The organism is Salinibacter grassmerensis (assembly GCF_947077765.1).
GTDB classification, from domain to species: domain Bacteria; phylum Bacteroidota; class Rhodothermia; order Rhodothermales; family Salinibacteraceae; genus Salinibacter; species Salinibacter grassmerensis.
The window spans coordinates 172265-229935 of sequence record NZ_CAMTTF010000005.1 but is presented as its reverse complement, the minus strand read 5'-3'; the positions used below and the strand labels follow the sequence as shown (position 1 = coordinate 229935).

Here is a 57671-nt window from a genome sequence, read left to right as displayed (position 1 = left end):
GGCTCTGGGAATCCCGGCGAGACCATCATGCGGCGCGTGATTGAGAACAAGCAGGAGTGGTGGCCGGAGCTCAAGAGCTACTCCGTGGAGGCGTACAACCGGTTCACGCTGGCCAGCGACACCACGATTGCGGCCATCACGGAGAGTCAGACCACCGCGTTCTGGGACGCGGAGCGCGGGACCCGCGAGGTGGTGCGCTCGCAGCGCGGCACGGCCAACCTCCAAAATCTTGCCGATGGCGCTCTCCCGGCCGCCGCGACGGTCCTCAACCTGTACCGCGACAACGTCGAGGTCTTCGGCAACCGGATGGTCGGCGTCACCCATCCTGACGCGCTCGACTACTACGACTTTACGCTCGACACCCTGCGTGCCATCGATGGGCGCCGGGCCTTTCGCATCCGGGTGGAGCCGGAGAGTCGCCTCTCCTCCACGTTTCGCGGCACCGTCACCGTGCTGGACAGCACCTACGCCCTGCTGGAGGCGCGGCTCCGCCCCACGGCCTCGCTGAGCACGTCCCGACTCTTCAAGGGGGTTGACCTCGCGTTCGAGCAGCAGTTCTCGAGCTTCGGCGGTCCCTATTGGCTTCCGGTGGACTTCCGGGCGCGGCGCACCCTCGATGTGCAATTATCGGCGCTGGTTTCGTTTTCGGACATCCAGATCCAGCAGGTCAGCCGCCTGAGTGGGTACCAGATCAATGGGCCGGTCCCCGATTCGCTATACACAACCGACGAGGCGACTTCCGTTGCGCGACTTGACAGTACGGTGGCGGTCCAGTCCTCCTCCAGCCTCAAGGCCGATACGCTCCGCGACGGCGGGCCGTTCGTGCCGTACTCGCGGGCCGAGCGGTCCGCCTACACGCGCATCGACAGCACCGACACGGTCGAGGACGCGTTCGATCCCGGCGGGCTCCTGGGGTGGCTCCGCGACCTCGGCGTCGGCGGCGAGGACGGGCTAAGCATCGGTGACGACGCAGACGAGGACGACGAGACGGGGGCGGATGACGACTCCGGCGACGGGGAGGGCGCGGGCGCCGACTCAATCGTCGACTTTGAAGGTGGGCTTCCGATTCTTCGCTTTAACCGCGTGGAAGGGGGGCACTTTGGCGTGCGGCTCGACTTCGGCGTTGGGCCGCTCGCCGTCACGGGGCGGGGCGGCTACAACACCGGCCCCTCGGGGTCCGCCCAGTGGTCGTACGGGGGCGAGGCCACCCTGCCACTGGGGGACGACACGGACCTGTCCGCCGGGTACCACTACGGCATCGAGCCGCGCTACCGGGCCCGCTCGCGCATGGTTCCGATCTGGGCGCGCCTCTCAAACAGCCTCTGGACGCTTGCGGGGGCGCCGGACTACTTCGACTACTTCGGCAATGAGCGCCTCCGCGTGTCCGTCCGGCACGCCTTTTCCAATCCCGATCTGGGCCTCGCCCTCCAGCTCCGTAACGAGCGTCATTTCTCCGTTGCGAAGAGCACGGACTATAATGTCCTTAGCCGTTCCGCGGCGCAGCCCGTCAACCCGCCGGTGAACGCCGGTCGGCTGCGGTCGGTGGCGCTCACCGCCACGCTGGGCGACGGCGGGCTGCTGGGCGTAACGCCCATCAATCGCGTGAAGGCCACCGTCGAGCACAGTGATCCGGACGTGGCGGCGAGTGATTTCGACTTCACGCGGGTGGCGGCGGTGGCCGACGCCCGACTCGCGACCTTCTTCCAGCGTCGCTTCCGCCCCAACACGCTGGATCTTCGGGTCGACGTTGGGGCCTCATTCGGCGATCCTCCCCTACAGCGCTTCGGCGTGATCGAGGCGAGCCCGCAGCCCTACACGCCGTTCGGGGCGCTCCGCACGCTCGACGACCGCCCGTACCAGGGGGAGCACCACGCGGCCCTGTTCTGGGAGCACAATTTCCGCACGGTACTCTTCGAGCTCCTCGGGTGGCAGGCGCCGGTCGAGCAGGACGTCGACCTCATTCTCCATGGGGGCCATGGGCGCACCTGGATCGGGGACGACGCGGGGCAGCGGCTCCGCACCGCAGACGGGGTCCACCACGAGATTGGGCTCTCGGTCAACGGCCTGCTCTACGACACCCTCCGCCTCGACGTGACCAAGCGCCTCGACGCGCGGGGACTCAGTCTCGGCGTCAGTGTGCTCCGGTTCCTGTAGACTCGCGGGACGAACGGTCGATGAACGGAGGGCTCCCTGTATGTTCGGGGGCGATCAAGGGCTCCGTGAAGGCCTCGCTTGGGGAGGTCCTCCGTCGCCTGGGTATTTTTCGGAATGCCCGGTCACATCCCGCCCTCGTAGTACGCGTCGAAGCGGGGGATCCGGTTCAGGTTTGTCCAGTCGGTCACCGTCTGGTCCACCGCGTAGATGTACGCCCGGGGGACGTTGCCGGGGTCGAAGGCATTAGGGCGCGACCGGTACGTGTACTCGATGCGCGTCTCGCCGTCTGCCGTCGTCGTGTCCTGGCTAGCGGGCGGCCCCAGGGCCGCCAGTGCGTGGTCGATCGGCATTCCGCGGTAGATGCGACCCTCCACCACGTGCACGCTGTCTTTGCCCGACAGCGCGTTTTCCTGAACGTACGACCCACGTCCGTCGTCGAACAGGGCGCCGCCGGTGGTTCCACAGGCGCCGAGGACCCCGACCGAGAGGAGAAGCAAGAGGGACAGTGTAGAGGAGCGCATGGGAGGACGGCGGTGGGCGAAGAAAATGACTCTGCCCCTTTCACACGCATGCCCTGCGGTTGTTGCGTCCGATTCCGCGGTCGAGAGAGGATCTACAGGGGGCGGGCCGGCGCGGTGGTCCCGACTCTGTCCTGTGCATGGGCCCCTGGTTTGGCGTTTTTTTCCCAAAGGGGAACGCCCCCTGCGAATCCCTGCCGTCGCAGAAGGGGTTGATTCACTGAGGTCAAGTTCGTACACCCTGTCCATCATCCACCTGCGTCGCCGATGCCGGAGCCCGATTCCACGTCCGAAGAGTCGTCGCTCCGTCCCGAGCGGCTGTGGACGTCCCTCCGGCGCATCCTTCAGCTTGGGTGGCCCTACCGCGTCCGCCTCGTAGGGGCCGTGGTGCTCACCGTGGTGGGGGCGGCGGTGGCACTCGTCGTGCCACTGGGGCTGCGCGAGCTGGTGGACGCGGTGTTTCAGCAGGAAAACCGGGCCCTGCTCGACTGGCTGACCGTGGCGCTTATCGTGCTCTTTCTGGCCCGGTCCGCGGCGGCCTTTGGGGGCAAGTACCTGCTGGGCTGGACCGGCGAGCGCGTGGTAGCGGACCTGCGAAAGAAGGTCTACCGGCACCTCCACCGGCAGAGCCTGCGGTTCTTCACCGATCACCGCACGGGCGATCTCACCTCGCGCCTCACCAACGACGTGGGGTCGGTGCGGAGCGCGGTAAAGGACGCCCTCCCCAATTTCTTGACCCAGTCGCTCTCGCTGGTGGGCTCGGTGGCGCTCATGGTGGTACTCAACTGGCGCCTCAGCCTCATCATCTTCCTCATCGTGCCGGCCGTCACCGGGTTTGCGATCTACTTCGGGCGCAAGATTCGGGCGCTCGCCCGCGACATCCAGGACCGGCTGGCCGACACGACCGCGGTGGCGGAGGAGGCCCTCGCGTCCATCCGCGTCGTAAAGGCGTTTGCGCGATCCGACTACGAGGTAAACCGCTACAACGAGGCGGTGGAAGATCTCTTTGGCACGGCGCGCTACCGGGTGGTCGTCTCAGCCCTGTTCGAGTCGACGGTGGGGCTGCTCTTCTTCGCCGCCCTCGTGGCGATTTTCTGGTACGGCGGCATCGAGGTGCTGGCCGGGCGGCTCACGGAGGGGGACCTCGTGGCGTTCGTGTTCTACGCCTTCAACATCGCGCGGAGCGTGAGCAGCATGTCTCAGCTCTACTCCACCTTCAACAGCGCCGCCGGGGCCACGGAGCGCCTGTTCGACCTGCTCGACACCGATCCTCACCTCCGCGACGCCCCGGACGCCGTCGACCTGCCCCCGATCGAGGGTCGGGTGCGCCTCGACGATGTCACCTTCGCCTACGATGAGGGCCTGCCCGTACTCAAGGACATCTCGCTCGACGTAGCGGCGGGCGAGACGGTTGCCCTCGTGGGGCCGAGCGGGGCGGGGAAGTCGACGCTCATGAGCCTCATTCCTCGCTTCTACGCCCCCCAACAGGGGCGTGTCCTCGTCGACGATCACGACCTGGGCCACGTCTCCCGGCAGTCCCTGCGTGCGCAGATCGCGTCTGTGTCGCAGGAGGTGCACCTGTTCAACGCCACGATCGAGGAGAACATCCGGTACGGGCGGCTCGATGCGTCCGACGAGGCGGTGGCCGAGGCGGCCCGCGCCGCCAACGCGCACGACTTCATTGTGGACCTGCCCGATGGCTACGACTCCGAGGTGGGCGAGCGGGGGGTCAAGCTGAGCGGCGGGCAGCGCCAGCGCGTCGCTATCGCCCGGGCCCTGCTGCGCGACGCGCGCCTGCTGCTGCTCGACGAGGCCACCTCGTCCCTCGACTCCGCGTCGGAAGCCCTCGTGCAGGAGGCCCTGGAGCGGCTCATGGAGGGACGCACGACCTTCATTATTGCGCACCGGTTCTCTACCGTCCAGACCGCCGACCGCCTCTTCGTACTCGACGATGGCCGCATCGTGCAGCGGGGCACCCACGCCGAGCTGATGCAGGAGGGGGGGCTCTACCGCCGACTTGCCTCGTATCAGTTCCGAGAGCCGAGCGGAGTCGACGGCGGGATGCTTGACTAGCTGATCCCGCACTAGCTGGTCCCATTCCGCAGCGCGTCCAACGCCTCCTGGGTGGCGTCGTCCACGGGCAACGCGTCCACTCGCTTCGACAGCGCGGCGACGGTCGTGCCGGCCTGCCACGAGACCGGGGCGTCGGGGTCGTGGAGCAGGTGGCGGTAGAGGAGGAGGGACCGGGCGAAGCACCCCCCGGCACTCTCGGCATCGTCCCGGTACTCGTACGTCTCGCCCATCCGGTGGAGGGCCCGCGCGAGTGTCTGGGCCACGTCCGGCACAAACTGGTCGTTGTCGTGGCACAGCTCCAGCAGGGCGTCGGGCGGGAGCGTCCGGAGATCCTCGGCCTGCCCGTCGAGGTGGGTGCGGCAGGCGTCGTCAATCTCCTGCAACAGGTCGTCGGGCTGTTCGCGTGAGGACTCGCCCAGCAGCGTGGCGATGGCTTTCGTGAACTGGCGGATCTGCCGCATCAGCACATCCTGGTGGATCATGGCGAGGGGGGCTCTGGAAAAGAAAAACGCGTCGCCGTCGATTCGGAAAGGCGGCGTGCGGCTGGTGAATCCCGTCCTTCAACAGTCCGCCCCAGTCCGGGCCGGCGGCTCAAATCCACTCGGGGTCCTCAACCGTGCGGTCGGTGTCGAGATTCCCGGTGTTGCGGGTCGCGGCGGGCTCCACGAGGAGAACGTGCACCTCCCCGTCGGGCGCCACCGGGCGGTGCTCGGTGCCGCTCGGGACGACGCAGAAGTCGCCCTGGCCGAGCCGCCGGTCGTCCGCGTCCCGAAACTCGATGACGAGCCGTCCGCGGAGGACGAGAAAGAACTCGTCCGCGCCGTCGTGGTGGTGCCAGTCGAACGGCCCCTCCAGCTTGGCGAGCTTGACGTGCTGGTCGTTCACCGCCGCGATGATGCGGGGGGCCCACTGTTCATCGAACTGCTCCAGCTTCTCGTGGAGGGCTCCGGCGTGCATGAGTTGAGGTTGAGACGGATCGAAGGGAGCGACGTAGGAGTGGAGGCACCCACGAAAAGAGCGGCCGTCCCGGGCAGGACGGCCGCTCCTGTGCCATGGGGGATCGGCAGGCCAAGGGCTACGCGTCGTCCGCGTCGTACGAGAAGCTTTCCTGGACCGAGCGGTCCTGCTTGTGGACGACGAGCTGGCTGGGGGCCTGCTCCTTGGCCGTGGCGCGGGCCGTGCTCACGGCCTCCTTCTTCGTGTCGTGGGCGCCGACGGGGGCGTCCTCGCCCTCCACCGTGATGCTCCACCCCTCGTCGCTGGGCGCGACGTGGAAGACGCGGGCCTCGACGGCCGTCTGCTGGGCATTCAGCATCTCCGAGAGGGCGTCTAGCTTTTTCGACAGTTCCCCCACGCGCCGGGAGAGGTTGCGCACCTCGCTGCGGCTGGCCAGCCCGAGCTGGCCGAGCGTGCCGCTGAGGGTGTCCGAGACGGCTTGCTCCACCGATTGCGTGGCGTCGTCGAGCCGCTGGGACACGTCCTCGGTAAGGGTCTCCTGCTGCTCGACGACGGTCTCGGTGGCCTTCTCGATCTGGTCGCGGCGCGCGTCCTCGTAGTTCCGGCCGCGCTCCACGAGCGTCTCGAACACCTTGTCGCCTTCCTGTTCGAGCCGCTCCAGCGCCCCGAGGCCGGCGAGCCAGACCTCGCGCGCCCGTCCCGATACCTCGTCGGGCAGGGTCTTTAAGGAAAAGCCTTTCCGGTCGTCCGTGGGCGTCTCGTCGTTCGTGGCCGTCATGACAGTCCGTTGAGTCGTTGATGGATGGGCCTGCGAGGAAAACGCGATTGCAATGTGTGAGATACTACAAATATACCAATAACGCAGCGCGTCATTGGTTCCGGGCTATGACGCAGTGCGGCACAAATTGGGGGGCGGCAGGCAGAGGGAATTGCGGAATGGCAGAACGCTCCGCACGCTGGTAGATCCGGGAAAAGAACGGCCCTTCGCAAAACCGTGCGGGGACGCGCGACTGCCCTGATGTCCACCTAGTCATTCGTGTCCCGCTACGTGCATGTAGAATAGAATTGACCTCCAACATTGTCGGCCAGACCTCCCATGCGCACCGCTGCCTTCATCGCCACGGCCTTCCTACTTGTTCTGACCGTTGGGGACAGTATTTTCCACGAGGACGTACCGCCTGCAACCGCCCCGACGGATGAGGTCCGCCCGGCCAATGCCCTCCTCGGAAACGAGAGCTTCCGGGCGACCTTCGGAGTCGCCCCAGACCCTCATACGCCGGAGCGCCTGCGTCTGCAAACGCACCTTGCCTACGTGGAGCGGATGCTCCGTGCGCGGCCCCGGCCTGCGCTGTCTACCGCCCAGCGGGCTCGCCGCGCTGAGCTGCTCGACCGTCTCCACGAGTACTGGACACAGGGCCGGTTTCCTCAAAACACCGAGGTACCGGGCCGATCGCCCGTATTCATCGACGCAGAGGGCCGTCTATGCGCGGTGGGGCACCTGATCACCGCATCGGCCGGGCGCGATCTCGCTGAACGAATCGACGCGCAGTACCACTTGGCCGACGTGCAGGACATGGACCTGCCCGCCATTGATCGGTGGGCGAAACGCAACGGGTTCACCCGCCGCGAACTGGCGATGATCCAACCCACGTATGATGGGGGGCGTCTTTCGGATCCGCCTCCCTCAGATAACGAAGAGGCCCCTGCCCTGGAAGTGACTGCTCTGAGCGTGAGTGTCGGCGCCTCTCTCGTAAATGGCGTCTTGCTCGAACGGGACACCCACAGCATCGTCGGCGGCGCCATGGGAGTCGCCAGTGGGGCCACAAGCCTCACGATTGGACTGCGGGACGGTGCAGAGTACCCAACGGTCTCCTCCCTCGCCGGAGCTACGTCGGTCGTGCTTGGTGGGTGGGCCCTCGTCGAGGCCTTTCGCGGCACAAACGAGCAGGTCTCCTTGAGGGGCGCGGCTGATCGCTCAGGCAGGACGTGGTCTGTGGCCCCGACTGCGCTGACGACGGCCGAGGGGACCTACCCTGGACTCGGGGCTACAATTCAGTTCTGAGAACGACTTTTGTGCTGGCAGTCTCCACGCGGTTTGCCCACACAGTCTCACGAGGAGTCCAAAGACCCGTGTGACAATGCGGGTGTCTTTTCGCTTCGGCCCTCTTGTCCCTGCGTGTTTCCTGTCATCCTGTCAGATCGTTACCGTCTGGTACACTTTTCGTCTATTGCAGTGGATGCGTAGCGTGGAGGCCCGTTCGGAGACGTGCGCCGAGGACACGGGCTGCGCCGCACTCCCATTGCCGTTTGACCAACCCCGATTCCAACTTATGAACCTGCAGAAATTTACCGTCAAGGCCCAGGAGGCTGTCCAGAAGGCGATGGAGTTTGCGGCCTCCAAGAATCACCAGGGTATCGAGCCGCCGCACCTGCTGGAGGCTTTTCTGAGCGCCCCCGATGGCGTGGCCGTATCGATCCTACGGCGCGTGGGGGTGAATATCGATCGCCTCCGCACGGAGGTCGAGGCGGCCCTGGAGTCGCTGCCCACGGTGACGGGCGCAAGCGCTGGCGACCAGTATGTTGGGGAGGAGCTGAAGAAGGTCTTTGACCGTGCTCGCGCCGAGGCAGACGTAATGGACGACGAGTACGTCTCGACCGAGCACCTGCTCATCGGTCTCGTGGAGGGGCAGAACGAGGTCGGCCAGGCCCTCCGCGACCAGGGCGGCTCGAAAGAGCACGTCATGGAGGCGCTGGAGGACGTGCGTGGTGGACAGGGGGCCGACGATCCGCACGCCGAGAGTCGATACGAGGCCCTCGACCGGTTTGCAAAAGACCTGAACGAGATGGCCCGCGAGGGCAACATCGACCCGGTGATCGGGCGTGAGCAGGAGATCCGCCGCGTGCTCCAGATCCTGAGCCGCCGCACGAAGAACAACCCGGTGCTCGTGGGCGAGGCGGGCGTCGGGAAGACGGCCATCGCGGAGGGCATCGCCACGCGTATTGTGCAGGGGGACGTGCCCGAGTCGATGCAGTCGAAGCGCATCGTGGCGCTCGACATGGGCGCGCTCCTGGCCGGCTCCAAGTACCGGGGCGAGTTTGAGGACCGGCTCAAGGCCGTCGTCAACGAAGTGTCCGAGTCCGACGGCGAAGTTGTCCTCTTCATCGATGAGCTGCATACGCTCGTCGGGGCCGGGGCGTCCGAGGGGGCGATGGACGCAGCCAACATTCTGAAGCCGGCCCTCGCCCGCGGTGAGCTACGCGCCATCGGCGCGACCACGCTCGACGAATTCCGCAAGCACATCGAGGACGACCGGGCCCTGGAGCGCCGCTTCCAGAAGGTGCTCGTGGACGAACCGAGCGTGGAGGACACGGTCTCAATCCTGCGCGGCCTCAAGGAGCGCTACGAGGTGCACCATGGCGTGCGCATCAACGACGGCGCGCTCATCAACGCCGCCGACCTCAGCGAGCGCTACATCACCGACCGGCAGCTGCCGGACAAGGCGATCGATCTGATCGACGAGTCGGCCGCCCGGCTGCGCATGGAGATTGACTCGATGCCCGCCGACCTCGACCAGCTGGAGCGGGAGATCCGGCAGCTCGAAATTGAGCGCGAGGCCGTGAAGCGCGACGAGGGCGACCAGGCCGAGAAGCTCGACGAGATCGACCGGAAGATTGCCGACCTCGAGGATGAGCGTGACGAACTCAAGGCCCGCTGGAAAGAGGAGAAGGACCTCATCCAGACGGTCCGCTCGGCGAAGGAGCGCATCGACGCGCTCCGCGTGAAGGCTGAAAACCTGGAGCGGGAGGGCAAGTACGACGAGGTCGCCGAAATCCAGTACGGCGACATCCCGGACCTGAAGGAGGAGGCCGAAGAGGCCAACGCGAAGCTCGAAGAGATCCAGGAAGACGGGGCGCTGCTGAAGGAAGAGGTCGACGGCGAGGACATCGCCGAGATTGTCTCCAACTGGACCGGCATTCCGGTGTCGAAGATGCTGGAGAGCGAGCGCGCGAAGCTCCTCCGCATGGAAGAGGAGCTGTCGGAGCGCGTGGTGGGCCAGGACGAGGCCATCGAGGTGGTCTCGAACGCCGTTCGCCGGGGGCGCACGGGCATGCAGGAGGGCGACCAGCCGATCGGCTCGTTCATCTTCCTGGGAACCACTGGCGTCGGCAAGACGGAGCTGGCGAAAACCCTCGCCACGTTCCTCTTTGACGACGAGAACGCGATGGTGCGCATCGACATGAGCGAGTATCAGGAGCGCCACACGGCCAGCCGTCTCATCGGCGCGGCGCCCGGCTACGTCGGCTACGAGGAGGGCGGGCAGCTCACCGAGGCGGTCCGGCGCAAGCCCTACTCCGTGGTGCTGCTCGACGAGATCGAGAAGGCACACCCCGAGATCTTCAATGTGCTCCTGCAGGTGCTCGACGACGGGCGCCTCACCGACAACCAGGGCCGCACGGTGGACTTCACGAACACGATCATCATCATGACCTCGAACATGGGCTCCGACGTGATCTCGGAGCGGATGGATGAGGTTGAGGGCGGGTACCTCTCGGAGCGCGAGCATCAGACGCTCGAGGAGGAGGTCCTCAAGATGCTACGTCGCCAGGTGAAGCCGGAATTCCTGAACCGGATCGACGACATCGTGATGTTCCGCTCGCTCAGCCGCGAGCACATTCGCGAGATCGTCGAGATCCAGTTCCAGCGTGTCCAGCGCCTGGCCGCGAAGAACCACGACCTGGCGCTCGCGCTCGGCGACGACGCGAAGGACTGGCTCGCCGACCGGGGCTACGACCCGGCCTTCGGCGCCCGCCCGCTGAAGCGCGTGATGAAGCGGCACGTGTCGAACGGCCTCTCGCAGGCGCTGCTCGATGGCACGATTGCGGACGGCGACCACGTCCGCATCGAGCTGGACGAGGACGCAGAGGGCCTCACGTTTGAGGCCGTGACGCCGACGGGGGCCGAGTCGGCCGCCGACGTCGCCGAGACCGGCGGAGACGGGGCCGCGGCCGTCGACGCCTAAATCGCATGTGGATGTTGCCCTCCGGAAGCCCCACGCCGCCGTCCGACTCGGGTCGGGCGGCGGCGTTTTTGTTGGGGACGGCCCTGCGGTGCGGACTTGATTCAGAGGATCATCCTACGTCGCCGGGACGGGCTGGGCCCCGTCGCCCGCGGACGGGGAGCCCGAAGAGGTCTTCGCGTCCGGGGCCGCCAGAGTGAACTGATCGGTCGTGTCGACGAGCCGCCCGGCCAGGTCGCTGAGGTCGGTGGCGGACTGGGCGACCTCCGTCACGTCCCGGGCGGTCTGCGAGGTCACCGTCGAGATCTCGTTGATGTTCTGGGAGACCCGCTCGCTCGTGGCGGACTGCTGCTCCGTGGCGGCGGCAATGTTGTCGATGTCGCCGGCCACCGCCTGAATGTCCTCGATCATCTCGTCGAGCGCAGCGCCGGCCTCGTTGGCCAGCTCGATGCCCTGCCGGGCCTCTTCAGTGCCGTCGTCCATCGCGGCCACGGCCTGCTCGGTCTCCCGCTGGACGGACGTGATCATCTGCTCGATGCGCTCGGTGGCCTCGGCCGTCCGCTCCGCGAGGCTCTGGACCTCCTGGGCCACCACGGCGAAGCCGTCTCCGTGCTCCCCGGCCCGGGCGGCCTCGATGGCGGCGTTGAGGGCGAGCAGGTTCGTCTGGTCCGCAATGTCGTCGATCGTCGCCACGATCTCCCCAATCTCCTCGCTGGACGCGCCCAGCTGGTTGATCGTCTCGGCGGAGCCCTCAACGACCTCGCCGACCTGCTCCATCTTCTCGATGGCCCGGTAAATAATGTCGCCGTTCTCCTGGGCCGCCGCCCGGGCCGCCTCGGCGCGCTTGGACGTGCGGTCGACTGTCTCGGCGTTCTCGCCGATGGTCCGGGACATTTCCTCCATCGCCGCGGCGACGTCCTCGAGCTGGGTCGACTGCTCTTCGGCCCCGGCCGACATGTCGTCTGCCGTGCTAGACAGTTGGGCGGACGTGGCCGAGAGCTCCTGGGTCGCCCCAGTAATGCGTCCGATGAGGGTCTGGAGGCTGCTCGCCGTCTCGTCCAGTCGGGCCCACACCCGGGCCAGGTCCTCGTCGTCGCTGTCCTGCGGAACGTCGACCGACAGGTCGCCCTCGGCCAGTTGCCCGAGCACGTCGGCGAGGGCCCTCGTTTCGCGGCGGAGGGTCTGTCGGGTGCGCTCGTTGCGCAGCCGCGACTGCCGCTCGTTGATGAGGACGGCCGCCGCCTCCGCCGCCGTCTCGACGAACCGCTCGTCGGCCGCGTCGAAGGTCGTGACCTCCTCCTTGTCCGACAGGTAGAGGTTGCCGAGCGCCCGGCCCCGATACGTGATGGGCGCCGCCAGTAGCGATTGCATAGGCGGGTGCCCCTCCGGGAAGCCGACCGACTCGCTGTGCGTGGTCATGTCGTCGAGCCGCAGCGTCACCTGTTGCTCGGGAATGTGTCCGAGCAGGCCGTTCCCTTCCGGGGGATGATCGATGGCCGCCTCCTGCTCGTCCGTGAGGCCCAGCGTAAAGAACTCCAGGATCTCGCCGTCCTCGTCGAAGATGCTGAGGGCCGCGTACTTGGCCCGCGTCACGTCGCGCACCTCCTCCAAGAACGTACGAAACGCCGCGTGCAACTCCGCCTCCGTGCTCGTACGCGTCATCATCTGACCCAGGGCCTCCATGTGCGCGTTTCTGCGCTCCACCTCGTCGATTACGGTGCTGAGGCGGGCCGGGATGTCCCCGAAAAAGTCATCCGGGCGGGGTGACTGCGGCGTGCCCCGACCGCCCGCCTGATGGGCCTCTACGGCATGACGGACGCGATGGATCGACTGGCCCACCCGCCACGCGACGTGGCTCGCAATGCCAGTCGCAAGCAGTCCACACGTGATGAGAACGAGTGCGCTGATCCAGACCGACGACACCGCGAAGGCCCCCGCTACCCCGCCGCCGGCGGTCAATATGGCCGCCCCAAAGGCAACGAACATGCGGCGGGTGGGAGAAGAGGGCTGGCCGTCGGTGGACCGCTGCGGTGACGAGGTCGACGCGGACCCTTCGGCCTGTGAGACGCCGTCAGCAAACGAGCACATGGGAAAACAACTTTGTTACAAAAGCGGATCTGAGAAGGTTATCGTCGGCCGGCGGACGCATGTTAAGCGAACGCGGACTACCGAGACGGCATTGTTGGCAAACCAGTCTCCTGGAGGCCCGCCCGAACTGGCCGCGTCCGCCCGCACGGCCGCTTCCGAAGTCGAGCCCGCTCCCCCCCGAGGAGCACTGCTCCTTCACCTCCCGTTCTTCGGAAGAGGGAGAAGGCATCCCGCCCCGACAGCGAGTCTGAGGAGCCCCAGTCGGCTGGATGCATGTCCCCAACGGCCAACGAAGGGCTTCAGAGTCCCCAGAAGGCCACAATGCCGATCGTCGTCACGACGGCCAGGAGAAGCTGGAGGGGGCCGCCCACGCGGGCATAGTCGTTGAATTCGTACCCGCCCGGCCCGTACACAAAGAGATTCGTCTGGTAGCCGACGGGCGTCATGAACGCGGTGCTGGCCGCGAACGTGACCGCGAGCACGAACGCAAACGGGTTGGCGCCCAACTGCGCGGCGGTCTCCACGGCCACAGGAAGGAGCAGCACCACGCTCGCCTGGTTGCTGATGAGGTTGGTCATGAGGGCCGCCAGAAGATAAAACACACCCAGAACGAGGGGCATGGGCAACACCTTGGCGCTCGACACGACGAGTTGAGCCAGCAGGGTGGCCCCGCCGGTTTCCGACAGCGCTCTGCCGAGCGGAATGACGCCGGCGAGCAGAAAAATCACGTCCCACTGCACGGCCCCGTACGCTTCGGTCGGCTTGACGATGCCCCGTCGCGATCATCGCGACGACTCCCCCAAGGGCCGCCACCATGATGGGCAGCACGCCGAGAGCGGCCAGGCCCACGACGGCGATGACGGTGCCTACCGCGAGCCCCATCTTCGACGTGCGAAAGCGACGGAGGTCGAGCTCCCCCGCCACGATGATGTTGGGATCGTTCGCGAGCCGGTCGACCGTCTCGGCCTTCGACTCGATGAGGAGGACATCGCCGGGACGAAGCCGAAAGTCGGCCAGCCGTTCGTGGGCCGTTTCGCTCCCGCGTCGAATGGCCAAGACCGCGGCGCGGTACAGGTCCTGCAGCCCCGCCGACTCAATCGTTTCCCCGACCAGGTCCGAGCCCGCGGTAACGACGATCTCAACAAGCGTTTCGTCGGGGCTGAGCGTCTCCAAGTCCGCCTCGGCCGCTTCGTCGGGGACGAGGTCGATCCCCGCCACGTCGAACAGGGCGTGCAGGGCGTCCTTCGTCAACCGGATCGTGAAGACATCCCCGCCCCGGATCGTCATGGAGAGGGGCGGCGCCCGCCGATAGGCCCCCTCCCGGACGACCTGCGTGACGTTCGCCTCGACGTCGACGTGCTCGAGCGCTTCTTTCAGGGTCTGTCCGACGAACGGGGCATCGTCGGCCACGATGATCTCCGTGAGAAACACGTCCTGCTCGGTCGATTCCCGCTGGCTCCGCGGGCGGACGTGCGACGGCGACAGCCAGAAGCCCAGGGTGAGCAGGTAGAGGGCACTCGTGGCGAAGACGAGGAGCCCGAGGTGCGTGAACTCGAACATCGAGAAGGGGCGGCCGAGAAGGTCTCCCGAGATGCTGCTCGCCAAGAGATTCGTGGAGGTGCCGATGAGGGTGAGCATCCCCCCGGCCATCGAGGCGTACGAGAGCGGCAACAGCAGCTTGGACGGCGAGGTGTTGTTCTCGTGGGCGAGGTCGCTCACCATGGGCAGAAGAATCGCGACCGCCGCGGTGTTGTTGATGACCCCGGAGAGGGGCCCCACGAGACCAATCGTTGCGCCGAGCTGCTTGTGGACATTCTCGCCGGTGTACGCCGAGACGGCCGTCTGGATGCGCTGGATGGCCCCGGTGCGGCGCACGCCCTCGCTCAAGATCATCATCGCGAGGATGGTGACGGTGGCCCCGTTGGAGAAGCCCGATACGCCCTCACTCGGAGAGATGCCCGTCCAGGGCCCCAGAACCATGAGCGCGACCATGATCCCGAGGGCCGTGACGTCGATCGGCACCGGCTCCGTGACGAATAGAATGAGCGCCACGAGGACGATGACAAAGACGAGGAGTGCGCCTACGCTCACGGAGGGCATCGAGGGACACGCGAGGTCGGGGACAAGAGGTCGGGGGGACTGTCGGTGCAGACCAGTCGTCGAGCGTACTGGTGGTGTGAGCGAGGCTCACCCGGAGGACTCCGGGGCGGAGACCATCGACGGGGGTGTGAGCAGGGGGCGGAGCACGAGGGGCGTCACCAGGACCGTCACCGCCGAGATCAGCACGACCTGGGCAAAGATCGACGGCGGAACCGCCCACCGCCCCAGCTCCAGGCCCCGCTGCATGATGACCAGGGCGATCTCGGCACGCGGCACGAGGCTGAGGCCCAGCACGAGGGCGCCGGACGAGCCCAAAAACGGCAGGGCGGGAACGTACGCCCCCGCCACTTTTCCGAGGAGGGCGGCGGCGAGAAGCAGGACCGTCGCGCCGCCAACGGCCCCCAAGGCCTCGGGCGTCAGGTGCAGGCCGATGCCCACAAAGAAAAAGGGCGCAAGAAGGTCGTGAAGAGGCCGAAAGGCGTCCATGTACTCGGTCGTGTGCGGGTCCCGGCTGAAGATGAGACCGGCGAAAAACGCGCCGATGGCCGTTGAGAATCCCAGCAGTCCCGCAATGGCCGCTACGATGATGCCGACCCCCAGCATGACCAGCATGGTGCCCCTGCCGGCGTGGAGCCGGTCAAACAAGGCCGTCATGGGGCGTTCTACGTACCAGGCGAAGAGGAGGCAGGTACCCCCGAAGAGGATTAGCTTGAGGACCATCGTTCCCAACACCGCCCCGAGGGAGGAGAGCAGTGCACCGGTGCCCGGTTCGCGCAGCAGGGGAGCCGCCGCGAACAGAAGAGCCATTAGCAGAACGCCCGTGAGGTCGTCGAGCTCGGCCACGTCCACCAGCGTCGAGCCCTCTGGGGTGTTCAGCCGTCCGGCCTCCTCCCAAATCGCGACGCTGACCCCCACGCTGGTGGCGGTCAGGGCCGTTGCCACGAACAGGCTGGGGAGCAGGGGCCAGCCAATCAGGAACACCGCCGCGCCGAAGGCGACCCCGCCGCTGCTCAGCACGTTGCCGACCCCGATCCAGCTCGCCTCGGGCAACTGGTCGAGCAGGTGCCCCAAGTCGCCTTCCAATCCGACCCGGAACAGGAGGACGATGACCCCGAGATCGGCCAGGAAGGGAAAGACCTGCTGCTCCGTCAGGAGGGGCACGAGTTCATAGGGAGCGGCGGCCCGCAACCCGACACCGAGGACGAAGTAGCCCAGAACGGGACTTATGCGGGCCCGCTCGGCGCTGTACCGCATCGCGATCGTACTCACGATGACGGCCCCAACGAGTAGAGTGTTTACGAGCAGTGTGTGCCGCATCGCGTGCGCCGTGTGGGGCCTAGAAGATGTAGGAGGAGTGTCCACCTCCCTCAGAAGTGGATGGGAGGACCCGACGGGACAATGAACGCAAGGCGGGCGTGCATCCGCGAATCACGGCCCTGCCCCCGTGCGCTCTGGACCGAATTGGGGGATGGCAACGGAGACAGCGAGACGAGTCCGAAGGAGAACGATCTGGGCGGGACAGGCTTTAGTGAAAGGCATCACACGTTTGTAACATAAGAGGCCTAGCCCCCGGAGTGTCAACAAAATGCCGAGACCAACAGTCCTGAGATGAAGAAAAATTAAAAGGAGGGGTTCGACGTTAGAGTTGAGCCTCCGCACGTGTCTTCGAGACGCATTCGGGTTCCTGGTGGGACTCGCACTGCACTTCATTTCTTCCAACGGCGCCTTGAAGCGTCGACGCCCGGCCCTCTGGTGGGGGTGCCGGGCGTTTTCTCTGTGGGGGTGTGTCGCTTCCGACGTCGCGGTACTAGGCCCTCAAACGTGACTGCACGGATCGTCCCGCAAGGGTCTACGCGAGTGCTGTTTCTGTGGACCGCGAGGCCCTTAGTGAGGGACCGGGATTCTGCTCCACGAGGGGCAGCGGAGCCACAAAGACATCCGGGCAAGCGCATTTTCCGGGCCGGTTGAAGACGTCTCGTCGCTGGGACGTAGGGATCTACGCGGCGTTGGGGGCCTGTTTGCACTTGGGCTCGCGGGCGGGGCTGCAAGAAGAGGGGGATGGCAGAATGATGGTGACCCGAGTGCCCTCCCCCGGAGCGGAGTCGAACTGCAACTCGCCGCCGTGCTCCTCCACAGTGCGACGGATGAGCGAGAGGCCGAGCCCGCTCCCCTGGGCCATGCGGCCGGCCTCGTCGCCCCGGTAGAAGCGCTCCGTCGCCGTGGCGCACTCCTCGTCGGACATGCCCACCCCCGTGTCCACGCAGGTGAGGCGCGCCTGCCCGTCTGCCGTCTCTCTGACGCCGACGCGGACGCCCCCCTCGCGGGTGTACTTGACGGCGTTATCCAGGAGATTCCGGACCGCCTTGCGGAGTAGGGCCGGCTGACCGGAGGCGCGGACGGACGCTTCGGCGTCGACCTCGAGATCGAGCCCTTTCTTGTCGGCCGCGGGCTGCACCGCGTCCGCCTCGTCGGCGGCGAGGGCGGACAGGTCCACGGGGCTTCGCTCGAAGTCTCCCGCCCGATCGAGGCGGGTCAGCGTCAGCAGGGCGCGGAGCGTCCGCACCAGCCCCCCGAGCTTGCGGTCCAGGAGGCGGAGCGTCTCGCGGTAGCTCTCCGGGTCGCGCTCGCGACGCAGGGCCAGCTCGACGTGGCCCTGAAGTGCGGTGAGGGGGGTCTGCAGCTCGTGGGCCGCGTTGGCGGTAAACCCCCGCAGGGCCGCCACGTGCTCCTCGATGCGATCGAGCAGGGCGTTGAAGGCGCGGCCCAGCGTGGCGGTCTCGCGGTCGGCCGTGGGCGGGATGTCGACCCGCTCCTCCAGCGCCGCGGAGGTCACCGACTGGGCCACCTCGGTAATGGAGCGGAGCGGGCGGAGCACGCGCCCGGCGGCCCACGCCACGAGGCCCAGCAGCCCGCCCGATAGCAGGAGCCAGAGGCCGCCCAGCGCCGCGCCGAAGCCCCACAGCAGAGATCGGTGCTCTGGCACGAGACGGGCGACCTGAACGAAGCCCAGTCGTTCGCCGGAGGATGCCTGTAGGGGCCGGGTCCGATAGTAGAAAGAGCGGTCGCCCAGCGTGAAGGTGTGGAGCGAGGGCCAGATCCCGTCCGCATGGACCGGCCGACGACGGGCTGGAAGGGCCCCGGAAAGCGAGTCGATGTTGGCCGACCGGCGCACGAGGCGACCGTCCGGCGCGAATACCTGCACAAAGATGGGGTCGACCCGGTCGACCGCCAGGCGGTGGTGGGCCTCGTCCCACGCGTACCGGGACAGATCGAGTGTGTCCTGTCCGTCCACGTCGGCGCGCATCTCGTTCACCTCCGCCGCCAGCGCGTTGGTCGCGTTCTGGTGAATGGTTAGGTAGGCACCGCCCCAGGCGATGAGGGCCAGGACGGCGAGGGCAAGCACGACCGCGGGGCCGATCCGCATCAGCAGGCGCCGGCGGAAGGACGGACGCTCGTCTGCCGATGACGCGTCAGGGGCACTGGACTGGGAGGAGAGGGCCGTCATCAGGCGCTCGCGGGATCGGGGGAAGAGGATGAGGAGCGGTCGTCGGCGGAGGCATCCGCTGCTGAGCAAGAGGTATACCGGTAGCCGATCCCCCGCACGGTTTCGATGGGGGCCTCGCAGCCGACCTCGTCGAGCTTCTGGCGGAGGTAGTTCACGTACACGTCGATCAGGTTTGTCCCGCGATCAAAGTCGTGCCCCCAGACCTCCTGGTGAATCGTGTCGCGGCTCAACGCCTGGCCTTTGCGGGCCATGAGGAAGGCCAAGAGGTCGAACTCGGTGGGCGTAAGGTCGACCTCCTCACCGTCGAAGGTGCAGGTGCGAGCCGCCGGGTCGAGTACAAGCGGGCCGTCCTCGACCCGGCCCGACTCCGAGGGCCGGTCCATCCGGCGCAGGAGGGCCTCAATGCGCGCCAGAAGCTCGTCGAAGGCGAACGGCTTGGGAAGGTAGTCGTCCGCCCCGGCCCGGAGGCCCCGTACCCGGTCCTCCACGGCGTCGAGGGCAGTGAGCATCAAGATCGGCAGTTCGGGGCGGTGCAGGCGCAGGCGCTCACACACCTCCAGCCCGGACAGGTCGGGGAGACGGATGTCCAACAGGACGAGGTCGATGCTGCCCTGCCGGGCGTAGTCGAGCCCACGCCGGCCGGCCTCGACCCAGCTGACCTCGTACCCCTCTTCGTCGAGTCCCTGCTGCACGAACGAGGCCACGTCGGGCTCATCCTCGACAAGCAGGAGATGGGGGGCGTCACTCATCGATGGGGCATGCAGTGTGTGACTCTTGAGTGTGCTCAATTCGTACGAGCCCCGTGGTTCGGTCGTGCCGAGCCGTGCGCCAGCCCCGCAATGTCATTCTGCAGGACCGTGCCGTGGACGGTTCAGGAGAGCAGTAGACCCTTTCCACAGCCCATAATGACTGCGGAGAAGGACCGTCCCGCCGCAATGACAACCGAGAGGGCGTCGGGCCTAGCTCTGTTTGGCCCAGGAGCTGCAGTACCCCTCTCCCGCGACGGGGCCGGGGAAGAGCTGGCATCCGCCATAGCCCGAGCCGTACTTCTCCTGCTGGTAGAGCTGGCAGTTCGCGCAGTTCTTGTTCGGTTCGGGGGACTCCTCCACGTAGTTCAGGGCGTTCACCTGCTGCTTGCGCCGTTGTTTTTGGGTGTCCGAGAGGCTCGACAGGTCGGAGCAGTCCGCCGACGCGGTCGCGGGTTCGCCGTCGGCGCCGGCTCCGTCTCCGGAGCCGTCGGAGCTACCGCCACAGGCCAACAGGAGCGTGCCACTTGCCCCGATGGCCCCGGCCAGGCCAAGCGAGCGAAGAAACTGTCGTCGGGATACGCGGTCCGAATCCTTGCTAGACATAAGACGCTGTGCGTTTGTGATCGAGGTGAAGATGAATGCAATGCGCAAGGTTGCATGAGAGGGGAAAGGGCGTTAGAGGACGTCAGGGGGACTCTCGCGTGGTGGAATTCCCCTCATCCGCTCGTGCGGTAGGGCCGAACGAAGTCTCACTCCTCGACCATGTCCGCCCCCGGGCCGTCGGTCGTCTCCACGGCCGTTGGACCAGCACGGAGCTCGGGGTGGTGCACCTTGCCGCCGAGGGTCGCCGCGTAGACCAGGAGTGCGCTGCCCGCGAGGGCCAGCAGAAACACGCCCCGAACAATCCATCGGGGAAGCGAGGAGGCCGCCCATCGGTACAGCAGTGCCCCAAGGGAGAGAACCCCGGTTCCGATGCTCGTGAGTGCGGCGTACCAGCCCCATGCCTCGTGCGCTTCGAGGGCCTCGTGGGACACCCCCGCCAGGCCTTCAACGAGTGCCTCCGCCGGCTCGCCCGTCAGGTAGACCGCGACGGCCACCGTTCCGACCGCCGCGAGCAGCCCGAGCGCCCCCTTTTGAAACCCCGTGTGGTCGTGCCACAACCCGTAGGCGAGTAGGGCGGTGGCGAAAAGGGTTCCGAGGACGGGAATGTGGTTGAGGGCGAGGTGGAGGTGTGCAGCGGTCATGGAAATGATTGGGATGAGGACGGATGACGGTGTAAGCGCGGAGCGGGAAGCGGGGCACAGATCAGACGACGGTGTCCCCAGTCTGAAGGGTTCGGATGTCCACGGCATTGGTAACCGGTAGCACGAACACCTTGCCGTCGCCCCGCCGCCCGGTCTGGGCCGCCTCCGCGATGGCCTGGGTCCAGTCCTCGGCCCGGCCGTCCGAGCAGACGACTTCGACCCGCACCATCTCCGCGTAGGGCGTGACCTGAGGCCCGTAGGACTCGTCTCCGCTCGGGTCGGCCTCCAGCCCGAACCCATCGACCGGATGCATGCTGGCGCCGGGGACCTCCATCCGACGCAGGCGATCGACGACCTCGTCCTGCTTGACGGGCCGAATGTAGGCAACGATCATCTTCATGGCGGAGTGCTGTGTGGGGGAAAGAGAGTGGCGAAGAGCGCACGGCTAGGCGGCCACGCTGCCCTGAATCTGGGCCTGATCCCCGGTTTCCACCTCCCGGACGATCGCCCGTTCGGACTGTGCCTCGGGGTTGAACCAGCCGTAGAGGGTGGGCAGCAGCAGAAGGGTGGAGGGGACGAGCGTGAAGATGCCGCCGACCACCACGGCCGCGAGGGGCCGCTGCACGTTCGCGCCGATGCCGGTGGCCACTAGCAACGGCAGCAGGCCGAGCAGCGTGGTGAGCGTCGTCATGAGGATGGGCCGCAGCCGCAGGAGTGCCCCCTGCCGCACCGCCTGGGCCAGGGGCTGCCCCCGCTCCCGGAGGTTGTCGATGAAACTCACCATCACCACGCCGTTCTGCACGGCAATGCCCAGCACAGCGATAAATCCAACCGACGCCGGCACGCTCATGTAGAGGTCCATCGCCCAGAGCAGCACGACGCCCCCGACCACCGACGCCGGAATGTTGAGGAAGACGAGCACCGCCTGCCCTAGCGAGTTGAAGGTCATGAACAGAAGCACGAACACGATGGCGAGCGTGATGGGCAGAATGAGCATGAGCCGGTCCTGCGCCCGCTCCTGATTTTCGAACTGGCCGCCCCACTCCGCCAGGTACCCCGCAGGGAGGGTCACCTCGCTCCGAAAGGCCTCCTTCGCCTCCGCCACGAAGCTGCCGGCGTCGCGGCCGCTGAGGTTGATGCCCAGCGTGACCTTCCGCTTGCCCTGCTCCCGCGACACCTCCGCGGGCGCTTCCGTGAGCGTGATGGACGCTACGTCCTGCAGCCGGACGCGAGCCCCCTCAGTGGTCGTCAGCGGAAGGTTACGGATCGACTCGACGGAGCCGCGGGAGGATTCCTGAAACTTCCCGACGAGGGCAAAGCGCCGGTCCCCCTCCCGAATGGTGCTCAGCTGCTCGCCCCCAATGGCCACGTCGATGGCCCGCTGGATGGTGCCCACGCTGAGGCCGTAGCGGGCGGCCCGATCGCGGTCGATGTCGACCTCCACGTAGCCGTAGCCGGCAATCTGGGCAGGAAGTACGTCCGCTACGCCCTCGATGTCGGACACCGCGCCGGCGGCTTCCGACTGCAGGCGGCGAAGCGCGTCGAGGTCGTCGCCGTAGATCTTGAGCGCAATCTCGCTTTTGGCCCCGCTCACCATCTCGTCGAGGCGCAGGGCAATGGGCTGCGTGAAGGCAAAGTTGGCGCCGGGGATCTGGTTGACGCGGGCCCGCATCGAATCTACGAGTGCCTCCTTCGAGTCGACGGTCCACGTGTCGCGGGGAGCGAGGCCGACGAACATGTCGGTCAGGTTCTGACCCATCGGGTCGAAGGCGACCGCCGGGCGTCCGGTCTTGCTCACGGCCGTGGTTACCTCCGGGAACTTTATGAGGGCGCTCTCAACCTTGGTCTGCACCTCCGTCGACGTTTCGAGGGCGGCGTCCGGCTCCAAGGCCACCTGGATGGCCACCGAGCCCTCCTCCAGGTCCGGCGCAAACTCGGTCCCGAGCGTCGTGAAGAGGCCCGCGCCCAATCCCACGACGACCACGGCGGTGCTTACCGTGGCCCACCGGTGGGTGAGTGCGGCGTCGAGCAGGGGCTCGTACACGGAGCGCAAGGCCGCGACCACCCGGGTCGACGATCCCCCTGCTGCCCCGGCGGCTCCGTTCGTGGGCCGGGGCGACGCCCCGTTTTCCTGGAGTGCTTCGTCGGTCGCGTCGGGGTCCTCGCTTGAGTCCCCTACGGACGCGAGCAGGTATGAGCTCAGGGCGGGGGCCATCGTGAGGGCCAGCAACAGGGCGGCCATCAGGGCGAAGGAGACGGTGAACGCCATGGGCCGAAACATGCGCCCCTCCATCTGCTGCAGGGTGAAGAGGGGGAGGAAGACCGCGATGACCACGCCTACGGAGAAGGCGATGGGACGCGCCACCTCCCGCCCGGCCCGCACCACGATGAGGCCGATCGACGCGTCCGGGTTCGCCTCGCGGAGGCGGTAGATGTTCTCTACCATCACGATGGCCCCGTCCACGAACATCCCGAGGCCGATGGCCAGGCCGCCGAGGCTCATCAGATTGGCCTTGAACCCGAAGTAGTTCATCAGGATGAACGTGACGAGGGCCGTCATCGGCAGCACGAGGCTCACGATGAGGGCCGAGCGCCAGTCGCCCAGGAAGCTGATGAGGACGAGGAGCACGAGCAGGCCTCCGATGAGCAGGCTCGTCGTGACCGTCGAAATCGCAGCGCTCGTGAGCTCGTTGCGGTTGTAGTACACGTCGACGCCCACGCCGGGGGGCAGGGCCTGCTTGAGCTCCTCCATCTTGGCCTCCACGCTGTTGACCACCTCCTGGGCGTTGGCCCCGCGGCGCATCATCACGATGCCGGTGACCGTCTCGCCCTCGCCGTCGGCCGTGGCGGCGCCGTAGCGCACGGCGTGGTCCACCTGCACGTCGCCCACATCGCTCATCAGGATGGGCGTCCCGTCCCGGCTCGTGATGACAGTGTTCTCGATGTCCTCGACGACATTCCCATCCCCGCCTCCGAGGCGCCCCACGCCCCGCACCACGTACTGCTGGTCGTTGCGAACAATGTAGCTCCCCCCTGAATTCTGATTGCTTGCCCGCAGCGCCTCGTAGGCCTCGTCGAGCGAGAGGTCGTGGTTCACCAGCTGGTCCGGGTCGAACCGCACATGGTACTGCTTGACGAAGCCGCCGAGCGCGTTGGCCTCCACGACGCCCTCCACCGTGCGCAGCTCGGGCGCCAGGATCCAGTCCTGCATCGTGCGGAGCTCCTGGGCGGAGTAGGAGCGCCCGTCGCCCGGCTCGTCGGTCAGGGTGTACTGGTACACCTGCCCCAGGGCCGTCGACAGCGGCCCGAGTCCCGGCTCGGCCTTCCCCGGGAGGTCCTCTTTGACCTTCGAGAGGCGCTGCGAGACGAGGCGGCGGACGAAGTACGGGTCCATGTCCTCCTCGAATACGAGCGTGACGACGCTCAGCCCAAACTGGCTCAGAGAGCGGTTGTCCTTGACGCCTTCAAGGTTGGTCATGCTCGTCTCGATGGGGTAGGACACCAGCTTTTCCACCTCGACGGGGGACATGCCCGGCACCGGCGTGAGGATCTGCACCTGGTTGTTCGTGAGCTCCGGGTAGGCATCGACCGGCACCTGCTGCCAGCTGTAGATGCCCCACCCGACCAGCACGGCCATGAAGAGCAGAACCAGAATCCGATTCTTAACGACGGAGGTAACGAGGCGGTCGAACATCGGGCAGGGGCGAGGGGCGGGGTGCGGATGTTGAACGGGCGTGGGCGCGGCGGTCTCTGTGTGCGCGGTCTAGGGCACAGATCCATCGATCAACGCGACGGGTTCAGGGCGCACTCTGAAAGCACTTCGTCACCCATCACTGTCGCAATTGGTTGAGGGCGCTCGCGATCTGGTAGGCGCCCTGGGCGACGACCTCCGTGCCGACCTCAAGCGACGAGACGGCCACATTCCCGTCGTTCTCGGCGTCGCCCTCCACGTAGACGCGGCGAAACCGGCGCGGCCCATCGCGGACGAGGACGTAGGCGCCGGTGTTGTCGGTCAGTAGGACGTCGGCGGGGAGGGCGGCCTGTGGCGCACTCGTCTGCTCGACCTGGACGGAGGCGTACATGCCGGGACGGAGTGCGCCGTCCTCATTGTCGAGCATCACGCGGGCGCTGGCGGCTCGGCTCTTGTCGTCCACCTGAGGGGTCACCTGCTCGATCGTGCTGCGGTACGTCTGCTCGGGGGCCATCGGCGTGGACAGCGTGACGGTCTGGCCGGCCTGGACCTGGGCGAGGTTGCGCTCGAACACGCGGGCGACCACGCGGATCGGCTGGAGGTCGGCAATGCGGTAGAGCTTGTCGCCCTGCTGCACAGGGGCGCCGAGGACGCTCATTCGGCTCAGCACGATGCCGTCGAGGGGCGCCTCCAGCGGAAGCGTCCTCATGTCCTGGGCGCCGGTCGCGACCCGTTCGATGCGGTCCGGCTGCACCCCGATCGAGCGGAGGCGCTGCCGGGCGGACTGCCAGTTGCGTTCGGCGGCCCGCACGTTCTTCTCGACGGCCACGTCCCGCTCGTCCAGGCGGCGCTGGCGGTCGAGCTCGTCGCGCGCCTGCCGGAGGGTGGCCACCATCTGACTCAGGTCCGGGGCGGCCACGTCGGCCATGACCTCGCCCTGTGCCACCCGCGTCCCGGGACTCACGCGGAGCTGCTCCACCCGTCCGTCCACGAGAGAGGTCACGAAGGCCTCCTGGTCGGCGGCCGGGCGCACCCGGGCCGGCAGTTTGAGGGTCGTCGTGACCGGGTGCTTCGTGACCTCTACGGTTTTGACGCCGACCTCTTCGAGTTCAGCGTCGGTCAGTGTGATGACGTTCGGATCGATGGGGGTCTCCGCCGCGGCCGTGGAGGCGGGGGCGTCGGCCTCTCCACAGCCAGCGAGAAAAAGCGCAGTAGCCAGAACCAGAGCGAGCGGGAAGGGGCGTCGGCGGTGCATGGGGAGAGAAGCGTTTTGAAAGACGAGTCCGGTTGGCCAATCGAGGAGTGTGCCGGTTCAGGGAAAAGGCCGATCCGCTACAGGTCGGGGGCGCGGGGAGAGAGGGCGCCTTCGACGACGATGGGGGCGTCGGCCGGCCCCACGCCCATGGCGGCTTCCAGGTCGTAAAGTGCCCGCAGGTATTTTGCGGTGAGACGCACGCGGAGCAGCTCCGTCCGTCGGGCGGCCTCGATGGCGTCCAGCAGCTCGAAGAGGGTCAGCTCGCCCTGCTCGTAGGTGAACAGCGCGTTCTGGAGCTGCTCGTCGGGCGCCCGAACCAGGGTGTTCGCCGTGGCCTGCAGGCGACCGCGGGCGGTCTCGAGGCGGTCCAGGGCGTTGTGCACGTCCACCTCGACTGCACGTCGGGTGGCGTCGAGGGTGGCCTCGGCCTGGCTGCGTCGGCCTTCCTGTGCCGCGACGGCCGTGCGGCCCCCGTCCCAGAGGGGCAACTCCACCTGGAGACCGGCCGTGAAGCCGAGGGTCGTGCCGCCTGGGGTCGACAGCTGCTTCGGCCCCGCCGAGAGGGTCAGGTCTGGATACCGCTGGTAGCGTGTCCGTTCGAGGGCCTGTCGTTCGCGCTCAACCCGGGCACGCTGGGCCTGGAGCCGATCTCGCTGGGCCTCGGCGACCGACAGGGCCGCCTGCGCGTCCACAGTGACCGCCCGGAATGAGAGTGAGTCCGCAACTGCGTAGGGGAGCCCCTCCGACTGTGTCTCCTGGTTGGGGCGGAGCATGGCAGCCAGTTCCCGCTGTGCGGTCCGGTGCTGCTGCCTTGCCTCCGCCAGGTCGTTCTCGGAGGTCGCCTCGGCGCTCTTCAGCCGCGTGCGCCGGATTGGGCTCAGGTCGCCCTCCTCGTACCGCACGGTGGCGGCCCGGGCGGCCTGTTGTACCGCATCGGTGTACCGGTGCAGGATGCGACGACGGGCATCCGCGGTCACGACGGCGAGGTAGCGATGGCGCAGGTCTCTGTAGAGGGACGTGCGCGTCTCCTGGAGTCGTGCCTCGGCGGCCCGTGTGGCCGCGTCGGCCGACTGCCGCCGGGCGCGCTGCTCGCCCGGGTAGTTGAGGGGCTGGGTAAGGGTCAGGAACCACTCGTCGTCCGCCCCGCCGTTGGGCAGTGGGGTATGCTCCCCGGAGCCCTCCAGGGTCGGGTTGGGAAAGAGGGCCGCGGCCCGGGCTCCTTTCCCCTGGGTCCGAGCACGAGCGCGGGCGGCGCGGAGTTGCGGATTGTGGTCCAGGAGCAGACGGGTGGCGCGGTCGAACGTGAGCGTGTCCCGGCCCCCGTCCGTCTGGGCCTGTGCGACGCGAACGACGGGCCCGCTCAAAACGGCGAGCGCTCCCAGCAGGAGGGCAAGGCCGAAGTCCCAGGGGGGGCTTTGTGGCAGGCAGTCCATGGAGTGGCGACGACTGAACAGGAGTCGACGGTTGATCTGTCAGTCGTGTCCACGCCTCCCCGAGCGAAGGGATCTTATAGGGCGGTGAGAGACGGATTAGAGTCCGGTTAGAGGCGCGCAGCCGATGGGTGTGTTCTCCGTCACGGGTTGCGCCAGAAGACCAGTTGGGGCCGCCCTACGGGCGAGGGACTGGGAGCCAAAAACGAGATAGGGGCGTGTCCGAGACGCTAGGGGACGCGAGACGGGGCCGGCCGATCCTTGCTTATCGTCTATATCTTCGCTGCGCGCGTGCTTCATCTTTTCCCCGCTGGGATTTCCTAATCGCTCGTTGAGTTCATCGCGGAGCGTGTCGTGTCAGTAGGTGGGCTCGTGGGGGAGGAGGCCTCGGCCCGCTCCTCCGTTGAGTGAAGGGGTTGGACGGGGCGGTCGGACGGGCTCGTGTGCTCGCTCCGCTCAAGCTCAAACTTTTCGACGCTCTCCCGAAGGTGCTGGACGGTTGCCTCCAGGTCCTCCGCCGAATCAGAGACCTGCGTGACGCCGGCCGCCGACTCCCGGGCCGCCGTCGAGATGGCCTGTACGCTCCGAGCGATCTCGTTGCTGGTGGTGGACTGTTCTTCGGAGGCGGACGCAATCTCGTCGGCTTTTTGCTGGGCCCGGTCGATGGCGGCGGCCACATCGTCCAGGGCGCTGTCCACCTCGCCGGCCAGCTCCAGGCCCTTCTGGGCCCGCTGGCTGCTCTGACGGGCGGCGCCAACTGCGTCCTCGATCTCGCCGGTCGTCCCCTGAACCATCTGTTCGATTTCGGTCGTGGCCTCGTCGGCTTCCTCCGCCAACGCCCGGACCTCCTCGGCGACCACAGCGAATCCCTGTCCGGTCTGTCCGGCGGCCTCGTCCCCCGCTCGCGCCGCCTCGATCGCCGCGTTTAGGGCGAGGAGGTTGGTCTGCCCCGCGATCTCGTCGATCGTGTCGACGATCTGAATAATCTCCTCGCTCGAGTCGCCCACGCTCTCGATGGTGTCGGCTGTGGCCTGGGCCACCTCGGCGATCTGCCGGATCTGCTGCGTCGCCTCCGCGACGATCTTGCCACTGCGCTCGGCCTGCTGGGCGGCGTCCCGGGTGGCCTCGGCGGCCCGTTGGACACTGCGCGCGTTCTCGCTAATCGTCTGGTTCATCTGCTCGACGGCCGCGGCCACCTCCTCGGCCTGGGCGGACTGCTCCTCGGCAGCGGTCGCCATCTGCTCGGAGGAGGCACTGATCTCCTCGGTCGTCAGGGCGGTCTCCTCGGCCGCATCGCGGACGGAGACGAGGGTCCGCCGGACGCTCTCGACCGCCCGGTTGAACCCGTCGAAGAGATCGCCAATCTCGTCGTCGCGGTCCGTGTCGACGCGGACACTGAGGTCTCCGTCGGCAAACCGATTCATCGCGTCGAGCATCTCGCTCGTGTGGCTGGCGAGTGCCTCCTTTTGCTCCTGAAGCTCCCGGGTGGCCTCCTCAACCTGCTCCTCAACGGAGTTTTTTTGCTGCTTGAGCCGTTCAGCCATCTTTTCGGTCTCCTCCTTCTGCGTCTTGGCGTCCTGCACGGCGGACTCAGCCTTCTGTAGTGCGCGGCGCTGTTCTTGTTTGAAGACGCGTGCGATGAGGAGGACGACGGTGATGAGGCCGACGTAGGAGAAAAAGAGCGACTCGTCGGCCATAGAATTGGACATGGGCGTCGGGAAGACGTAGCCACCCAGCTCAAGGCCGTAGATGATGGACAGCTCCGCGATGCTCACCACCGTGAGGAGAATGGCAAACCACTGCTCGGCGAGCAGGAGCCCGATCAATGGCGCGACCATGAACCAGGGGGCCGACGTGGACGCGGTTCCTCCGGAGCGAATCGTGAGCAGCGTGATGAGCCCCAGCATCACTCCGGCGGTCACCTTCGCCATGAGGGAGGGGGAGGCGCCCTGCCGCAGGGCAATCGGGACCCCCGTCAGGAGGGCCGCTGAGCCCAAAAGCACAGGGATTCCGCTCCAGAATTCCCATCGGTAATGGGCCCCGGTGTAGGCGAGGCAGGCTCCGATGATGAGAACCGTGATCGACAGCGTCAGGCGCGCCTTCCGTCGCTGGTCAGAATTTTCAGGGAGAGCGTCTGGCAGAAAGAAGTTGAAAAACACAGTCATTATACCGCCACAAGGTCATTTTTGGGCATACCATACGGTGGGTCCCTCCACCCCTAAAGCAGATTGATCACCGGTTGTCGAAGATTCTCCTCCAAAGCTCCGTCAAATGAGATATGCAGTCCACGGCAATTATCGAACGCGGGTGTTGAAATGTTAACCGCCGAGGGACGAAGGAGACGGTATCCCGTCTGAAGGGAAGTCGAGAGAAGTGCCGATGCGTTTGGTTGTGTTTGCAGTCCTTCATTTACATCGGGAAAGACCAAGGGAGGCTAGGTTTATTTCGGATATATTGCAAAGGGTGGATCAAAATAAATAAAAAGGCGTTTTGTACGACTGTATTTCGAAAAAACAGTATAAGAAAATAAAATACTTGGTATTTTCTAAATCCGCTAACAACCGCAGCCGATCAACCATGAAACGCTTTGCATCTCTCGTTACTATTGCCCTCATCCTCGCCGTCGCATGTCCGCTAGATGCGCAGGCGCAGATGGAGTCGAGTTCCGGCTTTGAGATTGGTCCCCGCGTCACCATCGACGTTGGTGACATCGAAGAATTCGCTCTTGGGGGCGATGTCCGGTACGATCTCTCCCAAAATGTGGATGCGCCGGTACAGTTGTCTGGGGCCGTCGACTTCTACTTCGCGGATGATGCCCAGGTGGGCAACCAAGAGGTTGACCGGTCGATTTACACCGTCGATCTGAATGCGCACTACATGCTTCCCACAGAGAAGACCTTTTCACCCTATGCGGGTGCCGGAATCGGCATAACGAGTTCAGAGGTTGGGGGCACCTCCAGCACCGACACGGGACTTAACCTGGTTGGCGGTGTTGAGTTTGACACCGGCACGCTCCAGCCCTTCGTCCAGGGACAGGTCACGATTGGAGACTTCGACCGCCTTGGAATCACTGGGGGGCTGCTCTTTGCCCTGTAGGATCCCTCCTCGGCCTATGTTCAAGACGCGCCCCGTCGGGTCAGTCGGTCCGATGGGGGGTTTTCTGTTTGGGGGCCGCCGAGGGCCTCCCCCGCGAAGCGGGCCCGCGGCCTGTTACTCCGCCTGAGGGGCACCGGCGAAGCGCCACTGCGGCGCGTAGTCCTTCGGGAGGCGTCGCCTCTGGAGTCGGGCGCGCACCATCTCGACCGGCATGCGCCCGCCTCGCAGAATTCGGTCGTGGAACTCGCGGTTGGAGAGGTCGCCGTTCTCGACGAGCTCGTCGTGGAGCGCCCGGAATTGGAGGCCGCCGAGCATGTAGGCGGCCTGGTACAGCGGGGGATACGTGCCGATGATGGAGCGCCGCACCTCCGCCTCCGCGTTGGCCCGCTCGTGCCCGACCTCCCGCACCAGGAAGTCCACGGCCTCCTGCCCGGACATCTCCCCCAGGTGAAAGCGGAGGGAGAAGATGATGCGCGCCGCCCGGTGGTTGCGCCAGAACAGCATCCCAATCCGGTCCTCCGGCGACCGGGGAAAGTCGAGGTCCCAGAGCTGCATCTCCCAGTAGAGGGCCCACCCCTCGCCCCAGAACGGCGTGGAGAACAGGTCGCGGTGGGCGTTGTACCGATCCGTCATGAAGCCCTGAAGGTGGTGGCCCGGGATGAGCTCGTGGTGGACGACCGCCCGAGAGAAGTGCCGGTTGTTGCCCCGAATGCTCATGAGCTTGTTCTCGTGGGACATCTCCTGGGCCGGAAACGCCACCCGGACGACCTCGCCTCCTAGAAAGTACGGCGCGATGCGCTGCATCTCTGGGGAGAGCATCTGCATGCGCCAGACCTCCTCGGCCATCGGGGGAATCGTCACCAGATCCCGGTCCCGAAGAAAAGACACGGCCTCCTCGGCCAGATCACGCGCAAGCGTCGGCTGCTGGCCGGGCTCCACGTGACGGGTCTTGACCTCTTTGAGGGCCGCGCGCCAGTCGTTCCCGTGGCCCATCTCCCGGGCGGCCGCCCGCATCTGCCGCCTGCCCCAGTCAAGCTCCTGCTCGGCCAGGGCAATCAGCTCTTCGGGGGAGTACGGAATCATGGCGTGCCGGAGGTCCGCCTTGAGCGCCTCCGCCCCAATCGGGTCTCCGATGAGGGGCGCGTCCTGCCCCTCCTCGACGCCCACGATCTCCCGACGGAGAAACCGGGCGTATGCCTCCAGGTCGCTCTGGGCTTTCTCGTACGGCGCCTCCACCCACCAGGTAAAGTCCGGGTGGTACCCGTCGTAAAACGCGTACCACGCCTCTAGATTCTCGCGGAGGTCCCCAATGGCCTTGGCCGCCCGGTGGGCCGCGACCCGGTCCGCCTCCGTATTCGGAGATTCTGTGGTCGGGGATCCTGTGTGCGAGAACTGCTCCGAGAGGCGCTCCTGCGTTGCCTCGATTGTGTCTTGGAGGGCGGCCAGCGTGTCGGCCGCGGCGCGCGGGTCGAGGGCGGGATCCGCCCGCCACCGGTAGTAGAGGGACGTGATTGTGGAGGCGAAGGGCAGGTACCGCTCCATCTCGGCATGGCGGCGCTCCGTCCGATCCAGTCGATGCAGGGCCCCCTGGATCTCGTTTTGCAGAAGCACGTGGTCGATGCGTCCGTCCACGCCGAGTCGACCGAAGCGGACGGCGTCCAGTTCGTCGAGCCACTGGTTGTAAAACGTCCGCATCCGGGCCCAGCGCTCCGGCCCCGCGGCGTCGTAGCGGCGGCGAAGGGCCGCGCGGTCGTCGGCGAAGCGGTCGACGACCGGAATCATCGCGCTGGAATCGCTCTGGAGGAGGGCGTCCACCGCCGGGGGCGAGGCCGGCTGTGCCGACGAGGACTGCGGGACCGTCAGGCCGAATGCGAGAAGTAGTCCGACGGCCAGAAGAGCGGTGTAGGCGCTAGCGGAACGGGGCGGCATCGGGCCGTGGGACGAACCGAGAAGCGACGAAGGGTGGACGTGTTGGTGCATGGGGGAGGGCCGGTGCTGAGTACGCGGATGATTGTTGGTTACGGAGAACGCCCGGTGGGGGGAAGGTTCAAAAAGACGAGCCGGACACGGCGGATTTCGGTGTGGCGGGCCTCGCGGCCTCGGTGGGGCGCAGCCGGTTTACAGGCGTTCGAGCACGAAGACGTACGGGTAGAGCCCACCGATCTCGATGGCCCGCACGTGGCGACTGGCGAACTGCTCGGACTCGTCGAGGACCGTGTTGAAGGGGCCCTGCCGCAGCACCAGCATCACCACGAGGCCACCGGGCCGCAGCACTTCGGCCATTTGCCCGAGGACGCGCCGGTAAAAGGGGTAAAAGTCCATGCTACTGGCCATGCGCACGCCGAAGGGGGGATTGGTGACGATCAGGTCCGCCGTCACGTCCTCGAACGTCTCTTCGAGCTGCCACGCGTCGCCCTCCCGAATCGTGATGCGGTCGCTTAGGCCCGCCATTTCGACGTTTGTGCGGGCGCCCGTTACCGCCTCCTCGTTCCAGTCGTTGCCGTAGCACTGCGTGTCGCCCCACAGGTCCGCGGCCTCCAGCAGGATGGTGGCGGAGCCGCAAAAGGGGTCGAGCAGCGTGTCCGGGGGGGCGTCGAGATGGGCGAGACGGAGGAGGGCGTAGGCCACGTTCGCCTTGAGAGCGGCCCGCGGCTGGTAGCCCTCCAGCTGCCGGCGACTCAGGGCCTCGCGGGTGTGCTGAACGCTCACGAGGCACTGGTCTTCACGGACGTCCACCCGTACCTCCACGTCGTAGTCCTCCAGGTCGACGGACGCGTCGTAGCGGGCGTCGAGGGCCCCACCCGCCCACCTCTGCACGTCGACGCTCGTGAAGTCGTGGTCGCCCTGCCGCACCGAAGAGGCGCGGAAGGTGTCCGCCGTCTCCATGGCCTCCACGTCGAGCGTCTTTACCGTGTCCTGAATTGCTTGGAGGGCGTCCTCCTCGTTCGTGGAGAGGGTGAACGTGTAGAGGGGCGCCAGCACATGGTGCACCGAGCGCATCTGGCGGGCCACGTCGAGCGCGTCGTCGGGGGCCGCGTCGACCTCCACCAAGGCGTAGCTCTGCAGGCCAAAGGGGGTGTCGTCGGTGTCGGTCACGTCGAGGCCCGCGGCCGCGGCCCGCTCCCGAAATTCGTCCACGACCACGTCCTCCAGCCCCATGTTGACGGTGAACAGGAGAGGCGTACGGTCCGACGAACGGAGAGAAAGGACCGAGGGGGACGACGGCATAGAAACGAGGGGGGAGGCTTGGTAGTGTGGCGCGAGGGCGGTCCTACCGGGCGAGGTAGAGGGGAGTTCACGGGAGCGGCGAGGGCGACCCAGGAACTCGATCTGTAGAGCAAAGGTTCTTTCAAAGCTGCGTATAAACTGCCCCTGTTGCCATGCATCGCCTTCGGTCATCCAGTACTGTGGGCCGCTGGGCCGTTGCCCTCGGCCTCCTCCTGATCGTGGGGCCCCTGGTGCAGTCCATCACGCCGTGCCGCGGGGGTGAGAGAGCGACCAACGCGGCGTCGGTCCCCATCGTGACGACCGCCGTGCCGAGTGCCCAGTGGTCCTGTCCGGCGACGGACGCCGGGGCGATGCTTCGTGCAGCGTCGACGGAGCGGTCAATGTTCTCGCTCGACGGCCCGTTGGGAGGCGGGGTGATTGGCCCCGCGTCCACAGAGCCCCCGTCCGTCTTCCTCGATGCACCGCGGCCCCCGTCTCCGCCGCCCGTCTCGCCAGCGTTGGAGGTCCTCCGTCCGGTCGTCCTCCAGATTTAGTCGTCTTCCTCCGCCCTCAGTTAGCGACTGAGGGTCGTCCGCCGGCCGACCGGTCGGCTCGTTCTCGGTTCGATTCTTTGGAGACGACTCTCGTATCCCCATGCGCTCTCTTTCTTTTCCCAACTGGGTGGGCTCGTTCGCGGCGGGTCTGCTCGTCGTCGGGGGAATCGTAGCCCTCGTGATGGCCGAACAGCCCGCCTCGCCTGCCCAGACGACGGGGGGCGACACCGCACAGGACGCCCCCGATTTTTCGCTGAACACCCTGGATGGCGAGATTTTTCGCCTTGACGATCAGCGCGGAGACGTGGTGGTGCTCAACTTCTGGGCCACCTGGTGCCCGCCATGCCGGCGGGAGATTCCGGACTTCGTGTCGCTACAGGAGGACCTTGGCGGTCGGGGCCTCCAGTTCGTGGGCGTGGCCCTCGAACGGAGCGCCGGCCCCAAAGAGGTGCGAGCCTTCGCCGACAAGATGAACATCAACTACCCGATTGGGCTGGGCGACGGCTCGATCGCGGAGAAATACGGCGGGGTGCGGGGCCTGCCCATGACGTTCGTGATCGGGCCCGAGGGAAAGATCCGCAAGCACATTCCGGGCATGACCACCGAGGACCGGATCCGCCCCTTGCTGGAGGCACTCCTGCGAGAACGGTCGTAGCTGCGCCTCCGCCCCTCCCTCGACGCCCGCGCACCGACCGATCCCGGATCCGTCCGCATGCCTGACTCCAACCGCGATCGCTCCCCGTGGCGCACCGTCCGGACCTACGTCAAAGCCTACTGGCACTGGCCCGTGCTCCTGGTGATGGGGATCTACGTCTATCAGCAGTACATGCCGAGCATTGAGTTGGCCGCGGAGAGGCGCCCGGCCCCGACGGTGGTAGCCGAGACGCTGGCGGGCGATCGCTTTCGGCTCGAAGACCACCGGGGGGAGGTCGTGGTGGTGAACGTGTGGGCCACCTGGTGCCCGCCGTGTCGCGTGGAGATGCCCGGCTTCGTGGACCTGCAGCGCGAATTTGAGGATAAGGGCGTGCAGTTCGTCGGGATTGCGGTGGACCGGGACGGGGCGACGGCGGTGCGTCCCTTCGTGGAGGAACAGGGCATCAACTTTCCGCAGATCGCGAATCCCGCACTCGCGGCGCGCCACTTTCCGGGCGAGGCCGTGCCACGGACGTACCTGATCGACAAACGAGGCCGCGTCCGGTACGAGCACAGCGGCGTGGTCCTCAAATGGGCGCTCGACGATGCGCTGGAGACGCTGGTGAGGGAGGGTCGGTAGTGTCGTGCCGCAACGCGGCGCGCGGGCGGGCACGAGCCGACTCGGCGACTCCCTTATCGCGAGCACCGGAGCTCCCCATGCCGCCTCAACGGATCGGCGTGACGAAGAGAACGTCCCCCGTTTCGATGAGATGGACGCGGTCGTCTTCCTCCAAGTGTGGACGAGCGGGGAGGTCCCTCGGGATGACCGGTCCCGCCAAATTCCCGATGCGCTGGGCCCCGGTCTTCTTGAGCCTAGCAGGTTTTGGTAGATGGGTTCTGCAATTACGAGTGTTACAACCTTCAAGAGAAGAGTGGAGCATGGTGGGTGACCGCCTGCACGTCTTCACGATAGTGCATACGTTATTCAACACACCGCATACCACTCCCGAGGAGGCTTACGCGTCATGCGCCGAACCCTATTTCTTTTTGTTCTCGCCGGTCTCTTTGCAGTCCAGTCCGCCACGGCCCAGCCCACCGCCCTCGTCGGGCCCACGGCCCTCAATCCGGCCGACTCCACAGTAATTGAGAACGCGACGGTTCTATTGGAGGGCGACCGCATCGCCGCAGTGGGGCCGTCGGGGGAGGTGGAGGTGCCGGACCGGGCGACCGTGCACGACATGCCCGACAAGTACGTGATGCCGGGCCTCGTCGACGGCCACGTCCACTTCTTCCAGAGCGGCGGGCTCTACACGCGCCCCGACGTGATCGACCTGCGCGGCGCCCGCCCCTACGCCGAAGAGTTGCGGCGCATCAAAGAGCGGCTCCCGGACACCTTCCGCCGCTACCTCCGCAGTGGGGTGACGAGCGTGGTGGACGTAGGCGGGCCGATGTGGAACCTCGACGTGCGGGCCCGCGCCGACACCACGGCGATGGCCCCGACGGTCGTGACGGCGGGCCCGCTTATTTCCAGCGTGGAGCGTCCGTCGCTCGGCGAGGGCGATCCGCCCATCCTGCAGATCACGACGCCGGAGGCGGCCCGGAAAGAGGTCCGCGACCAGATCATGGCCGGGGTGGACCTCATCAAGATCTGGTACATCGTGGGCGGAGGGGAGACCCCGGCCGACTATCGTCCGGTCGTCGAGGCGACCGTTGACGAAGCCCATAACGCAGGCGTCCGGGTGGCCGTCCACGCCACGGAGTTGGAAACCGCCCGGGCCGCCGTCGAGGCCGGGGCGGACATCCTCGTCCACAGCGTATCCGACCAGCCGGTCGACGACGCCTTCGTGCGGCTTCTTCGGGAGAACGACGTGCTCTACACCCCGACGCTCGTGGTGGGCGAGCGCTACGGCGAAACGTTCGCCCAGCAACTCGACCTGACGCTTGCCGAGCACCGCATCGGCCAGAAGGACGTGATCAACTCCCTCACCGACCTGCGCACGCTCCCGGATTCGCTCGTCCCGACCGGCCTCCGCCGGCGCATCCAGCAGGCCCCGACGGTGCCGTCCGACACCACGGCCATGCGCAACCTGAAGCGGCTCTACGAGGCTGGCATCGACGTTGTGGCCGGCACCGACGCGGGCAACATCGGTACGCCGCACGGCCCGGCCCTCATCCGCGAGTTTGAGCTCATGCGTACGGCCGGCCTCACGCCCCGCGAGATCTTGGCAACGGCGACGGCGGGCGGTGCCCAGCTCATGGGCCGTGACGACCTCGGGCAGATCGAAGAGGGGATGATGGCGGACCTTGTCGTGCTCGATCGCGATCCCTTCGCGGACATCCAACACGCCACGTCGATTCATCGGGTCGTGAAGAACGGCACGCTGTTCGCTCCCGACCGGCTCGTGCCGCGGACGCCGGAGGAGGTGGTGTTCCAGCTGCACAACGCCTACAACACCCATGACCCGGATGCCTTTCTTGACGCGTTCGCCGATGACGTGGAGGTCTATCGCCCCCCGAATACGCTTGTGATGGAGGGGCGTGACACCCTCGCGACGCAGTACCATCCTCTCCTTGACGGGGCAACCAACCTGCACTCCGAGTTCCGCTATCACACGACCGTGGGCAACACCTTCACCGCCCACGAGACCATCCGGAACCTGCCCGGTCGCGAGGCGCCGCTGTCCCAGGTGTTTCTGTACCGCGTGACCGACGGGGCGATCGACCGGGCCTGGCTTGTGCAGGAGGAGTAGAAAAGCAATTAGGGGGGAGAGAATTTTGGAAGCGGTTCCGGGGCGCCCCAGGGTGTATGGTCCGACCATTGGGCCGTAGTTTACTTCTTCCACCTTTGCCCATGGCCTCTCCCTGCAAACCGATTCCCTGTGGGGCGAGTCCGCTCTTTGCACGCCACGCCTTTTCCCATGCCAGAGCGACGCACATTCCTGAAGACCCTGGGGGCGGGTGCCCTCGGCGCAGCCGCTACGGGGTTTTCCTCTCCGCCCGAGCGCTCCCCCTCTACCCCGGCGGACGCGAGCCCCCCGTCGCCTCCCGACTCGGCGCCGACGAACTGGGTGTGGATGACCCCGGAACTCGATGTCCCGGCTGACGAGTGGAAGCGGCGCTTCGAGCGTCTGCGGGCGCACAACATCGACGCGATCCTGCCGCAGGTGTACAGCAACAGTGCGGCCTACTACGGGAGCGACTTTCTTCCGGTCGAGGGCGAGTGGCTCGAAACCATTCTCCCCCCCGCGAAAGAAGCGGGCCTGGAGGTGCACGGGTGGATGGTATCGATGCCCTGCACCATCCCTGAGATCGTCAATCGGCACAAAGAATGGTTCGTGGTGAACCGGAACGGGGAGTCGGCGGTCGACAATCCGGCGTACGTCGACTACTACAAGTTCACCTGCCCCAATCGGCCCGGAGCCCAGGATTTCATTGAGCGGCGTGTTGAGGAGATCACGTCCATCAACGAACTGGACGGAATCCATTTCGACTACATCCGCTTCCCCGACGTCGTCATCGCCGAGGCCCTTCAGCCGAAGTACGGCATCGACCAGGAGGAGGAAGAGGCCCCGTACGACTACTGCTACTGCGAGGCCTGCCGGTCGAAGTTCGAGCGCGAGCACGGGGCCGACCCCTACGACCTCGACGATCCCACCACGAACACGGCGTGGCGCCTCTTCCGGTACGACAGCATCACAAGCCTGGTGAACGACCGCCTTATTCCCATCGCCCGCGCGAACGACACGGCGGTCTCCGCGGCAACCTTTCCGAACTGGGAGGCCGTGCGCCAGCGGTGGCACCACTGGGATCTCGACTACGTGCATCCGATGCTGTACCACAACTTCTACCACGCCGGGGCAAACTGGGTGCGCGACGAGACGCGGGCCGGCATTGAGCGGCTGCGCGGACAGGGCAAACCGATCCCCTTATACAGTGGCCTCAACGTGGGGGCCGTGGCACCGGGCGGCCTGGAGCGGCTCATCGAAAAGGCGCACGAGGGCGACGCCAGCGGCATCACCCTCTTCGCGGCTGGCAGCATGAACGACGCGCTGTGGACCGCCTTCGCGGAGGCGACCTCGAAGGCGTAATTCGTGCGTCCGGCGGGGGCAGGTCTTCTCCAACACAGTCCCCCCCGTCATTCTCATGACGAATCCCATGCCCAACCCGGAGGCGCGCCAGCACAGCATTTGTCTCGGCACGCTTCTCGCCCTGAGCGTCTGGTTGGTGGCTGCGTGTGGCAGTCCGGAGCCCTCTCCTGAATATAGGCGCATCGGCTACGTGCACGGCACGGTCGACGTGTCTGCGGAAGAGGCCCGCCAACTCACACACATCAACTACGCCTTCGCGAACGTTACGGAAGAGGGGCGGGTGGTGCTGGAGCGCGAGCGCGATTCGATGCGCCTCGCCCGGCTCCGGGCCCTCAAGTCGGAGGCGCCCAACCTCAAGATTTTGCTCTCGATTGGCGGCTGGGCGTGGTCCGATTACTTCTCAAACGCCGCCCGCACCGATTCGTCACGGGCCCTGTTCGCCCGCACGGCCGTCGACCTCCTACGGACCCACAACCTCGATGGGCTCGACATCGACTGGGAGTACCCCGGCCAGGCGGGGCAGGACAACGTGTATCGCCCGGAGGACAGAAAAAACTTTACCCGACTGCTCCGGACCGTGCGTCGTCACCTCGACCGGCAGGGGCAGGCGGACGGGCGCACCGACGACGACCGGTATCTCCTCACAATTGCCGCCGGCGCGGACGCCGACTTTCTGACCCACACCCGCATGGCCGAGGCGCACGCGCCGCTCGACTTCGTGAATCTGATGACATACGACTTCCACGGACGTTGGTCCGGTCACACCGGCCACCATGCCAACCTCTACCCACCGGCCGTGCCGGACACGATGCAGCGCTCGGCGGCCGCGGCGGTCGACCGGTTCGTGAACGCGGGTGTGCCGCCCGCGAAGCTAGTGCTCGGGGTGCCGTTCTACGGACGTGGGTGGGCCGGCGTCGAGCCGGAGATGGATGGACTGTACCGGCCCTACGACGCCTCACGGGGCAGTCATCCCTACGATACGCTCGCCAACCACCTCGCCGAGCGCCCCGACTTCGTCCGCCGGTGGGATCCCGCCGCGCGAGCCTCAACCCTCTGGGGGAGGAAGGACTCGGTCCTGATCACCTACGAAACCCCGCGGTCTCTGCGGGCCAAGGCGCACTACGTTCAGTCCCGCGGCCTCGGCGGCGTCATGTACTGGGAGCACAGTGCCGACGACGGCACCCTTCTCCGCACGCTCCACGAGCACCTTCCGTAGAGCTGCCGAATCGGCACGAGAAGAATGCGGGGGTCTCCCTACGGAATTCGGGCGATGTGTGCGGTGCCGGACTCGTCCTCGGCGACGGTGCCCACGAGGCTCACCTCTCCGTTCAGGGCGAGCGAGGCGCCAAAGTCGACGGACCCAATGTCGAGAACCGTGCGCTCGCGCCATGCGCCTTCGGGGCGCCGCCGAAAGACATAGACGACGCGGTCGATGTTGATCTCGTTGCCGAGCTGCTCGTCGTAGCCGGTGATGAGTGCGCGCCCGTTGTGGAGAGCCACGGTGGCGCCGAAGGAGCCGGATTCGTAGGGAATGGAGGGGCGGAGGGTGGTCGTTTGTCGCCAGGACGTGTCGTCGCGGGCATAGACGGTGGCGGCGCCGGAGCCGTCGTCGCGGGCCCGGCCTTCGCCCACGAGCAGCGTAGAGCCGTGCAGGTCGAGGGAGATAAAGAAGGCGTCGATGTCGTTCAGGTGCGCGTCCTCTCGCCAGCGTTTGGCCGAGGGGTCGTACCGGAAGACGTAGGCGGAGCCCGGCTCGCGCTCAAAAAATGTAGAGGCCGCCACGGCCAGGTGAGGCCCGTCGAGGGCCACGTCGCCCCCGATGAGCCCCGAGTCCAGGCGACCGTCGGACTGAAGCCGCGCCGTCCGGGACCAGGCACTGGTGTTGGCGTCGCGTTCGAAGACGTAGACGGCCCCGCCGTACGCCCGTTCTGGATCGTCCCGGTTGGGATTGCCGGAGGTGCTCACGGCCGCTCGGTCGCCGTCGAGCGCCACGCCCGCCGCGAAGAGCCCTTCGCGCCGGTCCGGAGCCCCGGTCAGCCGTGCCGCCTGCTGCCAGGTGCTGTCCGCCGAGCGCTCGAACACGTACGCCGCGTTTTCTCCCTCCCCGACGAAGGCCTCGCTGGAGGCGCTCACCAGGACCCGCGAGCCGCTGAGGGCCACGTCGGCCCCGAAGAAGGCATCTGTGCGACAGGGCGTCGGGACGAGGCGGGCCGTAAGGGCCCACGAGGTGACGAGGGGGCCTGCCTGCCGCTCATAGACAAACACGGCCCCGGCATTGTCGCCGCACACCGACGCCCCGCTGGCGCCAACCACGGCAGTCGAGTCGTCGATGGCCACGGATACGCCGAAGGAGGCGGATTGCAGCGTATCGGGGCGGGGCAGGGCCTCGATCTGGGCGTGCCCCTCCAGCGGAACGAGCCCGAGGAGGAGGCCGAGACACAAGAGGAGACGAGGGCGGAGCATATGGGCGCTGGTTCCGAACAGAGTGCGGAACGCTAACGGGCAGGCGGGGAGGCCGGTCCGCGGCGTCCGGGGCCGAGCGAGGCGCTTGGGACGTAAATGTGGGCGAGTCCCAAAGAAGAAGTGACACTTCACGTCGGGGGCGTTTCGCCGACGCCCATCAGTCCTCCAGTGCCATCACGTGCTCGGTGAGGGCCTCCCATTCCTCGTAGAGGCCCGAAAGCTCCTTCTTGAGCGCATTGTACTCGTCGGACAGCTCTCGGGCCTCCACGCCGTTGCCCTCGTACGCGTCCGGATCGGCCATCGCCGCTTCGAGCTCCTCCTGTTTCTCCTCGATCTCCAGGATGCGGGCCTCTGTGTCCTCCAGCTTCTGCTTGAGTTGATACGAGTTGAGGTCGGCAAACAGGCCGTCCGGACGGTCGTCGAGGTCGGACGTGTCGGTGTCCTCGGCGGGCGTCTCCGTGCCGTCGGTGGGCGCGTGTCCGTTGGGGGACGGCTCGGCAGGGGCCGGTTCCGCCTCGTGCACGTCCTGCAGTGGGCGGGCCGAGCCCTCCTCCACCTGCCAACGGAAGTCGGAGTAGTTGCCGAGGAAGGTGCGCACGGTGCGTCCCCCCACGCGCCACGTCTTTTCGGCGACGGCGTCGAGCACGTGGCGGTCGTGGCTCACGAGCACGAAGGTCCCTTCGTACTTCTGCAGGGCCTCGATGAGCACCTCGCGCGACTGGATGTCGAGGTGGTTTGTCGGCTCGTCGAGGAGGAGGAGGTTGGCCGGCGACAGTAGCGTGCGGGCGAGCGAAAGGCGACTCTTTTCGCCGCCGGAGAGGACCCGCACGTCCTTGAACGCGTCCTCGCTGGTAAAGAGGAAGCGCCCGAGCAGGCTGCGCAGTTCGGTCTTGGGCCGATCAGGTGCCGCTTCGCGGACGGTATCGAACACCGTCTGGTCCGGGTCCATCGTCTTGGCCTGGTGCTGGGCGTGGAAGGCCATCTCAACGTTATGGCCCTCCTCACGGGTGCCCGCAAAGTCCTCCATCCCGCCGATGATGCGGGCGAGGGTGGACTTGCCCGCGCCGTTGGGACCCACGAGCGCAACCTTGTCGCCCCGTTCGATGGCGAGGGGGCCAGCGTCGGTGAAAACGGTCTCGGGGCCGTGCTCCGTGTCGTAGGTCTTGCTGAACTCGGAGAGCTCCAGCACCACGACGCCGGAGCGGGGGGGCTCGGGGAACTCGAACGACATGGCCGGGGCCGGGTCGGGGGGCGGCGGGATCCGGTCCATCTTCTCCAGCTTCTTGATCCGGCTCTGCACCTGACTGGCGCGGGCGGCGTTGTAGCGAAACTTGGAGATGAACTCCTGGATCTCCTCAATCCGCTTTTGCTGGTTCTCGTATTTGCGGCGCCAGCGCTCGTAGCGCGCCTCGCGGGCCTCCAGGTAGTGCGAGTAGTTGCCGTCGTAGTGGAGGAGGCGACCCCGCACGAGCTCGGCGGTGGAGGTGACCATGCGGTCGAGCACGGAGCGGTCGTGGCTCACCAGGATGACGGCCCCGGGATAGGTCTCCAGCGTGTCTTCGAGCCAGTCGATGCTTTCGATGTCGAGGTGGTTCGTCGGCTCGTCGAGCAGCAGCACGTCCGGCTGCTTGAGAAGGAGGCGGGCCAGCGCCGCCCGCATGCGCCAACCGCCGGAGAAGGTGCGAAGGGGACGGTCAATCTCGTCCGGGGCGAAGCCGAGACCGGAGAGGATGGCCTCGGTGCGGGGCCGAATGCGGTGGGCGTCCTGGGCGTCGAGTCGCTCCTGCACCCGATGCAGCCGGTTGAGAAGCTTTTCGTGGCGGTCGCTTTCGTGGTCGATCGCTTCCAGCTCGCGGCTAATTTCTTGCTCCTGCTCCTCCAGGTCCAGCACCTCTTCGAAGGCGCGGAGGGCCTCGTCCCGCACCGTCCGGTCTTCGGGCAATTCCTGCACGTCCTGCTCCAGATAGCCGATGGAGACGCCCTCCCGCGTGATGGTGCCGGAGTCCACCCGCTGGTCGCCGGCGATCACTCTGAGAAGGGTCGTTTTGCCGGCGCCGTTGGGGCCCACGAGCCCGACGCGGTGCGGCTCGGGTGTGATCGTCCACGACAGGTTCTGGAAGAGCGGGTTCTCCCCGAACTCAATGGTAATGTCTTCGAGTTTGATCATATAGGGGTAGTCGCTCTGCGATGAGTGCCCGTCCGGTGTGCCTTCACTGAGCAGAGGGCCGGGCCGGTGTTTGGTGCGCGGGGTGAACCGCCCGGACCTCACGCCTCCGCATCTGGGTCATCGTCGGGCACGGGCGCTGCGTCCTCCAACCGCTCGGACAGGCGGGCCAACTCCTTGTTGAGGGCGGTGGTGCCGTCCTCGTGTTCCTCACGCTGGAGATACAGCTCCTCGGCGAGGGTGAGGGCGGTCATGACCGCGGTCGTTAGTTCGGCCTGGTCGGGATGATTGTCCTTAAACTGCTTCATCCGGGCGTTCACGGAGGACGCAATCCGCCGGGTGTGGGCCTCGTCGTCCTCTCGCACACGCAGGGCATACTCCCGGCCCAGGATGCGCACGCGAATTGACTTGGTCGGCTCGGAGTCGGCCATAGGAGCGGAGGCAACGGGGAAAACGTCGTCAGGACGAGTCGAGAGACGAGGCCGTGTCTGTGGACACGTCGGCTCCGTTTTCGAGGTACGTGTCGATGGCCTCAATGAAGGCCGAGATGCGGTTCCGAAGGGCCGCTGGGTCATCGTCAAGCACGAGGGGGGTGGTGTCCGGAGACACCGCAGGGCGTTGCTCCAGCTCCGCGATACGACGCCGAAGGCGCTCGTTCTCGGCCTGTAGCCGGTCGAGGGCGGCGGTGGTCCGGTCCACCTTGGCCCGGAGACGGCCCACCACGGCCCGGTACTCGGGCGGCAGGTGGCCCAGGTTCTCGCCCGGCGGCGCGTCGTCCGGCTTGATGGACTCCGGCACGGGCGGTGCGGGGTCGGAGTCGGGCAACGATGCGTGTGGTGAATCATCCATAGTGGGCACCGCACAGATGAAACGCAGGGGCAGTGGCTCCGGACGAGGGGCGTCCCGTCGAGGGCATTCGGAGGCGAGAACCGGACGCGAAAACGCAAAGAAACACAACAGCCGGCGATTCGAGACGGTTTCGTCTTTGGCCTCCGCCCGTGAAGACCCCGTGTTGGAGCCGCCGGGGCCACTACTCGAAGATTAAGAGAACGACCGCGAGAGTGGCAGTCGACAGATAGAGGATAGCAGGCGGCGGTCCATCAAGGTGAGGGCACAGGGCTATTGCTGCCGCAGACGGGCGCCGTGATCCCCCTCGAGGCGCTCAACGATGGTGTCAATCTGGGCATCTACCTCCTCGTCGGTCAGCGTGCGGTCGGCGCCGAAGCGAAGAGTGAACGCCACGCTCTTGGCGTTCTCCTCAATCCCCTCGCCCGCGTACGTGTCAAACACGTCGACGCGGCGAAGCAAGGGGGCCCCGGCGTCGCGGATCGTATCCTGCAGCGGTCCCACCGGCTGGTCGGAATGCACGAGCACGGCAAGATCGCGGTCCACGACCGGGAAGCGGCTCACCGGCTCGTAATTGCGGTGCCGTTCCGCCCGGGCGGCTTCCACGAGGGCGGCCCAGTTGAACTCGGCCACGAAGATTGGGGTGTCGAGGTCGAAGTCGGTCGCCACGTCCTCCCGGACCCGGGCCACGGTGCCGAGCGGCGTGTCCGCAGTGGCCACGTCAATGTGGTGCTGAGTGACCGGCGTGGTCTCGTCCGCCGCGGCCGCGTCCTCGTCGCGGGGACGCAATTGGAGGTCCGGCACGCGCAGGTCTTCGAGGAAGGTCTCGACGGTGCCCTTCAGGTCGAAAATATCGGCTGCGCGCGGCTCGACGTCCCACCCGGTGGGCGCATGGGGACCGCTGAGTGCAATCAGCAACGCGGGGTGTTCGCTGTAGCCGGGGACGACTGGATCGTCCGGGTCGGCGGCACGGCGAAAGACGTGTCCGAACTCAAACACGCGGAGCGCCTCCTGCCCGTGGTTTCGGTTGTGTTGCATAACCTCTAGCGCCCCCGGCAGCAGCCGTGGACGCAGGGCGGCCATCTCCTCCGAGATTGGGTTTTTCGTCTCCACGACGGGCGCTCGATCGCCGCCGGCCGGGGGCACGTTGAAGCGCTCGGCGCGGTCCTCGCGCAGCATGCTGTTGGTGTAGATCTCGCGGTAGCCGAGGCCCTTCAGGAGCCCGCGCGTCTGCCGCTCCAGCGTCTCCACCGGCGGCTGCCGCGGCGTGCGGCTTGGAACGGGCACACGCTCCGGCTCCGGAATCTGGTCGTAGCCGTAAAGGCGGGCCACCTCCTCGATCAGGTCCTCCTCGATCGACACGTCGGGCCGCCAGGTCGGCACGGTGCAGTGCAGCGCGTCCTCGCCCGCCTCGACGTTGAAGCCGATGGCGTCGAGCAGACGAGTCGCCTCGGAGGTCGCCACGTCGGTCCCCAACACCTGGGTGAGCCGGTCGGGGCGGAGGGCGACCGTCTTGGTGGGGGGCGGGGTAGAGTGTTCGTCGACCATGCCGGGGACGACGGTGCCGCCGCCCAGCTCGGCGATCAGACGGGCGGCGCGGGCGGCGGCCCACGCCTGCCCGTCGCGGTCGACGCCTCGCTCGAAGCGGTACGACGAGTCGGTCTGAAGGTCGAGTGCCTTGGCGGTGCGGCGGATTGTGGACGGGTCGAAGTACGCGCTCTCGATGAGCACGTCGGTCGTGTCGGAGGAGACCTCGGAGTTGGCGCCGCCCATGACGCCCGCCACGGCCACCGGGGCCTCGGCGTCGCAAATGAGAAGCGTATCCGCGGGGAGCTCGCGCTCCTCGTCGTCGAGCGTCGTGAAGGACGTTTCGTCGTCGGTGCGACGAACGACGATCGTGTCGTCGGCAATCGCGTCGAGGTCGAAGGCGTGGAGCGGCTGGCCGCACTCGTGAAGCACGAAATTGGTCACGTCCACCACGTGGTTGCGCGGCTGCAGGCCGATGGCCGTGAGGCGGCGGCGCAGCCAGAGGGGCGACTCGGTCACGTTCACGCCCCGCACCACTAGGGCCACGTACCGGGGGCACCCGGCCTCGTCCCGAACGTCGACGGTGATTTCCTCGGCCACGGTGCCGCCCGGCGAAGGCAGGTCGACCGGCGGTGTTCGCAGCGCGTTGTCCGCCAGGGCCGCCACGTCGCGGGCCACGCCGAGATGGCTGGTGGCGTCGGGACGGTTTGGGGTGAGGTCGATGTCGAGCACCGCGTCGGTGGCGGGAAGGTCGTGGTCGTCGAGGTACTCCGGAAACGGCGTGCCGACGGGCGCGTCGTCGTCGAGCACCATGATGCCGGAGTGGTCGTCCGAGAGCCCGAGTTCGTCCTCCGCGCAGATCATGCCCTCCGAGGCCTCCCCCCGCAGTTCGCGTGCCTCCACAGTAAGCTCCTGCCGCGCCTCGGGAGTGTCCGGATCGGGGAGCGACAGGGTGGTGCCGACGGTGGCGACCGGGACTTTCTGCCCCGCGGCCACGTTGGATGCGCCGCAGGCAATCTGGGCAGGGGCCCCGTCGCCGAGGTGCACGTCACAGAGCACGAGGCGGTCGGCGTTTGGGTGCTCGCGGACGGCGGTCACCTCGCCGACCACCACGCCGTCGAGCGACTGCCCCAGCGGACTGACCGTTTCCACCTCAAGCCCGGCCATGGTGAGGCGCTCGGCCAGGTCCTCGGGGGGCCAGTCGTGGTCGACGTACTGATTTAGCCAGTTGTAGCTTATGTCCACGGGTTAGCGCGTCAGGATGAGAACAGTCAACGTCAAGGGACCGGGGGATTTCGTAATGCGTGCTGCGCAGGCGTCCCCCTACGCACGGAATCCGCAAACGACCTCCCGAGGCGGATTTTGCGCCCGGTGAGCGGCTAGAATTGCTCTAGGAACCGCACATCATTCTCGTAGAAGATCCGGATGTCGTCGATGCCGTGCCGAAGCATGGCCATCCGCTCCACGCCCATGCCCACTGCGTAGCCGGTGTACCGCTCGGGGTCCACATCGACCGACTCGAAGACGTTGGGATGCACCATGCCGCAGCCCAAAATTTCCATCCACTGTCCGCCGTCCTCGTCGTCCTCATCGTCCCACCAGACGTCCACTTCAGCGCTCGGCTCGGTGAAGGGAAAGTAGCTGGGGCGGAAGCGAAGCGTCACGTCCTCCCCGAAGAGCGCGCGGGCAAGGCTGTAGAGTACCTGCTTGAGCTGAGCCATCGTCACGTCCTCGTCCACGTACAGCAGCTCCACCTGGTGGAAGAGACAGAACGACTTGTACGAAATCGCTTCGTTGCGGTACACGCGCCCCGGCACCGCGACCCGAATGGGCGGCGCCTGGGTCTCCATGATCCGGATCTGGCCCGGCGAGGTGTGGGTGCGAAGGACGCGGGGCTCCGTCTCTTCGGGCGGGTCTTCGAGGAAGAAGGTGTCCTGCATGTCCCGCGCCGGGTGGTCGGGCGGAAAGTTGAGGGCCGTGAAGTTGTGCCAGTCGGTCTCGATCTCCGGCCCCTCGTGGGTGGAAAAACCGAGCCCACGCAGGATGCGCAGAATCTCGTCGAGCGTCTGCGTGAGTGGATGCGTCGATCCCCTGAAGCCGCGTCGGCCCGGCAGGGTGAGGTCGATGTCGGGCCCGCCCGCCTGCTTCTGACGCTCAAGGCGCGCCTCCGCCTCGTCGATTCGCTCCTGAGCGCGGTCCTTCAGGGCGTTGAGGCGCCTTCCGAACTCGGGGCGTTCCTCCGGGGGAAGGTCGCCGATCTGATCGAACAGGTCTGGGATTGCGCCCTGATTGCGACCGAGGTACTCAATGCGAAAGGCCTCGGCGTCCTCGGCGCTCTCGATCGATTCGGCCTCAATCTGTTCACGGAGCTGGTCGATTTCGTCGGGCATGGAAGGGAGTCGCGAGTCAAGGGTCACGGAGAGCGACGCGGCGTCGGAGGCGAGGACCCGAGACGCAGGCCGCAATAAAAAATCCCGCCGAGCCTGTGGGGCAGGGGCGGGACGACGTCACCGGCAATATTGGCGGTCGACATTCAACGCCCCTGCGGACTCGAAGGGATCAGAAACGCAAAGGCGAACCGGAATGATGGACGGATCGACAACATCGCAGCAGGACAGCTAAGGAGAGGAGGCGTGAGACGTGATGCGTGGTTTCCACTCTCCAGATCCCGTGTACTGCTCTTCACGTCTCACGTGTCGCGCGCCGCTCACTCCATCACGTGGTCTACAACCTGCTCGAAGGCGTCCGGGTCATGAACGGCCAGGTCGGCAAGCACCTTCCGGTTCATGTCCAGATCCGACTTCCGGTACTGGCCCATGAACTGGGAGTAGCTCACGTCGTGCTGGCGCGTCGCGGCGTTGATGCGGGTGATCCACAGCCGCCGAAACCGGCGCTTCTTCTGGCGACGGTCCCGGTAGGCGTACTGGAGGCCCTTTTCGACCGCGTGCTTGGCCACCTTGTAGACCTTGCTCCGACGGCCCCAGTAGCCCTTCGCCTTATTCAGAATTTTCTTGCGTCGCCGACGGGTCGCCGGCTTGTTCGTTGCGCGCGGCATAAAAGCAGAACGTCAGTTTGACAACACAGTCGAAGATATAAATTAGTCGATCGCCAGCAGGAGGCCAACACGTGTCCGGGAAAGACTCCACAAACAACGGATGGAGGACCGAACAAGGCCCTCCATCGAATAGCCCGTCCCGCATCTTCGGCGCGACTACGTGGACAGCATGCGCTTAACCCGATCCCGGTTCGCCTTGTCATCGACGACTACGCTCTTGCGCAGCTGGCGCTTGCGCTTCGCATTTTTCTTGGTTAGCAGGTGCCCCTTGTTTGCCTTCTTGCGCTTGATCTTGCCGTTTCCGGTCGTCTTAAAGCGCTTCTTGGCACCGCTGTGGGATTTCATCTTGGGCATGGCAGCAACACCCCGAGGGGATTCATTCACGAAGTACGCAGAAGTCGAACACGCTGTGTATGAGAGGGGCGCTCGTGCGTTCCCGTCCGCACAGAGTCCACAAAGAGGCACTGTGCTCGAGCACGGTCGGGGCCGCACACGAGCCGCAGGCCCACGCCGAAGGCACGGTTGTCCTACTTGTTCTTGTGTGGGGCGAGGATCATGACCATCCGCCGGCCTTCCATTTCCGGCTGCTGGTCGATGCGGGCAATCTCCTGGAGCTCCTCAATCATCCGGCGCAGCAGGTCCATTCCCTGGTCCTTGTAGACGATGTCGCGCCCCTTGAACTGGACGTACGCCTTGACCTTGTTGCCGTCTTCCAGGAATTCGCGGGCGTGATCGACCTTGAAGTTGAAGTCGTGCTCCTCGGTCCGGGGCCGGAAGCGAAGCTCCTTCATCTCCATCGACTTCGACTTCTTCCGGCGCCGCTGCTCCTCCTTTTGCTTTTCGTAGCGGTACTTGCCGTAGTCGAGGATCTTACAGACGGGCGGGTCGGCGTCCGGCGCAACCTCCACGAGATCGAGTTCGTGGTTGCGAGCGCGGTCGAGGGCCTCTCCGGTCGGGACCACGTCGTGGTCGCCGTCGGGCTCGACTACACGGACCTCGTCGGCACGAATTTCTTGGTTTACGCGGAGTTTATCGACGTCAGCAATAGCGGGGTTGGGGGTTTTTCGAGAGAAGAACTCGGGGATAGTGAAAAACTCGGTCCGTGTGGAGCGAATGTCGAGCTCCAGCACGAAAGACCGAGTCAGCAGATGCTGTAATCACACACGCGAACGACCCTTTGAGGTTTCAGTGAAGGTCGCCTGAATCGGAGCGGTCTGCGGGGGGAGACGGGCGGTCGGCTAATCGAGTGTTGGTTCGAACTCCGGACCGATGCGGTCGAGAAAGTCCTGGACCGAAACGGTGCCCTGTGGGCCGTCGGCGTGAGAGCGGACCGAGACGGTGCCGTCTTCTTCCTCGTCCCCACCCACGACGAGCATGTAGGGGACCTTCTGAGTCTCGGCCTCGCGGATCTTGTAGCCGACCGTCTCGTCGGACGTATCGATCTCGACGCGCACGTCGTCGGCGCGGAGGGTGGCTGCTACCTCTTGGGCGTAGTCGACGAAATCGTCGCCTACCGGAATGATTTGCACCTGCGTCGGGGCGAGCCAGGTGGGGAACTTACCCCCACAGTGCTCGATCAGCACGCCAATGAAGCGCTCCAGCGACCCGAACGGGGCGCGGTGGATCATCACCGGCCGCTTCCGCTCGTCGTGCTCGTCGACGTACGTCAGCTCGAAGCGCTCCGGCAGGTTGTAGTCGACCTGGATGGTGCCGAGCTGCCAGGCGCGGCCCAGCGCGTCCTCCACCATGAAGTCAAGCTTCGGCCCGTAGAAGGCGGCCTCGCCCGGCTCTTCATAAGCGTCGAGGTCCGTTTCGGCGACGGCCTCGCGGATGTCCTGCTCGGCGCGGGTCCAGAGCGCATCGCGGCCCGTGTACTTTTCGGTGTCGTCGGGATCGCGGAGCGAGATCTGCGCCTCGAATTCCTCGAAGCCCAGGGCGTCGAGCACCTTCAGGGTGAGGTCGATGACGGACTTGAACTCGTCTTTGACCTGCCCGGGGGTGCAGAAGATGTGCGCGTCGTCCTGCGTGAAGCCGCGCACACGGGTCAGCCCGCCGAGCTCGCCGGTCTGCTCCTGGCGGTAGACGGTCCCGAATTCGGCCAGCCGCACCGGGAGGTCCCGGTACGAGTGGTGGTCGTTCTGGTAGATCTTGACGTGGTGCGGGCAGTTCATCGGCTTGAGGAGGTAGCCGTCCTCCTCGCCGTCGTCCCCCTGTCCGGTCACCATCGGCGGGAACTGGTCGTCCTCGTAGTGCGGGTAGTGCCCGCTGGTGCGGTAGAGGTCGAGCCGCCCGATGTGAGGGGTGCAGACCGGTTTGTAGCCCTGCTTCACCTGCTCCTGCTGCAGGACCCCGCGGAGCGTCTGCCGCAGCGTCGTGCCCTTGGGCAGCCACATGGGCAGGCCGGGGCCCACCTGCTCGGTGTCGAAGGCAAAGAGGTTTAGCTCCTTGCCGAGCTTGCGGTGGTCGCGTTCCTTCGCCTTCCGGCGCCGCTCCAGAAAATCTTCCAGCAGTTTCTGCTTGGGGAAGGTGATTCCGTAGATGCGGGTGAGCTGCGGGTTCGTCTCGTCCCCGCGCCAGTACGCGCCGGCCACCGACAGCAGCTTCGGCGCCTTGATGTCCCCGGTCGACGGGATGTGTGGGCCGCGGCAGAGGTCGGTGAACTCGCCCTGCTGATAGAAGGAAATCTCGCCCTCCTCCAGGCCCTCGATCAGCTCCAGCTTGTACTCGTTGCCCTCCTCCTCGTAGTGCTTGACCGCGTCCGCCTTCGAGACCTCGTGCCGCTCGTATTTGGCGTCGCGGCGGGCGAGTTCGACCATCTTCTCTTCGATCTTCTCCAGCTCGTCGGCGGAGAGCGTCTGGTCGCCCAGGTCCACGTCGTAGTAGAAGCCTTGGTCGATGGGCGGCCCGATTGTGAACTTGACCTCCGGATAGAGCGCCTGCAGCGCCTCCGCCATGAGGTGGGCGGAGGAATGCCAGAAGGTTTGCTTGCCCTCCTCGTCGTCCCACGTGAGGATCGCGATCTCAGCGTCCTCGGTGATGGGGCGGTCCAAATCGCGCACCTCGCCGTTCACCTTGATGGCCAGCGCGTCGCGGGCCAGACCGGCACCGATGCCCTCGGCCACCTCAAGCCCCGTCGTGCCCGCCGGATGGGTTTGCGTGGAGCCGTCCGGGAGGGTGATGTCGATGCTCGTCTCGTCGATTTCGGCCATGGGGCAGAGGGGTCCTCGGTGAACAGCGCACGGGCGGGGGCACCGCCAACAAAAAAGCCGCCCCAGGGAGCCTCCTGAGAGCGGCAGCAGTGGGTCCAAGTGGACTCGAACCACTGACCTCTACGATGTCAACGTAGCGCTCTAACCAACTGAGCTATGGACCCCAGCCGAAACCTGTCGGCGTCGTTTGGGACCCAATATCAATGCTCGCATTACGGTCAGGATTCCTTTTCGTCTTGATTCACCGAAACTTTGACCTTGCGTTGCGTGGCGGGCGGGCAGGGACCGCGGGCACGGCGCACCTAGAGCACTGAACAGCGTACAGGGGGCAGGGTCTGGGGGAGGGAAGGGTTGCCCCGGAGGACGAGAGTGGCTTTCTTTCCCAAAAGAGGTCTCTTTCTCCCCGACCGGCCGAGGTAACCGGGCGGCGGCTTTTCCACAATGTCAGTTTCCGCATGAACGAGTCCCTTCCGCAGTCCCACGACTGGAATGTCTCGACCGATGAGGCCAAGCGCATCCAGCGCCGATTGGCGTCGGAGGTGACTGAGAGGGCCCTGCCGGACGGGGTCGAGACCGTCGCTGGGATCGATGTGAGCGTGCGCGACGACATGGCTCAGGCGGCCGTCTCCGTGCTTCAGTTGCCAGAGCTGAACGTGGTCGACGAGGCGGTTCACCGCTGCGAGGTGCCGTTTCCGTACGTGCCGGGCCTGCTCAGCTTTCGCGAGATGCCGGCCGTGCTCCCCGCGCTCGAGCGGCTTCGCGCGACGCCGGACGTGTTCGTGACCGACAGCCACGGGGCGGCCCATCCGCGTCGCTTTGGGCTGGCCTGCCACCTCGGCGTACTGCTCGACGTGCCGGCGGTCGGCGTCGCGAAGTCGATTCTGATTGGGGCGCCGCAGGGGGAGCTTAGCCCCGAGAAGGGCAGTCGCGTGCCGTTGGTCGACGACGGGGAGACGATCGGGACGGTGCTCCGGACGCGGACGGACGTGAACCCGGTTTACGTGAGCATCGGCCACCGCTGCACGCTCGACGGCGCGGCGGCCCTGATGCTGGAGTGCAGTCCTCGGTACAAGATTCCGGAGCCGACCCGCCAGGCGCACAAGCTGAGCCGGGCGGACGGGTAGGTCCACGGAGGCTACGCGCAGTACCGGCGGGCCGTGTGGACCAGCACCTCTGCGAGCTGCGCCACCGAGTCAAGGTCAACCCACTCCTCCGTGGTGTGGAGGCCGGCCCCTTTCGGGCCCAGGACGACGGTCTCGGTGCCGGCGGCGGCCAGGAGGGCCGCGTCCGTCCAGAACGACGCGCCCGTGTCTGGAGGGGGATCGGTATCGAGGGTGCGAGCCAGACCTGCACGCGCGGCAGAGGCGATGGCGGCGTCCGCGGGCGTTTCGAGCGCCCCTCTCGAGAACGCGACTTTGGCCTCCGCCTCGAAGGCGTCGTCCGCTTCGCTGAGCTCGTGCAGAAGGGCCTGGACCTCTTCCAAAGCGTCCCCGGCGGACTCGCCCGGCACGGTGCGGCGCTCCATCCGCAGACGGCACTCGGCCGCGTACACGCTTGGGGCGTTGCCGCCCCGGAGCGGGCCCGCGTGGAGAGAGGGCGGGCCGACGAGCGTGTGGTCCCCGTCGGAGGAAAGAGACTGGTTGAGCGCCTCCAATTCCGAAAGAACACGGCCCATGTGCATGTTGGCGTCGACGCCCTCGGCGGGGCGCGAGCCATGCGCGGCGCGGCCCTGCGTCCGGATGTCAATCCATACGAAGCCCTTGTGGGCGCGGACGAGCTCCAGGTCCGTCGGCTCCGTGACGACGGCGCCGTCGACGTCGTAGCGGCCCAGGAGTGCCTCGGTGCCGATGCTCTTGTGCTCCTCGTCGGCCACCGCGGCGACGATCACATCCCCGGAGAGCGACGCGTCAGACTCCCGGAGGACACGTGCAGCGATCAATTGGGCCACGAGGCTGCCCTTCATGTCCTGGGCGCCGCGCCCGTAGAGGCGTCCGTTCTGCCGGACGGGGGTGAAAGGGGTGTCCATGCCCTCGACGCCCACGGTGTCCGTATGGGCATTCCACATCAATGAACGGCCGTCGCCGTCCCCCGGAAGAACCCCGACGACGTTGGGACGCCCGGGGGCTGGTTCCCAGTGGTCCACTTCAAGCCCGATGTCGCGCATCCGCGTGGCAATGGCGGCGGCGAGTTCCGTCTCCCCCGCTCCGTGTCCGTCTGCCCCGAGCGCAGGGTTTGTCGAGTCGATGCGCACGAGGTCGGCGAGCGGATCTCCGACCGAATCGAGGTCGATGTTGAGAGACATGCGTCCGCGGAACCGTCGTGATGGGAGCGGGAGGCGCGCTGAACGGATTGGCAACGTAGGTCGTGGTTCCGACAAAAGCGAGACGGCGCCGCTGTGCTCGCTCGGCGACAAGACCCTCAACCAGGGAGGGCTTGACGGTGAGGGTTGGTTTCACGAGTATGGGAGCGGACCCTCGGAAGGAATGGATCCGTCTTCGCGTCGCGCAGAACTATGAGTCTCCCACGCAGCTTCACCGTCATGCCGGACGCCCCCGCCGTACGCCGCGCTACTCTTGATGACGCCGAGACGCTCGTGCACTTCAACGAGGCAATGGCGGAAGAGACCGAGGACAAGACGCTTGACCCCGAGACTGTGCGGGCCGGTGTGCGGGCCGTGTTCGACACGTCCGGGCAGGCATTCTATCTCGTCGCGGAGCGGGAGGGGACGATTGTCGGAAGCCTGATGATCACAACCGAGTGGAGCGACTGGCGCAACGCAGACTTCTGGTGGATTCAGAGTGTGTACGTGCGTTCTTCGTCGCGGCGGACGGGTGTCTATTCCGCCCTTCACCGTGAGGTGCGCCGGCGGGCCCGTGCGGCCGACGGCGTGTGTGGGCTCCGTCTCTATGTAGAGCAGGACAACGCGGCGGCCCAGGCGGCGTACGAGACACTGGGGATGAGCGAGCCGCCGTATCAGATGTACGAAGAGGTGCTGTAGAGGCTACATGTCTGCGGGGTCACAACTCTCCATGTGAAATGGAGCGCCGTCGCCTTGCTCCTCGCCCCGGTCGAGGGCCACGTATTGGCCGATGAAGGTGACGGCCCGCTCCCCCGCCTCGTTGATCTTGCACTCCAACTCGATCCGTGCCCGCCCCCAGCGGTCCAGCATTTCCTGAAACCGCTCTTGGGCGTCCTCGTCCGGGGGCTCGCAGACCACCGAGATGTTTTCGTAGACGGGCTGGAGGTACTCGATGTCACTCTCCTGGATCATGACCTCGACCCGTTCGCGCATGTCCTCCATCGCGTCGTGCATCGCGTCCTGCACGAGCTGGTGCATCATCGCCCAGCCGGTGACCGTGGCCAACATGCTGAGGCTGCCCCCGAACGCGCTGCCCATGTGGTTGGCGTTCGGCTTCAGGGGCGCGGAGGCGCGCAGGCGTCCCTGCTCGTCCGCGGCAAGCTCGAACTCGAGATGCTCCGTAATGGGCATCTTCTCGGTGATAAGGCGCTCCAGTTCGTCGAGAGCGGTGTCCTTGAGCGACGGATTGGGCATGACGCGAGGAACCTGCGTGGCGAGGGTCCGGGGAGCGGGTTAAGATGAGCGGAGTCTCCTTACGAGCCGAGGGGGGATACGTTCTCTGTTGTGTCGGATCTATCCAGGCGAAACGTGTGGTTTTGAAGGCTGGAGGGACGAACGGGCCATACGTTACCAAAGCAGGAAACGTGTCGTCCCGTTCTGCCCGGTCATCGCCAGCGTTCGTCCGGTAGACCCTCTCTTAATTCTCACAAGCAGATCCTTGTCCGATGGCAGCCCTCAATCCGTTTGTTCGAATTGCCGATCGATACGGCGAGACCCCATCCCACCTGCGGCCTCCCCTCGTCACTCAGGCGGTGGGGGAGGTGATCCCGTTCGTCGACACCGCCGGGTGCTTCGTCGAGGTGTACACCCCGCGTCGGGTCGCCGTCCGCCTCGACAACAACGAGCGCCTCCAAAATCACCTCGGCGGCCTCCACGCCGCGGCCCTCGGCCTCCTGGCCGAAACCGCGACCGGGCTCGTCGTAGCCCTCAACGTGCCGGACGGCTCCTCGCCCCTGCTGCGCACGATGGACATATCGTTCGAGAACTTCGCGCGGGAGTCCGTCCAGGCGGAGGCGACCCTCACCGACGACGAAACGGGCCAGATCCGTTCCCGTCCCCTGGGTCAGATTGCGGTGGACGTGACGCTCACGGCCCCAGAGGAGGATGTGACACTCGTCGCCGGCACCTTGACGTGGGCGTGGGTGCCGGCGGAACGGCTCGCGGAGGAGGGCGAGCGCTGACGTGGGCTACACGTCTCCTTCCTGCGGCCGGAGGAGCAGCTCCTCGAGCACCGTGCGGTCGGAGAGGCGGTAGGCGTCCACCACGGATTGGGCCACGTCCTCCGGGGCCATGAATCGATCCTTCGAAATGCCGCTTCCCGCCCAGGTAGGCGTGTCGGTGGCACCGGGCAGCACCGTGGTTACGCGGAGGCCTTCGTCCTTCGTCTCCTCGCGCACGGTCCGGGCGAATCCGCGGAGGCCATGTTTGGCGGCACAGTAACCGGCGTTGCCGGGGTAGGCCATCAGGGACGCCACCGAGCCCATGAAGAAGAGGTGCCCCTCGCCCCGTTCGCGCATCGCGGGCAGGAACGCCGTCGTCACGGCGAAGGCGCTCGTGAGGTTGACGTCAATCTGATCGCGGAATCCCTCCAGGGTCAGCTCGTCGAGGGGCACGTGGGTGAACGCCCCGGCGTTGTTGACCAGCACGTCCGGCGGGCCCCACTCTTCGTGCACCGCCCCCGCCATGTCGGTCACCGCCGCGTCGTCGGTCACGTCGGTCGGAAGCACGAGTGGCGTGCCGCCCCGCGCCCGACAGGCGTCGGCAGTCTGCTCCAGTGCCGTGCGGGTCCGCGACACCAGGGCCACTCGTGCATCGTATTGCTCGGCGAAGGCCTCCCCGATGGCCTGCCCGATGCCCTGGCTCGCGCCCGTGACGACGGCGATCATCTTTGAGAGGCGGTTTGTGGGGGTCGAGTCGATTGATTGAGCAGCCCTGCCACCCCACTCGATCGTGGGGCTACTCGGTGGCGCCGATAAGACGCATAAACTCGTCTCGGGTGGCGTGGTTGTTGAACTCGCCGCTTACCGAGCTGGTCGTGGTCGCCGAGTTCTGCTTTTCGGCCCCTCGCATCATCATGCAGAGGTGCTTCGCCTCAATGACGACGGCCGTTCCCATGGGATCGACCACCTCGTCGATGGCGTTTCGGATCTGGAGGGTGAGGCGTTCCTGCACCTGCAGGCGCCGGGCAAAGACCTCAACCGTCCGCGGGATTTTGCTGAGCCCCACAATCTGGCCGTCCGGGATGTAGGCCACATGGGCCTTGCCGTAGAATGGCAGCATGTGGTGCTCGCACATCGAGTACACCTCGATGTCCTTGACGAGGATCATCTCGTCGTAGGCCTCTTCGAAGAGGGCCTGGCGCAGGATGTCTTTCGGGTCGAGGGCGTACCCGTGCATCAAAAATTGGTAGGCACGGGCGACGCGCTCAGGGGTGTCGTCGAGGCCCTCCCGATCTGTGTCTTCGCCTAGGATGTCGAGAATGGCCTCGATGTGCTCGCCGAGGGCCTTGGACGTTTCTTCATCGTAGATGTCGCGTCGCTCGTAGAGCTTCGGCGGCATGCCGTCGGCGGAGCCGTTGGTGCGCAGCCCGCTCGATTGAATCTTTTTCTCAGCCATTGCAGAAAGTGAGAGCGGTGAGAGAGCGTGTGGAGGAGAACCCCGGCGTGGCTACTCGCCCCGGTATTCCACGAAGTTGCGAGGGGTCTCGTACAGTCGTACGCAGTGGAGCTCCCCGTTGGGAAGTGCGTCTTCAATTTCGTTCCAGATGGCGATCGCAAAGTTTTCGCTCGACGGGATCACCCCGTCCATGAAATCGACCTCCAGGTTCAGGTTCTGGTGGTCTACCTTGTCGAGCACCCGATCGTGGAGAATGTCCTTCAGGATGCCCAGGTCGACCACGTACCCGGTC

46 protein-coding genes, 1 tRNA gene and 1 pseudogene (2 of these 48 running past the window's edge) are annotated in these 57671 nt (G+C 66.4%); 14 read left to right on the top strand and 34 right to left on the bottom strand.

Annotated elements, in window-relative coordinates:
- Positions 1–2154, top strand: the 3' portion of a protein-coding gene (locus tag OJB03_RS12420) for a DUF5686 and carboxypeptidase-like regulatory domain-containing protein (protein ID WP_263787917.1). The gene continues 366 nt to the left of window position 1, outside the view; 2154 of the gene's 2520 nt are visible here — the last part of the coding sequence; the start codon falls outside the window, past its left edge; its stop codon occupies positions 2152–2154.
- 122 nt (positions 2155–2276) lie between these two features.
- Here OJB03_RS12420 and OJB03_RS12415 read toward each other — a convergent pair whose 3' ends face one another.
- Positions 2277–2675: a hypothetical protein gene (locus tag OJB03_RS12415; RefSeq protein ID WP_263787916.1), complete on the bottom strand. Its 399-nt coding sequence runs from the start codon at positions 2673–2675 to the stop codon at positions 2277–2279.
- Positions 2676–2939: 264 nt separating this feature from the next.
- Between OJB03_RS12415 and OJB03_RS12410 the strand changes: the two genes are divergently transcribed.
- Positions 2940–4745: an ABC transporter ATP-binding protein gene (locus tag OJB03_RS12410; protein ID WP_263787915.1), complete on the top strand. Its 1806-nt coding sequence runs from the start codon at positions 2940–2942 to the stop codon at positions 4743–4745.
- A gap of 11 nt (positions 4746–4756) precedes the next feature.
- Here the strand turns inward: OJB03_RS12410 and OJB03_RS12405 are convergent, their stop codons facing one another.
- The 3 genes from OJB03_RS12405 to OJB03_RS12395 form a co-directional block, all read right to left on the bottom strand.
- A complete protein-coding gene (locus tag OJB03_RS12405) occupies positions 4757–5227 on the bottom strand; it encodes a hypothetical protein (RefSeq protein WP_263787914.1) in 471 nt (156 codons plus the stop codon).
- Between the two features lie 109 nt (positions 5228–5336).
- A complete protein-coding gene (locus OJB03_RS12400) occupies positions 5337–5702 on the bottom strand; it encodes a cupin domain-containing protein (RefSeq protein ID WP_263787913.1) in 366 nt (121 codons plus the stop codon).
- A 118-nt stretch (positions 5703–5820) separates the two neighbouring features.
- Positions 5821–6480, bottom strand: coding sequence for a phasin family protein (locus OJB03_RS12395; RefSeq protein ID WP_263787912.1), 660 nt, complete (start codon positions 6478–6480; stop codon positions 5821–5823).
- 318 nt (positions 6481–6798) lie between these two features.
- Between OJB03_RS12395 and OJB03_RS12390 the strand changes: the two genes are divergently transcribed.
- The gene (locus OJB03_RS12390) at positions 6799–7764 is read left to right on the top strand and encodes a hypothetical protein (protein ID WP_263787911.1); all 966 of its coding nucleotides are present in this window, start codon (positions 6799–6801) and stop codon (positions 7762–7764) included.
- A gap of 268 nt (positions 7765–8032) precedes the next feature.
- Positions 8033–10723: an ATP-dependent chaperone ClpB gene (gene clpB, locus OJB03_RS12385; protein ID WP_263787910.1), complete on the top strand. Its 2691-nt coding sequence runs from the start codon at positions 8033–8035 to the stop codon at positions 10721–10723.
- Positions 10724–10837: 114 nt separating this feature from the next.
- Here clpB and OJB03_RS12380 read toward each other — a convergent pair whose 3' ends face one another.
- The 12 genes and pseudogenes from OJB03_RS12380 to OJB03_RS12325 all read right to left on the bottom strand — a co-directional run bounded on the left by OJB03_RS12380 (position 10838) and on the right by OJB03_RS12325 (position 28947).
- A complete protein-coding gene (locus tag OJB03_RS12380) occupies positions 10838–12808 on the bottom strand; it encodes a methyl-accepting chemotaxis protein (protein WP_263787909.1) in 1971 nt (656 codons plus the stop codon).
- 299 nt (positions 12809–13107) lie between these two features.
- A pseudogene (locus OJB03_RS12375) lies at positions 13108–14908 on the bottom strand (SLC13 family permease).
- Between the two features lie 87 nt (positions 14909–14995).
- The gene (locus OJB03_RS12370; RefSeq protein WP_263787908.1) at positions 14996–16270 is read right to left on the bottom strand and encodes a cation:proton antiporter; all 1275 of its coding nucleotides are present in this window, start codon (positions 16268–16270) and stop codon (positions 14996–14998) included.
- Positions 16271–16904: 634 nt separating this feature from the next.
- Positions 16905–18413 (bottom strand): sensor histidine kinase, encoded by a 1509-nt coding sequence (locus OJB03_RS12365; RefSeq protein ID WP_263787907.1) that lies wholly within the window; start codon positions 18411–18413, stop codon positions 16905–16907.
- Positions 18413–19162: a response regulator transcription factor gene (locus tag OJB03_RS12360; protein WP_263787906.1), complete on the bottom strand. Its 750-nt coding sequence runs from the start codon at positions 19160–19162 to the stop codon at positions 18413–18415. Before OJB03_RS12360 ends, OJB03_RS12365 begins: the two co-directional genes overlap by 1 nt.
- 210 nt (positions 19163–19372) lie before the next feature.
- On the bottom strand, positions 19373–19765 hold the full coding sequence (locus OJB03_RS12355) for a high-potential iron-sulfur protein (RefSeq protein WP_263787905.1): 393 nt from the start codon (positions 19763–19765) through the stop codon (positions 19373–19375).
- 146 nt (positions 19766–19911) lie between these two features.
- Complete coding sequence (locus tag OJB03_RS12350; RefSeq protein ID WP_263787904.1) at positions 19912–20406, bottom strand: hypothetical protein; 495 nt, start codon at positions 20404–20406, stop codon at positions 19912–19914.
- A gap of 61 nt (positions 20407–20467) precedes the next feature.
- Complete coding sequence (locus OJB03_RS12345; RefSeq protein WP_263787903.1) at positions 20468–20806, bottom strand: P-II family nitrogen regulator; 339 nt, start codon at positions 20804–20806, stop codon at positions 20468–20470.
- A 45-nt stretch (positions 20807–20851) separates the two neighbouring features.
- A complete protein-coding gene (locus OJB03_RS12340) occupies positions 20852–24100 on the bottom strand; it encodes an efflux RND transporter permease subunit (RefSeq protein WP_263787902.1) in 3249 nt (1082 codons plus the stop codon).
- 136 nt (positions 24101–24236) lie between these two features.
- On the bottom strand, positions 24237–25352 hold the full coding sequence (locus tag OJB03_RS12335; RefSeq protein WP_263787901.1) for an efflux RND transporter periplasmic adaptor subunit: 1116 nt from the start codon (positions 25350–25352) through the stop codon (positions 24237–24239).
- A 77-nt stretch (positions 25353–25429) separates the two neighbouring features.
- Positions 25430–26785, bottom strand: coding sequence for a TolC family protein (locus tag OJB03_RS12330; RefSeq protein ID WP_263787900.1), 1356 nt, complete (start codon positions 26783–26785; stop codon positions 25430–25432).
- A gap of 317 nt (positions 26786–27102) precedes the next feature.
- Entirely contained in the window at positions 27103–28947 is a 1845-nt protein-coding gene (locus tag OJB03_RS12325; protein ID WP_263787899.1) for a methyl-accepting chemotaxis protein, read from the bottom strand.
- Positions 28948–29359: 412 nt separating this feature from the next.
- Here OJB03_RS12325 and OJB03_RS12320 point away from each other — a divergent pair, with 412 nt between their 5' ends.
- Positions 29360–29878, top strand: a complete 519-nt coding sequence (locus tag OJB03_RS12320) for a porin family protein (protein ID WP_263787898.1) — start codon at positions 29360–29362, stop codon at positions 29876–29878.
- Between the two features lie 114 nt (positions 29879–29992).
- Here the strand turns inward: OJB03_RS12320 and OJB03_RS12315 are convergent, their stop codons facing one another.
- Positions 29993–31807 carry a DUF885 domain-containing protein gene (locus tag OJB03_RS12315; RefSeq protein WP_263787896.1) on the bottom strand — a complete coding sequence of 605 codons (1815 nt, stop codon included), beginning with the start codon at positions 31805–31807 and terminating at the stop codon, positions 29993–29995.
- A gap of 189 nt (positions 31808–31996) precedes the next feature.
- Positions 31997–33106, bottom strand: a complete 1110-nt coding sequence (locus tag OJB03_RS12310) for a methyltransferase domain-containing protein (protein WP_263787894.1) — start codon at positions 33104–33106, stop codon at positions 31997–31999.
- Between the two features lie 152 nt (positions 33107–33258).
- Between OJB03_RS12310 and OJB03_RS12305 the strand changes: the two genes are divergently transcribed.
- The 6 genes from OJB03_RS12305 to OJB03_RS12280 all read left to right on the top strand — a co-directional run bounded on the left by OJB03_RS12305 (position 33259) and on the right by OJB03_RS12280 (position 39576).
- The gene (locus OJB03_RS12305; protein ID WP_263787892.1) at positions 33259–33639 is read left to right on the top strand and encodes a hypothetical protein; all 381 of its coding nucleotides are present in this window, start codon (positions 33259–33261) and stop codon (positions 33637–33639) included.
- Between the two features lie 100 nt (positions 33640–33739).
- Complete coding sequence (locus OJB03_RS12300) at positions 33740–34294, top strand: peroxiredoxin family protein (RefSeq protein WP_263787890.1); 555 nt, start codon at positions 33740–33742, stop codon at positions 34292–34294.
- A gap of 57 nt (positions 34295–34351) precedes the next feature.
- On the top strand, positions 34352–34912 hold the full coding sequence (locus OJB03_RS12295; RefSeq protein WP_263787888.1) for a TlpA family protein disulfide reductase: 561 nt from the start codon (positions 34352–34354) through the stop codon (positions 34910–34912).
- A 385-nt stretch (positions 34913–35297) separates the two neighbouring features.
- Positions 35298–37022, top strand: a complete 1725-nt coding sequence (locus OJB03_RS12290) for an amidohydrolase family protein (protein WP_263787885.1) — start codon at positions 35298–35300, stop codon at positions 37020–37022.
- Between the two features lie 168 nt (positions 37023–37190).
- Positions 37191–38360, top strand: coding sequence for a family 10 glycosylhydrolase (locus OJB03_RS12285; RefSeq protein WP_263787883.1), 1170 nt, complete (start codon positions 37191–37193; stop codon positions 38358–38360).
- Between the two features lie 55 nt (positions 38361–38415).
- The gene (locus OJB03_RS12280) at positions 38416–39576 is read left to right on the top strand and encodes a glycoside hydrolase family 18 protein (protein WP_263787881.1); all 1161 of its coding nucleotides are present in this window, start codon (positions 38416–38418) and stop codon (positions 39574–39576) included.
- 38 nt (positions 39577–39614) lie between these two features.
- Here OJB03_RS12280 and OJB03_RS12275 read toward each other — a convergent pair whose 3' ends face one another.
- From OJB03_RS12275 to OJB03_RS12225, 11 genes are all read right to left on the bottom strand, one after another.
- The gene (locus tag OJB03_RS12275) at positions 39615–40823 is read right to left on the bottom strand and encodes an FG-GAP repeat protein (protein ID WP_263787879.1); all 1209 of its coding nucleotides are present in this window, start codon (positions 40821–40823) and stop codon (positions 39615–39617) included.
- A 157-nt stretch (positions 40824–40980) separates the two neighbouring features.
- A complete protein-coding gene (locus OJB03_RS12270; protein ID WP_263787877.1) occupies positions 40981–42990 on the bottom strand; it encodes an ABC-F family ATP-binding cassette domain-containing protein in 2010 nt (669 codons plus the stop codon).
- A gap of 98 nt (positions 42991–43088) precedes the next feature.
- Entirely contained in the window at positions 43089–43418 is a 330-nt protein-coding gene (locus OJB03_RS12265) for a cell division protein ZapA (RefSeq protein ID WP_263787875.1), read from the bottom strand.
- Positions 43419–43446: 28 nt separating this feature from the next.
- A complete protein-coding gene (locus tag OJB03_RS12260) occupies positions 43447–43812 on the bottom strand; it encodes a nucleotide exchange factor GrpE (RefSeq protein ID WP_263787873.1) in 366 nt (121 codons plus the stop codon).
- Positions 43813–44106: 294 nt separating this feature from the next.
- Entirely contained in the window at positions 44107–46605 is a 2499-nt protein-coding gene (pheT, locus tag OJB03_RS12255; protein ID WP_263787871.1) for a phenylalanine--tRNA ligase subunit beta, read from the bottom strand.
- A gap of 134 nt (positions 46606–46739) precedes the next feature.
- Positions 46740–47750: a phenylalanine--tRNA ligase subunit alpha gene (pheS, locus tag OJB03_RS12250; protein ID WP_263787869.1), complete on the bottom strand. Its 1011-nt coding sequence runs from the start codon at positions 47748–47750 to the stop codon at positions 46740–46742.
- Between the two features lie 317 nt (positions 47751–48067).
- Complete coding sequence (rplT, locus tag OJB03_RS12245; protein ID WP_263787868.1) at positions 48068–48415, bottom strand: 50S ribosomal protein L20; 348 nt, start codon at positions 48413–48415, stop codon at positions 48068–48070.
- A gap of 156 nt (positions 48416–48571) precedes the next feature.
- Positions 48572–48769 carry a 50S ribosomal protein L35 gene (gene rpmI, locus OJB03_RS12240; protein WP_263787865.1) on the bottom strand — a complete coding sequence of 66 codons (198 nt, stop codon included), beginning with the start codon at positions 48767–48769 and terminating at the stop codon, positions 48572–48574.
- Positions 48770–48942: 173 nt separating this feature from the next.
- Positions 48943–49545 carry a translation initiation factor IF-3 gene (gene infC, locus OJB03_RS12235; RefSeq protein ID WP_263787864.1) on the bottom strand — a complete coding sequence of 201 codons (603 nt, stop codon included), beginning with the start codon at positions 49543–49545 and terminating at the stop codon, positions 48943–48945.
- Between the two features lie 108 nt (positions 49546–49653).
- Positions 49654–51624 carry a threonine--tRNA ligase gene (thrS, locus tag OJB03_RS12230; protein ID WP_263787862.1) on the bottom strand — a complete coding sequence of 657 codons (1971 nt, stop codon included), beginning with the start codon at positions 51622–51624 and terminating at the stop codon, positions 49654–49656.
- Positions 51625–51714: 90 nt separating this feature from the next.
- Positions 51715–51788, bottom strand: a tRNA-Val gene (locus OJB03_RS12225).
- 291 nt (positions 51789–52079) lie between these two features.
- On the opposite strand from OJB03_RS12225, the gene nfi reads away from it, so the two are divergent.
- On the top strand, positions 52080–52748 hold the full coding sequence (gene nfi / locus OJB03_RS12220) for a deoxyribonuclease V (protein ID WP_263787859.1): 669 nt from the start codon (positions 52080–52082) through the stop codon (positions 52746–52748).
- Positions 52749–52759: 11 nt separating this feature from the next.
- Here nfi and OJB03_RS12215 read toward each other — a convergent pair whose 3' ends face one another.
- On the bottom strand, positions 52760–53926 hold the full coding sequence (locus tag OJB03_RS12215) for a M20/M25/M40 family metallo-hydrolase (protein WP_263787857.1): 1167 nt from the start codon (positions 53924–53926) through the stop codon (positions 52760–52762).
- Positions 53927–54136: 210 nt separating this feature from the next.
- Here OJB03_RS12215 and OJB03_RS12210 point away from each other — a divergent pair, with 210 nt between their 5' ends.
- On the top strand, positions 54137–54622 hold the full coding sequence (locus OJB03_RS12210; RefSeq protein ID WP_263787855.1) for a GNAT family N-acetyltransferase: 486 nt from the start codon (positions 54137–54139) through the stop codon (positions 54620–54622).
- 3 nt (positions 54623–54625) lie between these two features.
- On the opposite strand, the gene OJB03_RS12205 is transcribed toward OJB03_RS12210, so the two are convergent.
- A complete protein-coding gene (locus OJB03_RS12205; protein ID WP_263787853.1) occupies positions 54626–55177 on the bottom strand; it encodes a thioesterase domain-containing protein in 552 nt (183 codons plus the stop codon).
- Positions 55178–55428: 251 nt separating this feature from the next.
- On the opposite strand from OJB03_RS12205, the gene OJB03_RS12200 reads away from it, so the two are divergent.
- Positions 55429–55944, top strand: coding sequence for a DUF4442 domain-containing protein (locus OJB03_RS12200; RefSeq protein ID WP_263787850.1), 516 nt, complete (start codon positions 55429–55431; stop codon positions 55942–55944).
- A gap of 6 nt (positions 55945–55950) precedes the next feature.
- Here OJB03_RS12200 and OJB03_RS12195 read toward each other — a convergent pair whose 3' ends face one another.
- The 3 genes from OJB03_RS12195 to OJB03_RS12185 all read right to left on the bottom strand — a co-directional run.
- Complete coding sequence (locus OJB03_RS12195) at positions 55951–56649, bottom strand: SDR family oxidoreductase (RefSeq protein WP_263787848.1); 699 nt, start codon at positions 56647–56649, stop codon at positions 55951–55953.
- 70 nt (positions 56650–56719) lie between these two features.
- Positions 56720–57379 (bottom strand): GTP cyclohydrolase I FolE, encoded by a 660-nt coding sequence (folE, locus tag OJB03_RS12190; RefSeq protein WP_263787846.1) that lies wholly within the window; start codon positions 57377–57379, stop codon positions 56720–56722.
- A gap of 51 nt (positions 57380–57430) precedes the next feature.
- A protein-coding gene (locus OJB03_RS12185) for a 6-pyruvoyl trahydropterin synthase family protein (RefSeq protein WP_263787844.1) crosses the window boundary here: on the bottom strand, positions 57431–57671 show its 3' portion. Its footprint extends 173 nt past the window's final position; only the last 241 of its 414 coding nucleotides appear in the window; its start codon lies off the right edge, out of view; the stop codon is at positions 57431–57433.

Bases quoted from the DNA above. Each gene is read 5' to 3' on its own strand.
- OJB03_RS12215 (WP_263787857.1), bottom strand. From the start codon at position 53,926: ATGTCTCTCAACATCGACCTCGATTCGGTCGGAGATCCGCTCGCCGAC.
- OJB03_RS12405 (WP_263787914.1), bottom strand. From the start codon at position 5,227: ATGATCCACCAGGATGTGCTGATGCGGCAGATCCGCCAGTTCACGAAA.
- folE (WP_263787846.1), bottom strand. From the start codon at position 57,379: ATGGCTGAGAAAAAGATTCAATCGAGCGGGCTGCGCACCAACGGCTCC.
- OJB03_RS12295 (WP_263787888.1), top strand. From the start codon at position 34,352: ATGCCTGACTCCAACCGCGATCGCTCCCCGTGGCGCACCGTCCGGACC.
- OJB03_RS12380 (WP_263787909.1), bottom strand. From the start codon at position 12,808: ATGTGCTCGTTTGCTGACGGCGTCTCACAGGCCGAAGGGTCCGCGTCG.
- OJB03_RS12325 (WP_263787899.1), bottom strand. From the start codon at position 28,947: ATGACTGTGTTTTTCAACTTCTTTCTGCCAGACGCTCTCCCTGAAAAT.
- OJB03_RS12275 (WP_263787879.1), bottom strand. From the start codon at position 40,823: ATGCTCCGCCCTCGTCTCCTCTTGTGTCTCGGCCTCCTCCTCGGGCTC.
- clpB (WP_263787910.1), top strand. From the start codon at position 8,033: ATGAACCTGCAGAAATTTACCGTCAAGGCCCAGGAGGCTGTCCAGAAG.
- OJB03_RS12290 (WP_263787885.1), top strand. From the start codon at position 35,298: ATGCGCCGAACCCTATTTCTTTTTGTTCTCGCCGGTCTCTTTGCAGTC.
- OJB03_RS12265 (WP_263787875.1), bottom strand. From the start codon at position 43,418: ATGGCCGACTCCGAGCCGACCAAGTCAATTCGCGTGCGCATCCTGGGC.
- OJB03_RS12210 (WP_263787855.1), top strand. From the start codon at position 54,137: ATGAGTCTCCCACGCAGCTTCACCGTCATGCCGGACGCCCCCGCCGTA.
- OJB03_RS12415 (WP_263787916.1), bottom strand. From the start codon at position 2,675: ATGCGCTCCTCTACACTGTCCCTCTTGCTTCTCCTCTCGGTCGGGGTC.
- OJB03_RS12365 (WP_263787907.1), bottom strand. From the start codon at position 18,413: ATGACGGCCCTCTCCTCCCAGTCCAGTGCCCCTGACGCGTCATCGGCA.
- rpmI (WP_263787865.1), bottom strand. From the start codon at position 48,769: ATGCCCAAGATGAAATCCCACAGCGGTGCCAAGAAGCGCTTTAAGACG.
- OJB03_RS12335 (WP_263787901.1), bottom strand. From the start codon at position 25,352: ATGCACCGCCGACGCCCCTTCCCGCTCGCTCTGGTTCTGGCTACTGCG.
- OJB03_RS12395 (WP_263787912.1), bottom strand. From the start codon at position 6,480: ATGACGGCCACGAACGACGAGACGCCCACGGACGACCGGAAAGGCTTT.
- OJB03_RS12345 (WP_263787903.1), bottom strand. From the start codon at position 20,806: ATGAAGATGATCGTTGCCTACATTCGGCCCGTCAAGCAGGACGAGGTC.
- OJB03_RS12350 (WP_263787904.1), bottom strand. From the start codon at position 20,406: ATGACCGCTGCACACCTCCACCTCGCCCTCAACCACATTCCCGTCCTC.
- OJB03_RS12285 (WP_263787883.1), top strand. From the start codon at position 37,191: ATGCCAGAGCGACGCACATTCCTGAAGACCCTGGGGGCGGGTGCCCTC.
- thrS (WP_263787862.1), bottom strand. From the start codon at position 51,624: ATGGCCGAAATCGACGAGACGAGCATCGACATCACCCTCCCGGACGGC.
- OJB03_RS12270 (WP_263787877.1), bottom strand. From the start codon at position 42,990: ATGATCAAACTCGAAGACATTACCATTGAGTTCGGGGAGAACCCGCTC.
- OJB03_RS12315 (WP_263787896.1), bottom strand. From the start codon at position 31,807: ATGCCGCCCCGTTCCGCTAGCGCCTACACCGCTCTTCTGGCCGTCGGA.
- OJB03_RS12410 (WP_263787915.1), top strand. From the start codon at position 2,940: ATGCCGGAGCCCGATTCCACGTCCGAAGAGTCGTCGCTCCGTCCCGAG.
- OJB03_RS12300 (WP_263787890.1), top strand. From the start codon at position 33,740: ATGCGCTCTCTTTCTTTTCCCAACTGGGTGGGCTCGTTCGCGGCGGGT.
- OJB03_RS12310 (WP_263787894.1), bottom strand. From the start codon at position 33,106: ATGCCGTCGTCCCCCTCGGTCCTTTCTCTCCGTTCGTCGGACCGTACG.
- OJB03_RS12360 (WP_263787906.1), bottom strand. From the start codon at position 19,162: ATGAGTGACGCCCCCCATCTCCTGCTTGTCGAGGATGAGCCCGACGTG.
- rplT (WP_263787868.1), bottom strand. From the start codon at position 48,415: ATGCCGCGCGCAACGAACAAGCCGGCGACCCGTCGGCGACGCAAGAAA.
- OJB03_RS12320 (WP_263787898.1), top strand. From the start codon at position 29,360: ATGAAACGCTTTGCATCTCTCGTTACTATTGCCCTCATCCTCGCCGTC.
- pheS (WP_263787869.1), bottom strand. From the start codon at position 47,750: ATGCCCGACGAAATCGACCAGCTCCGTGAACAGATTGAGGCCGAATCG.
- OJB03_RS12200 (WP_263787850.1), top strand. From the start codon at position 55,429: ATGGCAGCCCTCAATCCGTTTGTTCGAATTGCCGATCGATACGGCGAG.
- OJB03_RS12280 (WP_263787881.1), top strand. From the start codon at position 38,416: ATGACGAATCCCATGCCCAACCCGGAGGCGCGCCAGCACAGCATTTGT.
- OJB03_RS12205 (WP_263787853.1), bottom strand. From the start codon at position 55,177: ATGCCCAATCCGTCGCTCAAGGACACCGCTCTCGACGAACTGGAGCGC.
- nfi (WP_263787859.1), top strand. From the start codon at position 52,080: ATGAACGAGTCCCTTCCGCAGTCCCACGACTGGAATGTCTCGACCGAT.
- OJB03_RS12355 (WP_263787905.1), bottom strand. From the start codon at position 19,765: ATGTCTAGCAAGGATTCGGACCGCGTATCCCGACGACAGTTTCTTCGC.
- OJB03_RS12330 (WP_263787900.1), bottom strand. From the start codon at position 26,785: ATGGACTGCCTGCCACAAAGCCCCCCCTGGGACTTCGGCCTTGCCCTC.
- OJB03_RS12195 (WP_263787848.1), bottom strand. From the start codon at position 56,649: ATGATCGCCGTCGTCACGGGCGCGAGCCAGGGCATCGGGCAGGCCATC.
- OJB03_RS12390 (WP_263787911.1), top strand. From the start codon at position 6,799: ATGCGCACCGCTGCCTTCATCGCCACGGCCTTCCTACTTGTTCTGACC.
- OJB03_RS12400 (WP_263787913.1), bottom strand. From the start codon at position 5,702: ATGCACGCCGGAGCCCTCCACGAGAAGCTGGAGCAGTTCGATGAACAG.
- OJB03_RS12305 (WP_263787892.1), top strand. From the start codon at position 33,259: ATGCATCGCCTTCGGTCATCCAGTACTGTGGGCCGCTGGGCCGTTGCC.
- OJB03_RS12340 (WP_263787902.1), bottom strand. From the start codon at position 24,100: ATGTTCGACCGCCTCGTTACCTCCGTCGTTAAGAATCGGATTCTGGTT.